44 protein-coding genes (2 of these 44 cut by a window edge) are annotated in these 57,671 nt (G+C 71.3%); 31 read left to right on the top strand and 13 right to left on the bottom strand.

What is annotated here, in order from left to right:
• The 4 genes in view from AC5L3Z_RS19845 to alr are tightly spaced (each overlapping or abutting the next) and all read right to left on the bottom strand, a layout consistent with a single transcriptional unit that may run on beyond the window.
• Window positions 1-31, bottom strand: partial view of a M15 family metallopeptidase gene (locus tag AC5L3Z_RS19845; protein ID WP_494844061.1) — the beginning only. 614 nt of this gene lie to the left of the window's left edge; only the first 31 of its 645 coding nucleotides appear in the window; it begins with the start codon at window positions 29-31; its stop codon lies beyond the left edge, outside the window.
• A complete protein-coding gene (locus tag AC5L3Z_RS19840; RefSeq protein ID WP_494844059.1) occupies window positions 28-1,203 on the bottom strand; it encodes a UDP-N-acetylglucosamine--N-acetylmuramyl-(pentapeptide) pyrophosphoryl-undecaprenol N-acetylglucosamine transferase in 1,176 nt (391 codons plus the stop codon). The genes AC5L3Z_RS19845 and AC5L3Z_RS19840 overlap by 4 nt, the downstream gene beginning before the upstream one ends.
• Entirely contained in the window at window positions 1,203-2,231 is a 1,029-nt protein-coding gene (locus AC5L3Z_RS19835; RefSeq protein WP_494844057.1) for a D-alanine--D-alanine ligase family protein, read from the bottom strand. Before AC5L3Z_RS19835 ends, AC5L3Z_RS19840 begins: the two co-directional genes overlap by 1 nt.
• Entirely contained in the window at window positions 2,228-3,601 is a 1,374-nt protein-coding gene (gene alr / locus AC5L3Z_RS19830; protein WP_494844055.1) for an alanine racemase, read from the bottom strand. Before alr ends, AC5L3Z_RS19835 begins: the two co-directional genes overlap by 4 nt.
• Window positions 3,602-3,780: 179 nt before the next feature.
• On the opposite strand from alr, the gene AC5L3Z_RS19825 reads away from it, so the two are divergent.
• The 3 genes from AC5L3Z_RS19825 to AC5L3Z_RS19815 all read left to right on the top strand — a co-directional run bounded on the left by AC5L3Z_RS19825 (window position 3,781) and on the right by AC5L3Z_RS19815 (window position 7,204).
• Window positions 3,781-4,503 carry a response regulator transcription factor gene (locus AC5L3Z_RS19825; RefSeq protein ID WP_494844054.1) on the top strand — a complete coding sequence of 241 codons (723 nt, stop codon included), beginning with the start codon at window positions 3,781-3,783 and terminating at the stop codon, window positions 4,501-4,503.
• Entirely contained in the window at window positions 4,500-6,155 is a 1,656-nt protein-coding gene (locus AC5L3Z_RS19820) for a sensor histidine kinase (protein WP_494844052.1), read from the top strand. Before AC5L3Z_RS19825 ends, AC5L3Z_RS19820 begins: the two co-directional genes overlap by 4 nt.
• Window positions 6,156-6,328: 173 nt before the next feature.
• Window positions 6,329-7,204, top strand: coding sequence for an alpha/beta fold hydrolase (locus AC5L3Z_RS19815; RefSeq protein ID WP_494844050.1), 876 nt, complete (start codon window positions 6,329-6,331; stop codon window positions 7,202-7,204).
• Between the two features lie 62 nt (window positions 7,205-7,266).
• On the opposite strand, the gene AC5L3Z_RS19810 is transcribed toward AC5L3Z_RS19815, so the two are convergent.
• On the bottom strand, window positions 7,267-9,387 hold the full coding sequence (locus AC5L3Z_RS19810; protein ID WP_494844048.1) for an amylo-alpha-1,6-glucosidase: 2,121 nt from the start codon (window positions 9,385-9,387) through the stop codon (window positions 7,267-7,269).
• Between the two features lie 454 nt (window positions 9,388-9,841).
• On the opposite strand from AC5L3Z_RS19810, the gene AC5L3Z_RS19805 reads away from it, so the two are divergent.
• Window positions 9,842-10,294, top strand: a complete 453-nt coding sequence (locus AC5L3Z_RS19805) for a DoxX family protein (protein WP_494844046.1) — start codon at window positions 9,842-9,844, stop codon at window positions 10,292-10,294.
• Between the two features lie 254 nt (window positions 10,295-10,548).
• Here AC5L3Z_RS19805 and AC5L3Z_RS19800 read toward each other — a convergent pair whose 3' ends face one another.
• Entirely contained in the window at window positions 10,549-12,894 is a 2,346-nt protein-coding gene (locus AC5L3Z_RS19800; RefSeq protein WP_494844044.1) for an AbfB domain-containing protein, read from the bottom strand.
• Between the two features lie 284 nt (window positions 12,895-13,178).
• Here AC5L3Z_RS19800 and AC5L3Z_RS19795 point away from each other — a divergent pair, with 284 nt between their 5' ends.
• From AC5L3Z_RS19795 to AC5L3Z_RS19775, 5 genes are all read left to right on the top strand, one after another.
• Complete coding sequence (locus AC5L3Z_RS19795; RefSeq protein WP_494844042.1) at window positions 13,179-14,255, top strand: ABC transporter substrate-binding protein; 1,077 nt, start codon at window positions 13,179-13,181, stop codon at window positions 14,253-14,255.
• A 72-nt stretch (window positions 14,256-14,327) separates the two neighbouring features.
• Window positions 14,328-15,866 (top strand): sugar ABC transporter ATP-binding protein, encoded by a 1,539-nt coding sequence (locus AC5L3Z_RS19790; RefSeq protein ID WP_494844041.1) that lies wholly within the window; start codon window positions 14,328-14,330, stop codon window positions 15,864-15,866.
• Window positions 15,856-16,827 carry an ABC transporter permease gene (locus tag AC5L3Z_RS19785; RefSeq protein ID WP_494844039.1) on the top strand — a complete coding sequence of 324 codons (972 nt, stop codon included), beginning with the start codon at window positions 15,856-15,858 and terminating at the stop codon, window positions 16,825-16,827. Before AC5L3Z_RS19790 ends, AC5L3Z_RS19785 begins: the two co-directional genes overlap by 11 nt.
• On the top strand, window positions 16,824-17,849 hold the full coding sequence (locus tag AC5L3Z_RS19780) for an ABC transporter permease (protein WP_494844037.1): 1,026 nt from the start codon (window positions 16,824-16,826) through the stop codon (window positions 17,847-17,849). The genes AC5L3Z_RS19785 and AC5L3Z_RS19780 overlap by 4 nt, the downstream gene beginning before the upstream one ends.
• 31 nt (window positions 17,850-17,880) lie before the next feature.
• Window positions 17,881-18,906, top strand: a complete 1,026-nt coding sequence (locus AC5L3Z_RS19775; RefSeq protein ID WP_494844035.1) for a LacI family DNA-binding transcriptional regulator — start codon at window positions 17,881-17,883, stop codon at window positions 18,904-18,906.
• 109 nt (window positions 18,907-19,015) lie between these two features.
• On the opposite strand, the gene AC5L3Z_RS19770 is transcribed toward AC5L3Z_RS19775, so the two are convergent.
• Complete coding sequence (locus AC5L3Z_RS19770; protein ID WP_494844033.1) at window positions 19,016-20,662, bottom strand: glycoside hydrolase family 27 protein; 1,647 nt, start codon at window positions 20,660-20,662, stop codon at window positions 19,016-19,018.
• A gap of 584 nt (window positions 20,663-21,246) precedes the next feature.
• Here AC5L3Z_RS19770 and AC5L3Z_RS19765 point away from each other — a divergent pair.
• Window positions 21,247-22,470, top strand: coding sequence for a multidrug effflux MFS transporter (locus AC5L3Z_RS19765; protein WP_494844169.1), 1,224 nt, complete (start codon window positions 21,247-21,249; stop codon window positions 22,468-22,470).
• Between the two features lie 30 nt (window positions 22,471-22,500).
• Window positions 22,501-22,797 (top strand): GNAT family N-acetyltransferase, encoded by a 297-nt coding sequence (locus AC5L3Z_RS19760; protein WP_494844031.1) that lies wholly within the window; start codon window positions 22,501-22,503, stop codon window positions 22,795-22,797.
• Window positions 22,798-22,915: 118 nt separating this feature from the next.
• On the opposite strand, the gene AC5L3Z_RS19755 is transcribed toward AC5L3Z_RS19760, so the two are convergent.
• Window positions 22,916-23,998 carry a beta propeller repeat protein gene (locus tag AC5L3Z_RS19755; protein ID WP_494844030.1) on the bottom strand — a complete coding sequence of 361 codons (1,083 nt, stop codon included), beginning with the start codon at window positions 23,996-23,998 and terminating at the stop codon, window positions 22,916-22,918.
• 335 nt (window positions 23,999-24,333) lie between these two features.
• Here AC5L3Z_RS19755 and AC5L3Z_RS19750 point away from each other — a divergent pair, with 335 nt between their 5' ends.
• From AC5L3Z_RS19750 to katG, 3 genes are all read left to right on the top strand, one after another.
• Entirely contained in the window at window positions 24,334-25,944 is a 1,611-nt protein-coding gene (locus AC5L3Z_RS19750; protein ID WP_494844028.1) for an FAD-binding oxidoreductase, read from the top strand.
• Between the two features lie 280 nt (window positions 25,945-26,224).
• Window positions 26,225-26,653, top strand: coding sequence for a Fur family transcriptional regulator (locus AC5L3Z_RS19745; RefSeq protein WP_494844027.1), 429 nt, complete (start codon window positions 26,225-26,227; stop codon window positions 26,651-26,653).
• Between the two features lie 23 nt (window positions 26,654-26,676).
• The gene (gene katG, locus AC5L3Z_RS19740) at window positions 26,677-28,953 is read left to right on the top strand and encodes a catalase/peroxidase HPI (RefSeq protein ID WP_494844025.1); all 2,277 of its coding nucleotides are present in this window, start codon (window positions 26,677-26,679) and stop codon (window positions 28,951-28,953) included.
• 69 nt (window positions 28,954-29,022) lie between these two features.
• On the opposite strand, the gene AC5L3Z_RS19735 is transcribed toward katG, so the two are convergent.
• Complete coding sequence (locus AC5L3Z_RS19735) at window positions 29,023-29,619, bottom strand: NADPH-dependent FMN reductase (RefSeq protein WP_494844024.1); 597 nt, start codon at window positions 29,617-29,619, stop codon at window positions 29,023-29,025.
• Window positions 29,620-29,732: 113 nt separating this feature from the next.
• Between AC5L3Z_RS19735 and AC5L3Z_RS19730 the strand changes: the two genes are divergently transcribed.
• The 5 genes from AC5L3Z_RS19730 (at window position 29,733) to AC5L3Z_RS19710 (ending at window position 34,980) form a co-directional block, all read left to right on the top strand.
• Window positions 29,733-30,572: a helix-turn-helix domain-containing protein gene (locus AC5L3Z_RS19730; protein ID WP_494844023.1), complete on the top strand. Its 840-nt coding sequence runs from the start codon at window positions 29,733-29,735 to the stop codon at window positions 30,570-30,572.
• Between the two features lie 273 nt (window positions 30,573-30,845).
• Entirely contained in the window at window positions 30,846-32,057 is a 1,212-nt protein-coding gene (locus AC5L3Z_RS19725) for a macrolide family glycosyltransferase (RefSeq protein WP_494844021.1), read from the top strand.
• Between the two features lie 3 nt (window positions 32,058-32,060).
• Entirely contained in the window at window positions 32,061-32,552 is a 492-nt protein-coding gene (locus AC5L3Z_RS19720; protein WP_494844019.1) for a hypothetical protein, read from the top strand.
• Window positions 32,549-33,493 (top strand): hypothetical protein, encoded by a 945-nt coding sequence (locus AC5L3Z_RS19715; RefSeq protein ID WP_494844017.1) that lies wholly within the window; start codon window positions 32,549-32,551, stop codon window positions 33,491-33,493. Before AC5L3Z_RS19720 ends, AC5L3Z_RS19715 begins: the two co-directional genes overlap by 4 nt.
• Window positions 33,494-33,708: 215 nt before the next feature.
• Window positions 33,709-34,980 (top strand): FUSC family protein, encoded by a 1,272-nt coding sequence (locus tag AC5L3Z_RS19710; protein WP_494844015.1) that lies wholly within the window; start codon window positions 33,709-33,711, stop codon window positions 34,978-34,980.
• An 86-nt stretch (window positions 34,981-35,066) separates the two neighbouring features.
• Here AC5L3Z_RS19710 and AC5L3Z_RS19705 read toward each other — a convergent pair whose 3' ends face one another.
• Window positions 35,067-37,343, bottom strand: a complete 2,277-nt coding sequence (locus tag AC5L3Z_RS19705; RefSeq protein ID WP_494844013.1) for a hypothetical protein — start codon at window positions 37,341-37,343, stop codon at window positions 35,067-35,069.
• Window positions 37,344-37,701: 358 nt separating this feature from the next.
• Here AC5L3Z_RS19705 and AC5L3Z_RS19700 point away from each other — a divergent pair, with 358 nt between their 5' ends.
• The 8 genes from AC5L3Z_RS19700 (at window position 37,702) to AC5L3Z_RS19665 (ending at window position 45,593) form a co-directional block, all read left to right on the top strand.
• Complete coding sequence (locus AC5L3Z_RS19700; protein ID WP_494844012.1) at window positions 37,702-38,673, top strand: helix-turn-helix domain-containing protein; 972 nt, start codon at window positions 37,702-37,704, stop codon at window positions 38,671-38,673.
• Window positions 38,674-38,800: 127 nt separating this feature from the next.
• Entirely contained in the window at window positions 38,801-40,603 is a 1,803-nt protein-coding gene (locus AC5L3Z_RS19695) for an FAD-dependent oxidoreductase (protein ID WP_494844011.1), read from the top strand.
• The gene (locus tag AC5L3Z_RS19690; RefSeq protein ID WP_494844009.1) at window positions 40,600-41,661 is read left to right on the top strand and encodes a maleylacetate reductase; all 1,062 of its coding nucleotides are present in this window, start codon (window positions 40,600-40,602) and stop codon (window positions 41,659-41,661) included. Before AC5L3Z_RS19695 ends, AC5L3Z_RS19690 begins: the two co-directional genes overlap by 4 nt.
• Window positions 41,658-42,551 (top strand): intradiol ring-cleavage dioxygenase, encoded by an 894-nt coding sequence (locus AC5L3Z_RS19685; RefSeq protein WP_494844008.1) that lies wholly within the window; start codon window positions 41,658-41,660, stop codon window positions 42,549-42,551. The genes AC5L3Z_RS19690 and AC5L3Z_RS19685 overlap by 4 nt, the downstream gene beginning before the upstream one ends.
• A 3-nt stretch (window positions 42,552-42,554) precedes the next feature.
• The gene (locus AC5L3Z_RS19680) at window positions 42,555-43,745 is read left to right on the top strand and encodes a thiolase family protein (RefSeq protein WP_494844007.1); all 1,191 of its coding nucleotides are present in this window, start codon (window positions 42,555-42,557) and stop codon (window positions 43,743-43,745) included.
• Window positions 43,746-43,748: 3 nt separating this feature from the next.
• Window positions 43,749-44,447 (top strand): 3-oxoacid CoA-transferase subunit A, encoded by a 699-nt coding sequence (locus AC5L3Z_RS19675; RefSeq protein ID WP_494844005.1) that lies wholly within the window; start codon window positions 43,749-43,751, stop codon window positions 44,445-44,447.
• Window positions 44,444-45,097: a 3-oxoacid CoA-transferase subunit B gene (locus tag AC5L3Z_RS19670; protein ID WP_494844004.1), complete on the top strand. Its 654-nt coding sequence runs from the start codon at window positions 44,444-44,446 to the stop codon at window positions 45,095-45,097. Before AC5L3Z_RS19675 ends, AC5L3Z_RS19670 begins: the two co-directional genes overlap by 4 nt.
• 31 nt (window positions 45,098-45,128) lie before the next feature.
• The gene (locus AC5L3Z_RS19665; protein WP_494844002.1) at window positions 45,129-45,593 is read left to right on the top strand and encodes a nuclear transport factor 2 family protein; all 465 of its coding nucleotides are present in this window, start codon (window positions 45,129-45,131) and stop codon (window positions 45,591-45,593) included.
• A 238-nt stretch (window positions 45,594-45,831) separates the two neighbouring features.
• On the opposite strand, the gene AC5L3Z_RS19660 is transcribed toward AC5L3Z_RS19665, so the two are convergent.
• Window positions 45,832-46,503: an acyltransferase family protein gene (locus AC5L3Z_RS19660; protein WP_494844001.1), complete on the bottom strand. Its 672-nt coding sequence runs from the start codon at window positions 46,501-46,503 to the stop codon at window positions 45,832-45,834.
• Window positions 46,504-46,714: 211 nt separating this feature from the next.
• Between AC5L3Z_RS19660 and AC5L3Z_RS19655 the strand changes: the two genes are divergently transcribed.
• The 3 genes from AC5L3Z_RS19655 (at window position 46,715) to AC5L3Z_RS19645 (ending at window position 50,539) form a co-directional block, all read left to right on the top strand.
• Complete coding sequence (locus AC5L3Z_RS19655) at window positions 46,715-48,925, top strand: ADP-ribosylglycohydrolase family protein (RefSeq protein ID WP_494844000.1); 2,211 nt, start codon at window positions 46,715-46,717, stop codon at window positions 48,923-48,925.
• A 208-nt stretch (window positions 48,926-49,133) separates the two neighbouring features.
• A complete protein-coding gene (locus AC5L3Z_RS19650) occupies window positions 49,134-50,174 on the top strand; it encodes a LacI family DNA-binding transcriptional regulator (RefSeq protein WP_494843998.1) in 1,041 nt (346 codons plus the stop codon).
• Window positions 50,171-50,539, top strand: a complete 369-nt coding sequence (locus tag AC5L3Z_RS19645; protein WP_494843997.1) for a PfkB family carbohydrate kinase — start codon at window positions 50,171-50,173, stop codon at window positions 50,537-50,539. The genes AC5L3Z_RS19650 and AC5L3Z_RS19645 overlap by 4 nt, the downstream gene beginning before the upstream one ends.
• An 86-nt stretch (window positions 50,540-50,625) precedes the next feature.
• Here the strand turns inward: AC5L3Z_RS19645 and AC5L3Z_RS19640 are convergent, their stop codons facing one another.
• Window positions 50,626-51,882 carry a ThuA domain-containing protein gene (locus AC5L3Z_RS19640; protein WP_494843996.1) on the bottom strand — a complete coding sequence of 419 codons (1,257 nt, stop codon included), beginning with the start codon at window positions 51,880-51,882 and terminating at the stop codon, window positions 50,626-50,628.
• 338 nt (window positions 51,883-52,220) lie between these two features.
• On the opposite strand from AC5L3Z_RS19640, the gene AC5L3Z_RS19635 reads away from it, so the two are divergent.
• A complete protein-coding gene (locus AC5L3Z_RS19635; protein WP_494843994.1) occupies window positions 52,221-55,550 on the top strand; it encodes a S8 family serine peptidase in 3,330 nt (1,109 codons plus the stop codon).
• Between the two features lie 42 nt (window positions 55,551-55,592).
• On the opposite strand, the gene AC5L3Z_RS19630 is transcribed toward AC5L3Z_RS19635, so the two are convergent.
• Window positions 55,593-57,671, bottom strand: the 3' portion of a protein-coding gene (locus AC5L3Z_RS19630; RefSeq protein ID WP_494843992.1) for an AfsR/SARP family transcriptional regulator. It continues 744 nt past the right edge of the window; 2,079 of the gene's 2,823 nt are visible here — the last part of the coding sequence; its start codon lies off the right edge, out of view; the stop codon is at window positions 55,593-55,595.

Raw genomic sequence — 57,671 nt, 5'->3', positions numbered from 1 at the left:
CCGAGATTCTCCGATCGGACAGCAGGATCATGACCGGTATCGCGCAGCGGCGTCGATGATCGCGCTGGCCACGGCTGCGGCCGCATTCGGCCGGCCGTATTGACGGGCGGCGTCGGCCAGCTCCCGGCGTCGGTCCGGGTGGTCGAGCAGCACCATGATCTCCTCGTAGAGGCGGTTGGCGGAGGCGTCCGGGCCGGCGAGCATGCGGGAGGCACCGGCGTCGGCGAGGTGCCGTGCGGTCCGCCGCTGTTCGTCTCCGCCGGTGGGGATCAGCGGGATGAAGACGCATGCCTTGCCGAGGGCGGTGAGTTCGGCGACGGTGCCGGCGCCGCTGCGCGCGACGACGATGTCCGCGGCGCTCAGGACGTCGGGCAGCTCGCCGTGGACGTAGTCGACGACCCGGTACCTGCTGCGCAGGTGTTCCGGGAGGGCGGCCGCGACCTGCCGCATCCGGTCGAGGGAGTAGTCGCCGCACTGGTGCAGCACCTGACATTTCGGCAGGAGCCCGGGGAGGATCTCGGCGATCAGGTTGTTGACCTGGACGGCGCCCTGGGCGCCGCCGGTGACGTACACCAGCGGCAGGCGCGGATCCAGGTGGTACGCCGCGAGCGCCCGGTCGCGGTCGCCCATGAGGATCTCGGGCCGGATGGGGTTGCCGGTGACCACCGCGCGGGTTCTCGCTCGGGCGGGCAGATGGTCGATGGAGGACTCGTGACTCAGCAGGACCCGATCGGCGAGGAGGGCGAGGATCCGGTTCGCCAGCCCGACCGTGAGGGTCTGCTCGTGCATGACCAGCGGGCGGCGGGTCATCCAGGCGGCGATCCCGATCGGGACGCAGACGTACCCGCCGGTGGAGAAGACCACCTCGGGGCGGGTGCGCGCCACGATCATGATGGCCTGGAAGATGCCCAGCGGCACGCGGAAGGCGTCGGCGATGTTGCGGCCCCACTCGTGCAGGTTCGGCGAGCGGCGCAGTTTGCCGGTGGTGATCGCCGTGAAGGCGATGCCCTCCTGCCGGGCGATTCTGGCCTCCAGTCCGTGGGCGACCCCCACCCAGCGGACCTCCGGTGCGGTGCCGGCTGACGCCAGCCGGTCGCGGAGCGCACGGATCGTGGTCAGCGCCGGGTAGGTGTGCCCGCCCGTTCCTCCGCCCGTGACGATCATGCGGAGGCCACGGAGATGTTCCGCGGTGTAGACGGCCATCAGCAGGGACTCGGGCAGGCGAGGGCGGTGTCGCGTCGCGTCGCTGCGCCCTGGATGAGGATGTCGAGCAGTGCGGAGTAGCCGACGCCGGCCCGCTGCCAGATCTGCGGGTACTGGGAGGCGGCGGTGAATCCGGGGAAGGTGTTGACCTCGTTGATCACCGGCTCCCGGTGGTCTCCGGTCCACCCTGTGCCGTGATCGGCCTCTGGATCCGGCAGGAAGAAGTCGACGCGGAGCAGCCCGCGGCAGCCGAGCGCGTGGAACGCCCGCACGGCCCGGTCCTGCAGGAGTCGGGTGGTGCCGGGGTCGAGTTGGGCCGGAATGTGGAAGACGGCACCGCCGTCGTACTTGGCGTCGTAGTCGAAGAATGCGGCGTTCGCCACCCGTATCTCCAGCGGCGGCCCGGCCTCGACGCGACCGTCGGGGTGCTGGAGGACGCCGACGTCGATCTCGCGCCCGGGCACGGCGCGTTCGACGAGAACCTTCGCGTCGCCCTCCCGCGCGAGCCGCAAAGCGGCGGGCAGCTGCGCCCAATGTTCGACCTTGGAGACTCCCAGGCTGGAGCCGGCCCGGGCCGGCTTGACGAAGACGGGCAGCCCCAGCCGCTCCTGATCCCGCGACGACAACTCCTCGTCGGGCCGCAGCGTCACCCCGTCAGCCACCCGCAGGCCGTCGGCGGCGAGGAGCTTCTTCGTGACCGGCTTGTCCATCCCGGCGGCGCTGGCGAAGACACCGTTGCCGACGAACGCGACGCCGAGCCACTCCAGCATCGACTGGACGGTGCCGTCCTCACCGTACGGGCCGTGCAGCGCCGGGAACACCACGTCCTGGCCGCCGAGGGTCCGCAGCGCCTCCGCGAAGGTGGCCCGGTCGCCGTCCACCCGCCATTGGCCGTCCCGCTCGATCAGCACCTCGGTCACCTCGTAGGCGGCGGGGTCGAGGTGGGCCAGGATGCTCTCCGCCGAGCGCCGGGAGACGTCGTGCTCCCCGCTGCGCCCACCGAACAGCACCGCCAGACGAACAGTCATGATGTCGCCGCTTCCCCGTGTAGGTGTACGCGCGCCACTCGCGCGCCGATTCCGGTCAAGACCTCGTGCGGGTTGGTGCCGGCCCACCGCGCCCACTCGGCGGCCGTCGGCTCGGCCGGGTCGGGCGAGCCCGGCTCGGCGCCGGGGCCGAAGACGACCACCGGATCGCCGAGCGCCACCGGCAGGTCGCCGACATCGACGACGCACTGATCCATGGCGATGCGGCCGACGATCGGGCAGCGCCGACCGGCGAGCCAGACCCACGCGCGGCCCTCGGCCGTGCGCGACAGGCCGTCGGCGTACCCGAGCGGCAGCAGGGCGAGCGTGGTCGGCCGATCGGTCACCCGGTCGGGGCCGTAGGACACGCCGGTACCGGCGGGCACGCGCTTCAGGTTGATCACCCTTGACCGCAGGGTCATGGCGGGTCGCAGGCCGTAGCGGCGGGGGGTACCGCTCGCGCCGAACGGGTCGACGCCGTACATGGCCAGCCCGATCCGGCAGAGGTCGAACCGGGTCTGCGGGGCGGCCAGTGCCGCCGCCGAGTTGGCCAGATGCACCACGTCGGGGTCGAGTCCGGTCTCCCGAGCGATCCGCAGCGCCTCCTGGAACGTCGACAGCTGCCGGGCGATGCTCGGGCAGCCCGGCACGTCGGCGTTCGTCAGGTGCGACCACACCCCCCGTACCCGGACGCTGCCCTCCGCCTCGTGCTTGCGGGCCCACGCGACCAGTTCGGGCCATTCGTCGCCGCTGGCACCGTTGCGTGACAGGCCGACGTCCGCCTTGAGCTGGACCGCGGCGGGCACCCCGACATCCGTGGCCGCGCGCGCGATGGCGCGCAGGTGGGTCACGGTCGACACCGCGATGTCGACGTCCGCGGCGATCAGGCGGCTAAAGTCCTCGTCCGGCCGGTGCAGCCAGCTCAGGACGGGCGCGTCGATGCCCGCCGAGCGCAGCGCGACCGCCTCCGTCGCGGAGGTCACACCCAGCCAGGCGGCGCCGGCGCCCAACGCCGCCCGCGCCACCGGCACCGCGCCGTGCCCGAACCCGTCGGCCTTCACCACGGCCATCAGCCCGCTACGTGCGATCGCCGCGATCGTCCGGATGTTCTCCCCGATCGCCGCGAGGTCGATCACGGCCTCGGCCAGCGGGACGGTCTCGTTGCTCACACCGGTCCCCGCGCGCCGGCCACCCGTACCCGGCGTCACCCCGGCAGCCCCGGGCTCGACGCGCGGTTCGTCCGGCGGTTCGGCGGCCCCGTGCCCGCCGACCGTGGCGGCCCGGCGCACCGCGAGGGTCTCCCGGATCCGCCGCCGGGCCGCCCGCCGCTGTTGCTCGTCGCGGCGGCCCGGTTGTGCTGGTTCGAAGATCATGTCCGGCTCCTGACTGACACGACGAGCACCGTAGGCAGCCGGTGGTGAAGAACCCTTGAAGAAGGCGTGGGCGAGCTGTGCGGATATCCCGCCCGCCGCCCTCCGGGGCCCGCCCACATCAGTTCTTCACGGGTTTCGGGTTTACTTGACCCCGCAACCACCAGGCAGGATGGGGAAACATGAGCGCGCGGATCCTGGTCGCCGAGGACGACCCCAAGCAGGCCAACCTGGTGCGGGTCTATCTCGAACGCGAGGGGCACAGCGTGCTGCTGGTCGGCGACGGGCGGGCCGCACTGGACCAGTGCCGGTCCCGCCGGCCGGACCTGATGGTCCTCGACGTGATGATGCCGGTCCTCAACGGCCTGGACGTGTGCCGGATCCTGCGCGCCGAATCGGAGATTCCGATCCTGCTGCTGACCGCCCGCACCACCGAGGACGACGTCCTGCTGGGCCTCGACGTCGGTGCCGACGACTACCTCACCAAGCCGTACAGCCCGCGGGAGCTGACCGCCCGGGTACGGGCGCTGCTGCGCCGGGCCCGGGTGGTGACCGCCGACAACCGGGCGGTGCTGCGCGTCGGCGATCTCGAGGTGGACGCCGGCCGGTTCGAGGTACGCGTCGGCGGGCGGCCGGTCGCCCTGACGGCCAAGGAGTTCGGCATCCTCGAGGTGCTCGCCGGCGAGCCCGGGCGGGCGTTCACCCGGGCGCAGATCATCGACCGGGCCTTCGGATTCGATCGTTTCGTGCTCGAACGCACCGTCGACGCGCACGTGATGAACCTCCGCCGCAAGATCGAGGACGACGTCGCGGAGCCGCGGTACGTGCAGACCGTCTACGGCCGCGGCTACCGGCTCGCCGAACCGGAGCCGGCGCCCGAGGGCGCGTCCGGAGCCCGCCGGTGAGTTTTCGACTACGGGTGCTCTGGCTGGTCATCCTCGTCGCGGTGAGCGCGACCGCCGCGACCGCCTGGCTCACCCTGCGGCAGGCCTCGCAACAGATCAACGACTCGGCCACCACCGACCGGGCGCAACTCGACGAGGTCGTCGGCCGACTCACGACCTACGGCAGCCGGCACGGCACCTGGGAGGGCGTGTCCGACCTGGTGCGGGACCTGCGCGCCCAGACCGGTCAGCGGATCCACCTGGTCGCCGACACGGGCCAGGTGATCGTGGACACGGACACCCAGGAGGACCGCACCGCCCGGCCGCTCGGCACGATGGTCGGGGTCGTCGATCCGCGGCCGGTCTTGAACCTGGCCGCACTGCCGGCGGAACCGGCGAGCCGGCAGAAAGGTGTGGCCGGTGCGATCGCCGGCTACCGCACCGGCGTGCGGTTCGCGGCCTGCCTGACCCGGGAATCCGTCCCTGTTGTCGCTGTACCCACCAGCACGGGAGTTCCGCAGTTCGACGCCGACCTGAGCGCGGCCGACGTGCGCGATCGCCCTGGTGTCGCTGAGATCGTCGACAACTGCGCCGACGTCGCGGCAGAGCCGGGCCGGAACCTGGCCGACGCTGCCTCGGTGCAGGTGTGCGGCACTTCGACGGTGGAATCACTGGATTCCTGCCTGGCCCAGGCCTTCACCAACGACACCCGTGACGTCGCGCCGGTACCCGCCCGGGTCTATCTCGGTGCGCGCAGCGATCCGGCGTCCGTGGTGACCGCCGGTCCACTGCTCGCCGCGGCAGCGGGCGTCGCGGCGGTCGCGGTCATCGGCACCGTGCTGCTGAGCCGGCGAGTGCTGCGCCCCATCGACACGCTCACCACGGCCGCTCAGCGGCTCGGCCGGGGCGACCTCACCGGACGGGTTCCGGTGCGGGGCAACGACGAGTTGGCGGAGCTGGCCCGGTCGTTCAACCGGATGGCCGACTCGCTGCAGCGGGGGGAGGAGCGGCAACGCCGGCTGGTCGCCGACGTCGCCCATGAGCTGCGCACCCCGCTGGCCAACCTGCGCGGCTATCTCGAGGCCCTCTCCGACGGCGTGATCACGCCGGATCAGGATCTCTTCGCGTCGCTGCACGAGGAGGCGGTGCTGCAACAGCGCATCGTCGACGACCTGCAGGACCTGGCCCTGGCTGAGGCCGGCAACCTGGCGTACCACCGGGTCACGGTGGATCTGGCCGAACTCCTGGAGACCTGCCGCACCGCCCACCACGCCCGGGCGGAGGCAGCCGAGGTGTCGTTGCGCGTGGCGGCCGAGCCGGTCGCGGTGCAGGCCGATCCCGACCGGCTCCGCCAGGTGGTGGGCAACCTCGTCACCAACGCACTACGGGCGACCGCCGCGGGCGGCAGCGTCCGGCTGGTCGCGAGCCATACCGACACACAGGCGATCGTCCAGGTCGTCGACACCGGTTCGGGGATCGAAGCGGACGCGTTGCCGCACGTGTTCGACCGGTTCTGGCGGGCCGACGCCGCGCGGGGCCGCCGTACCGGGGGCAGCGGCCTCGGCCTCGCCATCGCCCGGCAGATCGTCACCGATCACCAGGGGGCCATCACGGTCGAAAGTGAGGTCGGCGTCGGGACGACCTTCACCATCACGCTGCCCCGCGCCGACTAGCGCGGTGGAACTCCCGCCTCTGGCAGCCGGTCGGTCTGGAGTTCCAGGGCTCTTCCTGACGGGTGACGCCGTCGGCGTACACGACGGTGTGGTTCTGGCAGTCGCCGGCCACCGTGAGCCCTCCGCTTCGCTTGACTGGCCGCAACGCCCGTCCGAGAAGAGAGGCTTTGCAGATGGCCATGGCCCCGGTCAGCCGCACCGCCCACCGCCACGTCGATCTCGACGGCGTCAGCGTCTTCTACCGCGAGTCGCTCCCGGACCGCCCCCACGCACCGGTCCTGCTGCTCCTGCACGGCTTCCCTTCGGCCTCGCACCAGTTCCGCCGCCTCATCGACGCCCTCGGCTCCCGATACCGGCTGATCGCCCCGGACTACCCCGGCTTCGGCTACACCCGGACCCCTGACGGCTTCACCTACTCCTTCGACCGGCTCGCCGACATCGCCGAGGGCTTCGTCCAGCAGCTCGGACTGCGGCGGTTCGTGATGTACGTCTTCGACTTCGGAGCGCCGGTCGGCTTCCGGCTCGCCGAGCGGCACCCCGAGTGGATCGCGGGGCTGGTCGTGCAGAACGGCAACGCCTACACCGAGGGGCTGTCGGACGACGCCCGGGGCCTGCTCGCCCTGCGTCCCGAGACACCCGGCGCCGAGGACACCCTCCGCGACCTGCTCACCCTGTCCGGCACCCGCCGCCAGTACGAGACCGGCGTCGCCGACCGCGAGCTGCTCGCCCCGGACAACTGGACCCTCGACCAGCACTTCCTGGACCTGCCGGGCCGCAAGGAGGCGCAGACGGCCCTGGCGTTCGACTACCACTCCAACCTTGAGCGCTACGAGCGCTGGCAGGCCTGGCTGCGCAGCCACACCCCGCCCACCCTGATCACCTGGGGAAGCAACGACCCGATCTTTCCCGAGCCCGGCGCCCGTGCCTACACTCGCGACCTGCCCGACGCCGAACTCCACCTCTTCGACACCGGCCACTTCGCCCTCGAAGATCACCTGCCGGAGATCGCGCCGCTCATCGCCGACTTCCTCGACCGCACCTGGAAGTAGTGGCGAGGCCCCGTCCACCTCGCCGTCATCGACGAGTGGCGGTGACCGACTTCGACACAGGCTCAGTCGGCGGGCGAGATCGTGCATTCGGAGCCGGCCGCGTCGAGGTTCCACCGTCGCCCGAGCGCCGCTACGTTGTGCAGGCGGATCCGTCCGAGAACGTCGGGGACGTGAGCGTCGGCGGCGAGCCTGCCCTCCCGCGGTTCGAGGCCGAGCATCGTGCGCAGGAGCAGCAGGGGCGCACCGCTGGCCCACGCCTGGGGGTTGCAGGCGGTCGGGTACGGCACAGGCTCTCGGCCGAATGACCGGTCATAGCCGGAGAACGCCTCGGGCAGCCGGTGTCGGGAGTGGCGGGAGGCTTCCAGCATCGCCATCGCGATGCGGTTGGCCTCCTCGCGGTAGCCGTACCGGGCCAGCCCGGCGGCGATGATCGAGTTGTCGTGCGGCCAGACGGTGCCGACGTGGTAGCCGATGGGGTTGTACCCGACATCGGCCGTGGAAAGAGTTCGTACCCCCCATCCCGAGAACATCTCCTCGGACATCAGGTGCCGCGCGACGTGCGCTGCGCGGTCGTCGGGGACGATCCCGCTCCAGAGCAGGTGGCCCATGTTGGAGGTCATCGAGTCGATGGGGCGTTTGTCGCCGTCGAGGCCGACGGCGTAGTAGCCGCCCCGCTCCGGCATCCAGTAGTCCTGGTTGAACTGCTCGCGCAGTCGGGCCGCCTCACCGCGCAGCCGCTGGGCCATGTCCGGATCCCGCCACGGGCCGTCGGAGATCTCGGCCAGGCGCAGTTTCGCGTCGTAGGTGTAGCCCTGCGTCTCGCAGGTCGCGATGGGAAGCACCGGGATGGTGCTGTCGGCGAACTGCACGCCGTCGGGCGAGTCCCGCCAGCACTGGTTGCCGAGACCCTGGGCGGAGCGGGTGGCATATTCGACGTAGCCGTCGCCGTCGCGATCGCCGTACCGGTCGATCCAGCGCAGCGCGGCTTCGGCGTTGCCACGCAACCGGCACACGAGCTCGTCGTCACCGGTCCACCGCCAGTACTCCGACAGCAGGATCAGCCACAGCGCCGTGGTGTCCGCGCCGCCGTAGTAGGGGCGGTAGGGCTTGAGGCCGAGTTGGGTCAGCTCACCCGTGCGGTACTCGTGGAAGATCTTGCCCGGTTCCTGATCGGTGAAGTCGTCGAACGTCGTCGCCTGATGAGTCGCCAGCACGATCAGGGCGCCGCGGGCGACATCGGGACCGCAGGTCATGCACTGGTAGCCGGTGATCAACGTGTCGCGACCGAAGATGGTGAGGAACCACGGCAGGCCCGCGGCGAGGAGCGCCACCGGTTCGCCCGCGATGGTCTTCTCGAGACGCATGGACACGAGGTCGACCGCGGACTGGTGGTAGACGTCGCGGAGCAGATCCACGTCCGCGTGCAGATGCGGCTTCTCCGCCGCCCAACGGGTCGACGGGTCCTCCGGCCCGTGATCGAACGCCTCGTCGAACCCGCGCACGGTGGGCCGGAAGCGTTCGTCGCCGCAGCGCAGCGGCACGCTGAACTCACAGTTCCACTGCTGCCCCCGATCGAGGTGCACGTCCCACACGAGGGCGTCGCCGTCGACCACGTCGGCCGGCGGGTCGGCCTCGACGCGTACCGACGCCGCGTAGGTGCCGTTGCGGTAGCAGAACTCCAGCGCCGCGCCGTCCGGTTCGTGCTGGCGGCTGATGTCCGCGCTGCGGTCGCGGCCCGACTCCTTGATCTCGAACAGATCCGCGAAATCCGTTCCGGCAGCCAGGCGCAGCCGGATCGACACCGGCTCGGTGCCGAAGTATCGCAGCTCGACGCGTTCGTAGAGGCCGTCGCCGACGAAGCGCTGCCGTCGCACGCCCACCCGGTTGGCGGGCAGGTGGGCCAGTTCGGAGTTGGACAGGAAGAACGCCGCCGAATAGGCGTCGACGGTTCCCGCCGAAAGTACCAGCAGCGGAGCGTCGTCGATCGACAGCTCCCACTGGTCGAGGAACCGTGTGTCGTCGTGCACCAAGCCCCCGATGGAGCCTCTCGGCACGTCCCCGCGGGCGTCGGAGAACATGAAGGTGCGCCCCTCCAGCACACCGATCGCGTCCGGCCCGAGCTCCGGCGGCAGGTCTCGGCCGGCGCCGCTGGACACCCCCAGCCGTTCTGGCGCTTCCGGCATCGGGTCAGCGGGGGTTGGTCGCCATGCTGCGGCGGTCACTCGAACCTCCCTACATCCCTGACGCGGTGCGCCCGGATCGGGCGTAGCTGACAGCGGAAGGCCGCCCGCCCGCTGTCGGAGCCGGCGATTCCGAACCCCCGGTTACCCGGCCGGGCGCTGGTCAAGCCGTCGCACCCGCTGCCTCCGTCTGCGCCGGGGAGCGGTTCCTGTCCGGTCTACCGGGCGGCTCGTCGCTGAGCGGTGGCGGGCCCTCACGGGAGGTCGAGGCAAAGTAATTGAGGACTCAATATTTGATGGTGCAAACTCTTTCCTGGTAACTTCGAGTCAGCGGGGCCTGGTGAGATGCCGGCCGCCGCAGGTCCGGGGCTTCTCTGCCCCCAAACGCCAGCTAGCCCGCCGGTGGCTGTGAGCTGGGCCCGGTACGCAACCGTTCCCGCCCGAGAAGGGGTCCTTCATGAACAACGTCCCACTCCGTGACCTGGCCGTGCTCTTCGCGCGCGTCGCCGTCGGTGTCATCTTCATCGCGCACGGATGGCAGAAGCTCACCGAATGGGGCCTCGACGGCACTGCTGCGGCATTCGGCCAGCTGGGTGTCCCGCTGCCGACGGCGAGCGCCTGGTTCGCGGCGTTCGTCGAGCTCGTCGGTGGTGTCGCCCTGGTGGCCGGGCTCGCGGTGCCGCTGGCTGGACTGCTCCTCGCGCTCAACATGGTCGGTGCCTTCCTCACCGTCCACCTCGGCAACGGGGTCTTCGTGAGCACCAACGGGTTCGAGCTGGTGCTCGCGCTCGGCACCATGGCCCTCCTGCTCGCCGCGGTCGGCGCGGGACGTTTCAGCCTGGACCGGATCATCGCGCCCCGGCTGTCCCACGGCGTGAGCCGCCCGGCGTCCGAGCCCGCTGCCGTCTGAGCCTGAACGACCTGCTGGGTGGGGGACGGTCGCGACTACGCGCCTCACCCACGACAGCACCCCCCGGTGTGGGCGGCGGATCCAGTGATTCGAGCGGCAGCCGCGGAGCAGCTGCTCCGCGGCTGCCGCTTTATCAGGTCACGCCCGGCCGGACCGGACCTGCTGCCCCTGCCGACCGCCGCAACCGCCGATGGTCGTGGCGGTGTGGGGGCCGGTGGGTCGAGCGGCCCACCGGCGGTCGGGGTGTCCCTGGGTCACGGAGCCCACGCGGCGGCGACGGCCCAGGTGCTGTCGGCCGCCCAGAGGTTCGGAGTGTTGTACGCGGCGCCGCCGGCGCCGTTGCTCAGCCACACCTCCGAGTCGTGGTGGCGCAGGTACGAGCCCCGGTAGTTGTACGACTCCAGCGACACTCCGGTGCCGGTCAGCCCGGTCCGGGCGCACCAGGTGGCGTCGGCCCGCATCAGCGTCGAGCCGTCGTCGGGTGAGTTGCGTACCCGGGAGAACGCGTGGCGGAGGTACTGGCCGGGGTAGTTGACCGACTCGAAGGAGTAGCAGGCGGCGTCGGCGAGTCCTCGCCGCACGGTGTAGGTCGCGTCGTTCTTGAGCACGGCGGGACTGCCGGCCGTCACCACCTCCGTGTACGCGAGGCTGTCCCGGTGCCGCAGGTACCGGTCGGTGTGACCGGGCGTGGTGACCCGCAGCGACAGGCGGGCGTCGACGGGCAGCGTGACCGGCGCGGAATTGTTGAGCGCCTTCGACGCCTCGATCAGGCCCTGGTTGGCCGTCCGGACCCGGGCCTGGTCCATCTTGACGACCTGACGGTCGTAGGTGAGGAATCCGTTCAGTTCGCCCTCCACGTCGGTGATCTCGGTGTACACCGAGGCGCTGAGCCCCTTGCCGAGCATCAGGTTCCGGCTGCCCTCGACCAGTCCGACGTACCGGTCGGTGAGAGCGCCGGAGGTGGGCTGCCACTCGTACGCCAGGAAGTTGCCGTTGGGGCTGTACTCGTGGCCGGGTGAGCGCAGTCCCAGGCCGCCGAACTCGCCCAGCACCGCGATGCGGCTGCTCGACGGCACGGGGGAGTCCGGGCCGACGTAGACGTGCCAGTCGTTGATGTCACCGTTGCCCGGGTCGCCCAGGGACTGGCAGCAGTTGTGGCCGCTGTGGGTGTTGACCAGCCGGGTCGGGTCCTGGTTCTTGACGTTCTGGCCCACCCGCCGGGTGTCGGCAAGGGCCCGCTCGCCCCACCCCTCGTTGTAGACCGTGTAGGCGACCACCGCTGGTGAGCTGCGGTGCTCGTCGACGATCTCCCGGGCCTCGGCCTCGAGCTGTGCCTGCTGGGCGTCGGTGGGGTTGATGTCCTGGGCGGTCAGCGACGGCACGTCCTGCCAGACGAGCAGGCCGAGGCGGTCGGCGTGGTAGAACCAGCGTTGGGGCTCGACCTTGATGTGCTTGCGGACCATGTTGAAGCCCAGATCCTTGTGCTTGTGCAGGTCGAACGCGAGGGCGGCGTCGGTCGGTGCCGTGTACAGACCGTCCGGCCAGTAACCCTGGTCGAGAGTGCCCACCTGGAAGACGAACTGGCCGTTGAGCTTGGGGCGGAGCACCCCGTTGACCAGGCCGGTGCTGATCTCGCGCATGCCGAAGTAGTGCACGGTCTGGTCGGCCTGCGCCCCGGCGGCGTTGCGGAGTGTGACCCGCAGGTGGTAGAGGAACGGGTCGTCCGGTGACCACCGGCGGGCGTTGGGCACGGGGACGGAGAACTCGGTGAACCCGCCGGTGGCGGAGCCGACGACGGTGCCGCCGGCGAGCGCCTGGGCGAGGACGCTGTGCCCGGTGGTGTCGCCGCGGGTGAAGACCCGGATCCGCAGGCTGTTGGTGGCGAGGTTCGGGTAGAGGTCGACGCTGCTGATCGAGGTGGCGGGGGTGGGCTCCAGCCAGACGGTCTGCCAGATGCCGGAGGTGGGGGTGTAGAAGATCCCGCCGGGGGTCCTGGTCTGCTTGCCGATGGGCGGCAGGCTGCCGGCCTGCCGGCTGTCGCTGGGGTCCCAGACCTTGACCAGCAGTTCGTTGCTGCCGCCGGTCAGATGCGGGGTGATGTCGAAGGTGAAGGCGTCGTAGCCGCCGGTGTGCCCGCCGACCCGGGTGCCGTTGACCCAGACGGTGGTCTGCCAGTCGACCGCTCCGAAGTGGAGCTGCACGCGTCGACCGCTCCACCCGGCCGGGACGGTGAAGGTTCGCCGGTAGAACAGGTAATGGCGGTCGTCGCCGGCCGACCGGCCGATGCCGGACAGCGCGGACTCCACCGGGAACGGGACGTTGACCCGCTCCGGGAGGGTGACGCCGAACGGGGGCGCGTCGTCGGTGGTCGACTGGCGTAGCTGCCACTCACCGTTGAGGTTGAGCCAGTCGGCGCGGGTCATCTGTGGCCGTGGGTACTCGGGCAGGGGAGTGCCGGCGAGGGCCTGGCTGGTCCACGGCGTGGTCAGCGGTGGTGGCTTGGCGGGCGCGGCCTCGGCGGCTGGCGCCGGGAGCAGGAGACCGGCGGCGAGGGCGGCGGCGGCGAGGGCGGACAGGCGGGTGCGGACGGGCTGTCTCATGGCGGTTCCGTCTCAGGGGGCGGCGGGGGACGGTGCACGGTGCCCGGGCGGCGCGACGGATGTCGGTTCGATCGAGACTGACGACGTTCGGGGTCTTATTGACATTCGTCGTTGCGTGTATAACGTTATAGGCCTCCCGCGGGCAACACGTCAATGGCCCTTCGTCAATGTCTCCGGTCGCGGTCGTCGCCGAGACCGCGTCCCGTCCCCGGGTGGACCTCCCGCGCCGACGCGCCCTGTCGACGCCGGCTCACCTGCCACCACCGCGCACGAGGAGCACCGGAATGACCATGAGGATCCGCCGTCTGGCGAGCGCGACCGCCGTCCTGGTGGCCGGCACCGCACTGCTCGCCGGTTGCACGAAGAGCGAAAGCGAGGGGACCCCCGCACCTCAGGGCACTGCCGGCCAGCAGGTCGTGGCCAGCAGCACGCCGGGTGGTGCCGGCTGCACCCTGCAGCAGTACGGGGCCGAGAAACTCGACCTCACCAACGCCGTCGTCGGCTTCTCCCAGTCGGAGAAGGAGGCCAACCCCTTCCGGATCGCCGAGACCCAGTCGATCCGCGACGAGGCCGCGAAGATCGGCGTCAAGAAGCTGCTGGTCACCAACGCCCAGTCTCAGCTGTCCAAGCAGATCAGCGACATCCAGGACATGCTCGCCCAGGGCGCGCAGTTCCTGATCGTCGCCCCGCTCAACAGCGACGGCCTCGAGCCGGCGCTGCAGGCGGCCGCGGCGAAGAAGGTGCCGGTCCTGACCATCGACCGGAAGATCAACGCGAAGCCGTGCCGCGACTACCTGGCGTTCCTCGGCTCGAACTTCGTCGAGCAGGGCAAGCGGGCGGCCGACGCCATGATCAAGGTGACCGGCGGGTCGGGGAAGGTCGCCATCCTCCTCGGCTCCTCCGGCAACAACGTCACCACCGACCGCACCAACGGCTTCGTCGACCAGGTCAGGGCGAAGGCGCCCGGGCTGCAGATCGTCGCGCAGCAGACCGGCGAGTTCGCCCGCGACAAGGGCCAGGCCGTGATGGAGCAGCTCATCTCGAGCAACCCCGACATCACCGCGGTCTACGCCGAGAACGACGAAATGGCCCTCGGCGCCGTCACCGCCCTACGGTCGGCCGGCAAGAATCCCGGCAAGGACGTCAAGATCGTCTCCATCGACGGCACGCGCAACGCCGTACAGGCCATCGTGGACGGCACCATCAACGCCGTGATCGAGTCCAACCCGCGGTTCGGCCCGCTGGCGTTCAAGACCGCGCAGGACTTCTACGCCGGGACCCCCATCGGCGAGAACGTCATCATCAGCGACCGCGAGTACGACTCGGGCAACGCCCGGGAGTCCCTGGCCAGTGCCTACTGACGTCCCGCCCGGTCCGGTCCGATCCGGCCGGACCGGGCGGCCCTCCGTCGTCCCACCCGAGGGGGCAGCACCATGACCGACAGCGCCGAGCCCGTGCTCGAGGTGCGCGACCTTTCCAAACGTTTCCCCGGCGTACGCGCCCTGGAGGCGGTGAACCTCACGGTGGCACCGGGCGAGGTCCACGCCCTGGTCGGTGAGAACGGCGCGGGCAAGTCCACCCTGATCAAGGTGCTCACCGGAGTGCACCGGGCGGACGCCGGTGAGGTCCGCTACCAGGGCCGGCCCGTGACGTTCCGCCGCCCGCTCGACGCCCAGCGTGCGGGCATCTCCACCATCTACCAGGAGGTGAACCTCATACCTCTGCTGAGCGTCGCCCGGAACCTCTTTCTCGGACGGGAGCCCCGCCGCTTCGGACTGGTGGACGTGCGGCGGATGAACCGCGAGGCGGGACAGACGCTCAGTCGGTACGGCGTCGACGTCGACGTGACCCGACCGCTCCGGTCGCTGAGCCTCGGTGCCCAGCAGATGGTCGCGCTCGCCCGTGCCGTCGCGGTCGACGCGCGGGTGCTGATCATGGACGAGCCGACCTCGTCCCTGGAACCGCGCGAGGTGGAGACGCTGTTCCGGCTGGTCCGGCAGCTCAACGCCGGTGGCGTCGCGGTCGTCTACGTCAGCCACCGCCTCGACGAGCTCTACCAGCTCTGCGACCGGGTGACCGTGCTGCGCGACGGCCGGGTGGTGCACACCGGGCCGATGGCCGACCTGGACCGGCTCCGCCTCGTCTCGACCATGCTCGGCCGTGACCTGGCCCAGGTGCGCCAGGAAGGCCTCACCCGGTTCAGGGCCGCGCATCCTCCCCGGGACGCCCCACCGGTGCTCACCGTCGACCGCCTCCGCAAGCGGCACGTCCTGCGCGACGTCTCCTTCACGGTGCGCCCGGGCGAGGTCACCGGGCTGGGCGGCCTGCTCGGCTCGGGTCGGTCCGAGACCGCCAAGGCGATCGTCGGGGCGCTCCCGCTCGACGGTGGTGAGATCACCGTCGCCGGGCGTCGCCTGCGCCGTCCCACGCCCCGCCGGGCCATCCGCGCCGGAGTGGCCCTGCTTCCCGAGGACCGCAAGGCGGAGGGCATCGTCCCCGACCTCTCGGTCCGGGAGAACATCGTGCTGGCCGCCATGCCCCGGCTGGCCCGCGCCGGGATCGTCACCCGGGACCGGCAGGACCGGCTGGTCGAGACGTTCATGAAGCGCCTGCGGATCCGCGCCTCCAGCCCGGAACAACGGGCGGGTGACCTCTCCGGGGGCAACCAGCAGAAGCTGCTGCTGGCCCGCTGGCTCTGCCTGAACCCGAAGCTGCTCCTGCTCGACGAGCCGACCCGCGGCATCGACGTCGGCGCCAAGGCGGAGGTGCAGGAGTTGATCGGCGAGCTGGCCCGCGACGGCCTGGGCGTGGTCCTGATCTCCTCCGATCTGGAGGAGCTCGTCGAGGGGGCCGAACGGGTCGTCGTGCTCCGGGCCGGCGCGGTGGTCGGGGAGTTGGTGGGCGACGACGTGTCCGAGCACGCCATCATGTCCGCCCTCGCCACCGGGGAGGGGCCCGACGATGACCGCTGAGCCCGCGACCCTCACCCCGGCCGGTTCCGACCGTGCCGCGCTTACCCGTCACCTCCAGCACTACGGGGTGTACGCGGCGGTGCTCGCGCTCGTGGTCTTCAACGCCCTGTTCACCGACAACTTCCTCGACCTGGCGAACCTGCGTACCCAACTGGTCCAGGTGGCGCCGGTCGTGATCGTCGCTCTCGGCATGGCCCTGGTGATCGGCACCGAGGGAGTGGACCTGTCGGTGGGATCGGTGATGGCCCTCGCCGCCGCCGTCCTCCCGCTCTACCTGGGGTTCGGGGCGTGGCCGGCGGCCGCCATGGCGCTGCTGGCCGGCGTGGCGGCGGGCGCGCTCAACGGAACCTTGGTCGCCGTCGTCGGCCTGCAACCGATCGTCGCCACCCTGGCCCTCCTGGTCGCCGGGCGGGGGATCGCCCTGGTGCTCGCCGACGGGCAGCTCAAACAGCTCCGCAACCCGCAGGTGCTCGGGTGGGGCACCGACGACGTGCTCGGCGTGCCCGTGGTCGTCGCCGTCGCCGTGGTGCTCGCCGGCCTCGTGGGCTTCGCCGTCCACCGCACCACCTACGGCCGGCAGCTCGTCGCCATCGGTGGCAACCGCCCCGCCGCCCAGCTGGCCGGCCTGCCGGTCCGCCGGGTCCTGATCGTCACGTACGTCCTCAGCGGGTTGCTCGCCGCGCTGGCCGGTGTGCTGGCCACGGCCCGGCTCACCGCCAGCGACCCCTCGGCCATCGGGAACCTGATCGAACTCTCCGCGATCACCGCGGTCGTGGTGGGGGGCACCCCGCTCACCGGCGGCCGGGTCCGGGTGCTCGGCACCGTGGCGGGGGCGCTGCTCATCCAGCTGCTCCGCGCCACCCTGATCAAGCACGACGTGCCCGATTCCACGGCGCAGATGGCACAGGCCGTCATCATCCTGGTCGCCGTGTACCTGGCCCGCGAACGGAGGTCGCGATGAGCGCCGACACCACCGCCCACGTCGCGGCGGCGGGCGACACGCCGCAGCTGCCCGTGTCGCGCGTCGCCGGGATGGAACGCTTCGCCGTCGCGGCACAGCGGCACGGTGCGCTGGCCGTCCTGCTGCTCGGCGGCGCCGTCGCGGCCATGGCCTTCCCCGCGTTCGCCACCGCCGACAACCTCGCCGGCATCGCGATCCAGTCGTCCACGCTGATGATCGTCGCCGTCGGGATGACCTTCGTCATCATCACCGGCGGCATCGACCTGTCGGTCGGCTCCGTGTTCGCCCTGGGCGGTGTGCTCGCCGCCTGGGCCAGCCAGTGGGGGGTGCTGCCGGCCGTACTCGTGCCCCTGGTCGTCTGCGGCGGGATCGGCCTGCTGAACGGTCTGGTCATCGCGTACGCCGGGCTGGCCCCGTTCATCGTCACCCTGGCCAGCCTGCTCGGCGCCCGCGGTCTGCTGCTGGCGGTGACGGACGAGGGTGCGGCGACCTATCTCGTGCCCGGAGATTCGGCCCTGCTCGACCTCGGGCGGGGAACCCTGTTCGGGCTCGGCTGGCCGGTCTACCTGGCCGTGCTGCTCGGCGCGGCTGCCGCGCTGCTGTTGCAACGCAGCCGCTACGGGCAGGCGGTCTTCGCCATCGGCGGCAACGAGGAGGCCGCGGCGCTGATGGGCCTGCCGGTCGCGCGGGTGAAGGTCACCACCTACCTGATCAGCGGTCTCCTCGCGGGCGCCGCGGGAGTGCTGAACGCGGCCCGCCTGGGCTCCGGGGTCACCATCCTGGGGGTCGGCATGGAGCTGGACGCCATCGCCGCGGTCGTCATCGGCGGCACCCTGCTGACCGGAGGCGCCGGCAGTGTCGGCGGCACGTTCTGTGGCGTGCTCCTGCTGGGGGTCATCCAGAACGTCATCAACCAGATCGGGAACCTCACCTCGTCCGTGCAGTCCGTGGTCAGCGGGGCGTTCCTGGCGGTCGTGGTGGTCACGCAGACCTACCTCAGCCGGGCACGGCGACTACGGTGACAGGGGTCGATGGCTTCCGGGAGGGTGCGACGTGGGCGTCAGTCTGAAGGACATCGCCCACCGCGCCGGCGTGTCCCTGGCCACCGTGTCCAACGTGGTGAACGGCTACCGCCCGGTCGGCGAGCAGACCCGGCGGCGCGTGCAGCAGGCCATCGACGAGCTCGGTTACACCCCGAACCTCAGCGCCCGCCACCTGCGTCGGGGCCGAACCGGTCTCATCGCGCTCGCCATCCCGGAGTTGAACAACCCGTACTTCGCCGAACTCGCCGACGCCGCCATCCGGGAGGCCGCCGGTCTCGGGTACACGCTGGTGATGGAGAGCACCGCGGCCGACCGCGAGACCGAGCTCATGCTGCTGGGATCGCGTCGTCACATCATCGACGGGTTGATACTCAGCCCGGTCCGGGTCACCCGGGAGGACGTCCTGGCCCGCACCGACACGACCCCGCTGGTGCTGATCGGCGAGGGTGTCTACGACGTACCGCACGACCACATCGCCATCGACAACGTCGCCGCCGCCCGTACGGCGGTGCGCCACCTGCTGGATCTGGGACGCCGTCGCATCGCGTTCATCGGCTCCGGCACCGGCCAGGACCGGCAGTCGGCGCACCTGCGGCTGCGCGGCTATCGCGAGGCGCTCGCCGGCGCGGGGCTCGCGGTGCGGCCGCGGCTCGTCGCCCCGACCGAACAGTTCGGCCGCCGCGACGGTCTGTCCGCCATGTCGCAGCTGCTGGCCCTCGACGAGCCGCCGGACGCGGTGTTCGGCTACAACGACCTCGTCGCGATCGGCGCGATGCGGGCGGTCAGGGAGGCCGGCCGCCGTATCCCGGACGACATCGCCGTCGTCGGTATCGACGACATCGAGGAGGGGCGGTTCAGCCACCCCGGCCTGACCAGCGTCTCCCCGGACAAGGAGCACATCGGGCGGCTCGCCGTGCGGCGGCTGGTCGCCCTGATCGAGGGTCAGCCCCTGGCTCCGCCGGCCGACCTCGACCTGCCCTTCCACCTCGTCGTCCGGGGCAGCACGATCGGCGAGCGGCCGTCCGTCGCGAGGTGATCCGCCGTCCATCGGGCGTGCCGGAGCCCACCCACCCGGAGATCGCGTTCCTGCCCGACGGGCGTCCCGCTCGCCGCGACCGTGGCGAGCGGGACGCCTCCGGGGTGGGTCAGCCGCGCGACCACCGTTGGTTGGCCGCGCCGTGGCAGGTCCAGAGCAGCACCCGGCTGGTGTTGGCCGTCGCCGCCCCGGCGACGTCGAGGCAGAGCCCGGACTGCTCGCCGACCACCGTGCCGTCGGCCCGCCAGGTCCACCGCTGGTTGGGCTGCCCGTTGCACGGCCAGATGATGACCGCCGTGCCGGCCGTGACCCCCTGGTCGTACGCGTCGAGACACTTGTCGCCGTAGACCCGCAACTCCCCGGCCGGAGTGCTGGTCCACAACTGGTTGGCCGACCGCTGGCAGTCGTAGATGATCGTGGCGGTGCCGTTGGCCCGCGCGGCGCCGTTGACGTCGAGGCAGCGTGCCGAGCCGGCGCCCACCATGGTCGAGGTGGTCAGGGTGGCCGGGGTCCCACCCCGGACCCGGAAGACCGCCACGCCGTGCGCGGGCACGTCGGCGGCGAGCGTCCCGGTGCTCGACGACGTCGCGCCCGTCCACAGGTCCCGGACGGTGAACGGGCCGGCGCCGAGCAGGCCGACCTCGGTGGTCCGGGTGGTGATCCGGGTGCTCGCACCACCCCGGTTGAGCAGGGCCACGGCGACCGACCCGTCGGCCAGCGCCTTGGCGATCACCTCCGTTGCGCCGTCGTCGCGTACCCGCCGGCCGCCGTTGCCGGCCGGGTCCTGGTTGACGGCGATCAGGTCGGTGTTGCGCAGGACGGCGCTGACGTCGGCCGACATCGACCGGATGTCGTTTCCGGCCATCAGTGGCGCGGCCATGATCGCCCAGAGCGCGAAGTGGGCCCGGTACTCGGTGGCGGCCAGGCCACCGACGCCGACCTCGAGCATGTCCGGGTCGTTCCAGTGGCCGGGGCCGGCCTGGCTGGCCAACGGCAGCGTCTCGTCGACGATGTTGACGACCCCCATCGGGTACGAGTTGACGTTGCCGGTGTCCCAGTACGGCTTGATGTCCTCCGTCGTGCGCCACAGGTCGGCGACCGCACCCCAGTTGTAGGTGGTGCCGGTCACCGCGTGGTAGCTGTTGGGATTGATGCTGTAGACGATGTCGCGCCCGGTGGCCCGCAGCGCGTCCCGCATCAGGGTGAAGGCGGCCACCTGCTCGTCACGGCTGCCGTCGGGGGAGCACCAGTCGTACTTCAGGTAGTCGACGCCCCACGCGGCGAACGTGGCGGCGTCCTGGCGCTCGTGGCCGAGGCTGCCCGTGGAACCGGGATAGCTGCCCCCGCGCTGGGCGCAGGTACGGGCGGTGGGCACCTGGTAAATGCCGAACTTGAGGCCCTTGCCGTGCAGGTAGTCACCGAGCGCCTTCATCCCGCTGGGGAAGCGGTCGGGGTTCGCGCGGAGGTTGCCCTGGGCGTCGCGCTGCGGGTCGAACCAGCAGTCGTCGATCACCACGTACGAGTAGCCGGCGTCGCGCATGCCGGACGAGACGATGGCGTCGGCCATGCCGCGGATCAGGCCCTCGTCGATGTCGCAGCCGAAGGTGTTCCAGGAGTTCCAGCCCATCGGCGGGGTCTGGGCGGGGCTGCCGGGCGCCGCCGGGGCGGGCGCGGCGGGCAGGGCGACGGCGAGCGCCGCGGTGGTCAGGACGGCCAGCGCGGACGCGAGCAGGCGCCGGCGGTGGGGTCGATGCATTGCCATCTCCTAGGGGAGAGGGGCAGCACCTCGGACGCCGACCGGGGAGTTCTGCCACACGGATGAACACGTTCTACCAGAACTACACATCGACGGTCAACAATCAACGTCGGCCGAACGGGTGGCCCGCCGCCCGGACGGATCAGGCCACCGTGAGTGGCAGCCGGCCGGGAAGGTCTGCGGGCGACCACTCGTCTTCGCCGCCTGACCCGGGGGAACTGCTCCACGTGCCGCTCCGGGCCGCCGTTCCGCCGATGCCGCCCGGCGGTTTTGCGCGGGCTGCGTAGGGACGACCCGGCATAGTCAGCACTGACGGCCGGCGCCCGTCGCCGGCCGATGCCGCACCCGCAGCCGCTCCTGCTCGACCGACGGTGCTCGGGGGCGCGGAGGGTGCCGCTCGACTGTTACCTCCGTTACCTCCCTGTCGACCAGGGAATCAAATGATCGGATCTGGATTTGGAGTCAGGTGTGACTTGTGCCCACTTCTCGGCCCGGCCGCGCAACGACCGGTCGGAGCCGACCCGATGACCGCCACCGTCGACACCCCTGAGGGCCGGTCGGTCCCGCTGACGCCCGGAGACCTGATGAGTCGCCGGCAGCGCCTGCAACTCGTCCTCGTGCTCGGGTCGCTGATCGCGGTGGGTCCGCTGACCATCGACATGTATCTGCCGGCGCTTCCCGCGATCGCCGCCGACTTCCAGACCACGTCGGCGGCGGTGCAGCTCACTCTCACCGGCACGCTGGCCGGCCTCGCCGTCGGCCAGTTGCTGATCGGCCCGCTGTCCGACGCCGTCGGCCGACGCGCACCGCTGATCGCCGGAATCGCGCTGCACGTCGTGGCGTCGTTGCTCTGCGTCGTCGCACCGAACATCACGGTTCTCGGTGCGCTGCGGGTGGTGCAGGGCCTCGGTGTCGCGGCGGCCGCGGTGGTCGCCATGGCCATCGTCCGCGACCTGTTCAGCGGCGCGGCGTTCGCCAAGCTGCTCTCCCGGCTGCTGCTGGTCATGGGGGCGGCCCCGATCCTCGCGCCGACCCTCGGTGCCGGGCTGCTGCGCTGGACGGACTGGCGTGGCGTGTTCGTGGCCCTGGCCGTCCTGGGTGTGCTGCTCGTCGTGCTCGCCGCGCTCGGCCTCCGCGAGACGTTGCCGGCCGATCGGCGCCAGCGCGGCGGGGTGGTCGCGACGGTGGCCGTGTACGGCTCGCTGCTGCGGGACCGTACGTTCGTGGGCCTGGTTCTGGTCGCCGGGCTGGCCATGGCGGCGTTGTTCGCCTACGTGGCCGGGTCGTCGTTCGTCCTGCAGCAGCAGTACGGGCTGGACGAGCAGCAGTTCGGGCTGGCCTTCGGCGCGGGCGCGGTCGGGCTGATCGCGGCGACCCAGTTCAACGTACGGCTGCTGCGTCGCTACTCCCCGCAGCGGATCCTCCTCGCCTCCCTGGCCGTGGGGACCGTGGCCGGTCTGGCGCTGCTCGCCTTCGCCGCGACCGGTCTGGGTGGCTTGCCGAGCCTGCTGGTGTCGTTGTGGGTGGTGCTCGCGGCGGCCGGCCTCGCGATGCCGAACGCGCCGGCCCTGGCCCTGTCCCGGCACGGGGAGGCGGCCGGCACCGCCTCCGCTCTGCTCGGCGCCGTGCAGTTCGGTGTCGGCGCGCTGGCCGCGCCGCTGGTGGGCGTGCTGGGCACCGGCGCGGTGGCCATGGCCCTCGTGGTCGCGGGCGGCATGGTGGCGTCGATGGTGGTTCTGCTCGTCGTCGTGCGACCGGCCCAGCTCGCGGGCCTCGAGCCGGAAGCGGTGGTCGTGGCGGCCCACTGATGGCGGCTGTGCTTCCATGATTGGGTGGAAGTGACTGTTACTGACGCGCCGGAGCGGGAGCGGTTCGAGGCGCGGGACGAGTCGGGTGCGATGGCCGGGCTGGTCACCTACCAGTTGACCGGCAACATCATCGCCTACACGCACACCGAGGTCGATTCGAAGTTCGAAGGCGGGGGTGTGGGATCGACCCTCGCTCGTGCGGTGATGGACGACGCACGAGGCAAGGGCCGGACGGTGGTGCCGATCTGTCCGTTCATCGGCGAGTGGCTGGGCAAGCACCCCGAATACGACGACATCGTGGTCCGATCGACCCGAAAGGTCAGATAGCCGGCGCCGAGTTCCGGGTGCGTGCCGCGACCGCGGCGGCCGGCGAACCGGTCCCCATGATGCCGCGGGGCGAGGCGGTCCGGGGCTCGAACGATCCCCGGACCGCCTCGACGTGACGTCAGAGCGTGAGCTGGCTCCAGGTGTGACCGCCATCGGTGGTGCGGTACACCGCGGCGCCCGACCATGCGGGTCCACCCCAGACCACCACGCCGTGCGTGGCGTCCTGGAAGTCCAGGTCGAGCATCGGGAGCTGCACGTCGGGGATCACCAGCGGCGTCTCCCAGGTCGCGCCCTTGTCGAAGCTGGCGTGCAGCCAGCTCGCGCCCGCGCCTACCCCGGCCACGACCGCGGTACCGTCCGAGGCCGTCGCGAACCCGGTGGTGATTCCCGTGTTTGGCGCCCGCCCCAGCACGACGGGCGCCGCGCCGCCCGCCGACTCGACCAGCTGCTTCTCCATGAAGCCGCGCTCGGCGTTGAAGCTGCACATGCCATCGACGTCATCGGGGGAAGTGCTGCTCAGCCGCACCGCGTCGTGCACCGAGCAGACCGGCTGGACCTCGGTCCAGCCACTGCCGTCGGCCGTCGACCACATCCGGAGCGACGTGTGGATCACGCCGAGGGCGACGTGGGCGGCCGAACCGTGCGTGGTGATGTCCCACCCGCCACCGCCGGGCACCGCGACGCCGGCCACCGGCCGCCAGCTGTCCTGGCCGACGGGCGTGGAGTAGAGCTGGGTGGTCCTGGTGCTGCCGACCCCGTAGGTGACGATCGCGTAGGCGTACCGGTCGGTCGACGCCAGCTTGGCGATGCTGACCGAGCCGACGGCGCCGGGCAGCCGCACGCGCCCCCACGTGCCGGCACCGTCGTGGGTGGCCATCAGGACCTGGCCGTCGGTGGCCCACCCGTGGAGCTTGCCGGCGAAGTGGATCTTCGTCTGGTCGGGCGTGGACGACACCCGTGGGGCGGTGTGCTGCTGCCAGGTCTGCGCGTCGGTGGACGTGCTGACCAGGGTCGGGCACGAGCCGGCCCGGCATGGCGCGAAACCGAGCACCCAGCCGTCGGAGGGGCTGGTCCACGAGGTGGACGTGGGAGCGAAGCCGACCGGTACACCGGCGGTGGCCGCTGCGGCCGTCGGCGCGCTGCTGGTCGTGCTCGCCGAGGCGACGGAGGGCGCCACCAGCGCGGCGAGGGCCGTTGCCATGCCGACGGAAGCCGACAACCGGGAGTACCACGATCTGCTGTTCGTCGCTGTGCCAGCGACGGCGGAGCGTTTCACGCCTTCTCCAACCTTGTAGATCTCGGCGGGGGACACGGTCATGCGTGAAGGGAACTGGTCACCTCAGAGCTGAGCAATGGCTGGCGACCGGCACGTCGGTGCCATGGCGCACCCTGGCCAGCATCGAGCCGTGGCACCCCCGTCCCAGTTCGCGCGGCGGAGGCAGAACACGCCGACCACGACGGCATCGACGCCGGTGCCGGCCGTCGAGTACGTTACCGGCGAGTCGATCTGGCGATGGTGGACGGCGGGGAGGCCGCATGCCGGGGAAACACCGTTCGTGGTGGGGCTGGGGGCACGTCGAGGACGCGGTGACCGGCGCGGAGGCCACGGCGTTGGTCGATCGGGTGCGTACCCTGCTGCCCGGCGCCGACCTGACCGAGCACGTCGCGCCGCCGGTGGCCGACCTCGGCCTGCGCCCGCCCCGGGTCGATCCGCCGGCGTCACTGTCCCCGCTGTGCTCCACGGACCCGGCCGACCGGGCGGCGCACACCCACGGCAAGGCGTTCCGGGACGTCGTTCGCAACCTGCACGGGGAGGTCCACGACCCGCCGGACCTGGTGGTCCGGCCGACCACCGAGCAGGACGTCGTCGACGTGCTGGACTGGTGCGCGGGCCGGGACATCGCGGTGATCCCCTACGGCGGCGGCTCGTCGGTGGTCGGTGGCGTGGAGCCGCGGCTGGACGACGCCTACCCCGGGGTGGTCAGTCTCGACCTCGGGCGCCTCGACCGGGTGCTGGAGGTGGACCCGACCAGCCGGGCGGCCCGCATCCAGGCCGGCGTGTTCGGCCCGGCGCTGGAGGACCAGCTCCGGCGGCACGACCTCACGTTGCGGCACTTCCCGCAGTCGTTCGAGTTCTCCACCCTCGGGGGCTGGTTGGCCACCCGTGCCGGCGGTCACTACGCCACCGTCCTGACCCATGTCGACGACCTGGTGGAGTCGTTGCGGGTGGTCACCCCGGCGGGCACCAGCCAGTCCCGCCGGCTGCCCGGCTCCGGCGCCGGGCCGTCCCCCGATCGGCTCTTCCTCGGCTCGGAGGGCGCGCTCGGCGTCATCACCGAGGCGTGGCTGCGGCTGCAGGACCGACCGCGCTGGCGGGCGGGCGCATCGGTGCACTTCACCGACTACGACGAGGCGGTCGAAGCCACCCGGGCCATCGCCCAGTCCGCGCTGCACCCGAGCAACTGCCGGCTGCTCGACCCCGCCGAGGCGCTCCTCAACGCCGGCGCCGCCACCACCGGCGGCGTGCTCGTGCTGGGCTTCGAGTCCGCCGACCATCCGGTCACCCCGTGGCTGGACCGCGCCGTCGAGTTGTGCCGCGCTCACGGGGGAACCCTGCCGGCGCCACCCCGCGGCGACGACTCGTCCGGCCCCCGGCAGCGGAGCGCCGCCGACGCCTGGCGGTCGGCGTTCCTGCGGATGCCGTACCAGCGCGACGCGCTCGCTGCCCGGTCGATGATCGTGGAGACGTTCGAGACCGCCTGCACCTGGGACCGATTCCCCGCCTTACGCGCCGCCGTGCTCGACGCGGCCGGCGACGCGCTCCGGGCGGTCGGCGCGACCGGCGTGGTCACCTGCCGCTTCACCCACGTCTACCCGGATGGCCCCGCCCCCTACTTCGGCGTGTACGCCACCGGCCGCTGGGGCGCCACCGTCGACCAGTGGGACCAGATCAAGCAGGCCGTCTCCGACGCGCTGCTTGCGGCCGGCGGCACCATCACCCACCACCACGCCGTCGGCCGCGACCACCGACCGTGGTACGACCGGCAGCGTCCGGACCCGGTCGCGCTCGCCCTGCGCGCCGCCAAGAGCGCGCTCGACCCGTCCTGGATCCTCAATCCCGGCGTCCTCGTGGATCGCACCGGCTGAAATCCGGCCGGCTCTGCGACGCCTGACTTCCCGGCAAACCCGTGGTGACGGCGCCAAGGCCGATTCGCCGGGACGCTGCACGACAAACTTGACCATCACGGCACCACCCCCCCGAACGGGACTGCCGACCACTGCTCCATGAGCCCCTCGGCAGCGGGGTGCCGAGCCGGTAGCCGGGTCCTGCGTCATCAGCCGACGCGACGGGGGCCGCGTCGAAAATGAGTGGGTTAGACCGAATCTAATCTGGATTTGTTCCAGAAGAGTGAGCTAAGGTCATCACATGACGTCCGACTTCGAGGCTCAGCTACGGGCTGTCTCGTTGCGCGTCACCCGTCCCCGGTTGGCGGTGCTCGCAGCGCTGCGCGACCATCCGCACGTCGACACCGACACGGTGATCGCGCTGGTCCGGACGGATCAGCCCACGGTCTCCCACCAGGCGGTCTACGACGTGCTTCGTGCGCTCACCGACGCCGGTCTCGTGCGACGCATCCAGCCCGCCGGTGCGACCGCCCGGTACGAGTCGCGGGTGGGGGACAACCACCACCATGTCGTCTGCCGCTCCTGCGGCGCGATCGCCGACGTCGACTGCGCCGTGGGCGATGCCCCCTGTCTCACCGCCTCGGACGACCACGGGTTCGTGGTCGACGAGGCGGAGGTCGTCTATTGGGGCACCTGCCCCGACTGCGCGGCCGAACGCACCTCCCAGTGATCCGTCAGCTCGGAAGGAAGCAGATGAGCGACACCCAGGAGAACAGGCCCTCCAGCGCCCAGGGCGTGGACAAGAAGGAGGCGGCCGGCTGCCCGGTCGCCCACGACTCCGTGACCGCGCACGGCAGCGAGAGCGAGAACCCGGCGATCGACTCGCCGACCCCGAAGACCGGGGGGCGTCCGCGCACCAACCGGGACTGGTGGCCCAACCAGCTCGACCTCTCGGTGCTGCACGCCCACTCGTCCAAGGTCAACCCGCTGGGGCCGGGCTTCAGCTACGCCAGGGAGTTCGCCAAGCTCGACGTCGATGCCCTCAAGCAGGACATCATCGGAGTCCTCACCACCTCGCAGGACTGGTGGCCGGCCGACTTCGGCCACTACGGCGGCCTGATGATCCGGATGAGCTGGCACGCCGCGGGCACCTACCGCATCCACGACGGTCGCGGTGGCGCCGGCGACGGTGGCCAGCGGTTCGCCCCGCTCAACAGCTGGCCGGACAACGCGAACCTCGACAAGGCCCGCCGGCTGCTGTGGCCGGTCAAGCAGAAGTACGGCCAGCAGATCTCGTGGGCCGACCTGCTCGTGCTCGCCGGCAACGTCTCCCTGGAGTCGATGGGCTTCAAGACCTTCGGCTTCGGCTTCGGCCGGGAGGACGTCTGGGAGCCCGAGGAGATCTTCTGGGGTCCGGAGGACACCTGGCTGGGTGACGAGCGCTACGTCTCCGAGAAGGAGATGGCCGAAGGCGTCGGCGCGACCGAGATGGGTCTCATCTACGTCAACCCCGAGGGTCCCAACGGCAACGCGGACCCCGCCGCGGCGGCGCACTTCATCCGCGAGACCTTCGCCCGGATGGCAATGAACGACGAGGAGACCGTCGCCCTCATCGCCGGCGGCCACACCTTCGGCAAGGCCCACGGCGCCGGCCCCGCCGACGACCACGTGGGCCCCGAGCCCGAGGGCGCCCCGCTGGAGGCGCAGGGCCTGGGCTGGCTGAGCACCTACGGCACCGGCAAGGGCCGGGACACGATCACCAGCGGTCTGGAGGTGACGTGGACCGACCGGCCGACGCAGTGGAGCAACCGCTACTTCGAGATCCTCTTCGGCCACGAGTGGGAACTCACCACGAGCCCCGGCGGGGCCAAGCAGTGGGTCGCCAAGGACGCCGAGGCGATCATCCCGGACGCCCACGACCCGTCGAAGAAGCACAAGCCCACGATGCTCACGACCGACCTGGCACTGCGCGTCGACCCGGCGTACGAGAAGATCTCGCGCCGCTTCCTGGAGAACCCGGACGAGTTCGCCCTGGCGTTCGCCAAGGCCTGGTACAAGCTGCTGCACCGCGACATGGGCCCGGTCAGCCGTTTCCTCGGGCCGTGGGTCGCGGAGCCCCAGCTCTGGCAGGACCCGGTGCCGGCCGTCGACCACCAGCTCGTCAGTGACGCCGACGTGGCCGCTCTCAAGGCGAAGGTCCTCCAGGCCGGCCTCACGACCGCCCAGCTGGTCTCCACCGCCTGGGCCTCCGCCGCCAGCTACCGGTCCACCGACAAGCGCGGCGGCGCCAACGGCGCCCGGATCCGGCTCGAGCCGCAGCGCAGCTGGGAGGTCAACCAGCCGGAGCAGCTCGCGACGGTCCTGGAGACCCTCGAGGGCATCCAGCGGGAGTTCAACTCCGCCGGCGGCGCGCAGATCTCGCTCGCGGACTTGATCGTGCTGGCCGGTTCGGCCGCCGTCGAGAAGGCGGCGCGCGACGCCGGCGTCGAGGTGACCGTGCCGTTCCGGCCGGGCCGCACCGACGCCAGTCAGGAGCAGACCGACGTCGAGTCCTTCCGGGTCCTCGAGCCGCGCGCCGACGGGTTCCGCAACTACCTGCGTCCCGGCGAGAAGACCCAGCCGGAGGTGCTGCTCGTCGACCGCGCCTACATGCTCAACCTGACCGCGCCCGAGATGACCGTCCTCCTCGGCGGCCTGCGCTCCCTCGGCGCCAACGCCGGCGGCAGCCGGCATGGCGTCCTCACCGACCGGCCCGGCGTGCTCACCAACGACTTCTTCGTCAACCTGCTCTCCCCGGGCACCCGGTGGAAGGCGTCGGAGTCCGACGAGCACGTGTACGAGATCCGCGACCTGGCCACCGACGAGGTGAGGTGGACCGCCACCGCGGTCGACCTCATCTTCGGCTCCAATTCCCAGCTGCGGGCCCTCGCGGAGGTCTATGCCAGCCAGGACGCGCGCGACAAGTTCGTGGGCGACTTCGTGGCGGCCTGGACCAAGGTCATGGAACTCGACCGGTTCGACCTCGCCTGACCCGGTCACCCGACGAGCCCCGGTCGATCCACCAGCGATCGACCGGGGCTCGTCTGCCACTGGATCCGGTCATCTGGCCGGGTACGGGGCCGAGTTGCGTGCCGCACGCAGGGCGGCGGCCCACCAAGCGAGCTGGTCCAGCAGGGTTTTGGCATATCCGGGCGCCTCGGGGTCCAGCGGCCGACCGTCTTCCCACGCTCTGAAGTAGCTCGGGAACGCCAGACCATCGCGGATTGTCACGGCGTGCAGTTCGGTGAGCACGTTCTCCAGGTGGAGGACAGCGTGGCGGCCGCCGGCTGCGCCGCCGTAGCTGACGAAAGCGACGGGCTTGGCTGTCCACTCGGTGAAATGCCAGTCGATGGCGGCCTTCAGGGACGCGGGGTAGCTGTGGTTGTACTCCGGAGTGACGATGATGAACGCGTCCGCGTCCGCCAGGTGGGACGTCAAGGACCTCATTCCGTCGGGGCGCGGGTATGAGTCGCCGGCGAACTTCGGTGAAACTGCCGGCATCGACAGCGGGATCTCGGCGTCGGCGAGATCGACGACGTCGATGTCGAACCCGCCGTGCTCGCGCGCCTGGTCGGCGACCCAGGAGGCGACGACAGGTCCGAACCGGCCCTCCCGAACGCTCCCGACGATGATGACCACCTTGTGCTTCTCGCTCATGCACTCCACGCTCCATCGTTCGGACGACGGCAACCAGACCGGGAATAGGCTGGCCTTCGTGGGGCCACCCTGCGGGGTTCGGTGCGCCGGGGAGGCCGCGCTAGGCTCCGACCATGAGCACGCCGCTGGGCGACTTCATCCGTGCCAAGCGCGACAGCATTCAGCCAGAATCGTTCGGACTTCCCGATCGTGGCCGCCGCCGGTCCCCTGGACTACGACGCTCAGACCTCGCCACGCGTGCCCGGATCAGCGTCGAATACCTCACCCGCATCGAGCAAGGACGGGACCGGAACCCGTCCCCTGCCGTGCTCAATGCTCTTGCGGACGCCCTGAGCCTCGATGCCGCCGAGCGCAATCACCTGCGCCACCTCGCCAAAATCACCGGCGGCGGGTGCGCAGGGCGCGGGCGGCCGGCGCCGCCCAACCGCCAGGTCCGGCCCACCGTGTTGGAGACCCTCGGACTTCTTGAGCCCGGCATCGCATTCGTCACCAACCGCCTGGGAGACGTGCTCGCACACACGAGTGGGTTCGAGCTGCTGATGCGTGGGATCGGGCTGTTCGAGAGCGGGACGCCGAACCTGACGCGCTACGTGTTCACCGATCCGCGCGCCCGGACGGTCTTCCCCGACTGGGATCAGGTGGCCGACGAACGAGCCTTCGAACTGTGGCTCGGGCCGTCTGCGGAGACCTCCGAATGGTTCAGGGCCGAGCTCGCCCCCGTGGCCGGAAAGGAGTTCACCCGACGACTCAACCGCCACCTGCCTCCACCGCCGGCCCCGCTTCGGCTCAACCACCCCATCGCGCACGAGCTTCGGTGGCAGCGAGAGAAGCTCGAATTGCCGAGAACCGATGCGCAGGAGCTGGTCGTTCTCCTGCCGGCTGATGACGCGACGGCGCGGGCCGTGGAGCGGCTGCGTCGCCAACCCGACCGCACTCTTCGCGCGGTCATCTAGCTCATGGCACTGGCCCTCCCGCCCACAAACCCGCCACCGCACGTCACGCCCGAGGGGTCTCGTCCGGGGACCATCGGCGAGCAGGCCGGTCACGAACCCGGTCGCGGTGCGGCGCGGCTCGACCCGCCCGGACCTGCCCGCGAGACGAGGCGGGTACCTCGCCGTCCGCGGCACTGCGCCATCCGCCAGCGTCTACGCTGATTACCGAGAGAGGCGGATAATGATCGCTACGTGTTGCCGGACGCTGACTCCCTCCATGTCCGGGGTCGGCCGATGAGCGCAGTCGCATTCCTCAACATCGCCATGCACGGGCACATCAACCCGACGCTGCCGGTCGTCGCCGAGCTTGTTCGTCGTGGCCACTCCGTCACGTACCACACGATGCCCGCCTACTCGGAGAAGATCGCGGCCACCGGCGCGCGAGTGCTCCTCTACTCCGGGGATGACATACCGCTGTCCGGCCCGCCGACGCCGGTCACGCTGATGGAGCAGCTCGCGCGCACGGCCGTACGCGTGCTGCCCGCCGTCCTCACCGATCTGCGCGGCGCCCTGCCCGATCTGATCGTGCATGACTCCGCCTGCCTGTGGGGGCCGGTGGCCGCCCGGGAACTCGACGTGCCGGCAGCGTCGTCGTTCACCACGTTCGCCTTCAACCGGCAGGTGCCCAGCCCCACCCGCGGCTCCTGGGAGTTGCTCGCCGCGGCGGCGGCCCTGCCCCGCCACGCCGGTGGGTACCTGAGGTCGCGCTGGGAGCTGCGCCGCCGGTACGACACGCATGCGGTACCCCTGGTCGACCTGGCGGACATCCGTCAGCCGCTCAACCTTGTCTACACCTCGCGGGAGTTCCACCCCGAGGCTGACAGCTTCGACCAGTCCTACCGGTTCGTCGGACCGAGCATCGGCGCCCGCCCAGCCGACTCGTCGTTCCCCGTCGACCGGCTGCGGAACCCGGTGCTCTACGCCTCGCTGGGCACGGTGTTCGGCGCCGACCCGCGGCTGCTGCGCAGTTTCGCCGACGCGCTCGCCCCGCTGGGTGGCACCGTGGTCATCGCCACCGGACCCACCGATCCCGCCGCGCTGAGTCCGCTGCCGGCCAACGTGATGGCCCACCGCTCCGTACCGCAGCTGGAGGTGCTGTCCCGTGCCGCGCTGTTCATCACCCACGGTGGGGTGAACAGCGTCAACGAGGCCCTGTACGCCGGCGTTCCGATGCTGGTGGTCCCGCAGGGCGCCGATCAGTCGCTGGTGGCTTCCCGAGTCGTCGAGCTCAATGCCGGCCTCGCGATCCGCAACGAGGACGTCAGCGTGGACGTCGTGCGCGCCCTCGCCCAGCGCCTGCTCGACGAGCCCCGATTCCGGGCCGCCGCGAGCACCCTGCGGGTCGCCCAGCGTCAGGCGGGCGGGTATTCGCGCGCCGCCGATGAACTCGAGCGCCATGTGCGGCAGACCGGCCCGGTCTCTGCCGACCTGCCACCGCAGGGCTGACCGATGTCCCCCGTCGTCGCCGTCCTGCTGCTGTTCGCCGGGCTGTCCGAGGCCGCCGGGCGTCTCCTGCCCGTGGTGGCACGCCTGTCCGGCGTGTCGCACCTCAGGGTGGTCGGGTTGTTGCTGGCCGGCGCCGTGGTCGACGGCGCGGTGTTCGCGCTCTGGCCACTGTCCGCGTGGACCCTTGCCGAGCTGGTGCTGCCCACCTCGCCGTCCGACGAGGCCGCGCTGGTCTGGACACCAGGCCTGGTCGCCCCGCTGCTACTTGCGGCAGTCCTCGCGTTCCCGCTGCTCGGGCCGTTGCTGCACCTGGTCCTCATGGTGGGAGTGGGGACCGGCCTCGCCGCTGCGCTCGCCACGGTGGCCGGGGTCGGCTGGTGGGATGCCGCCGCCTGCGTAGCCATCGCGGGAGTCGGGCTCGGCGTCGCCGTCGAGGGCATCCGCCGCCTGGTCGTGCGGCTCAACAGGCCAAGGGCACCGGAGCCCGTCACATGATCGAGTTTGCGCTCCTGCTGCTGCTCGGCGGGATCGGAGCGGTCCTGCTCGCCGAAGCTCTGCTCGCCCGCTACGAGGTGTTGGTCTATGCCGCAGGCTGGCGGACTCCCACGATCGCGCGCCCCGAGGGCGTGCCCGCCGCCCGGGGCGCGGAGCCGGACCGCCCCCCGGACGCATACCTGGTCTATCTGGACGGGATCGGGAAACGCCGCTTCCACGACACCCGCGACGGCGGCCGACTGGTCAAGTCCCTGATCGACGGCGCGCCGGAGCTCAGGGTGCTGGGCCAGGTGCAGCCCTACTCTCCGCTGGCCCTTCCGCTCGCCGACCGGCCGGTGTGGGTGTGGCTGCGCCGCCACATCGGGCTGGTGCTGTTCCTGCACAACGTGATGCAGATATTCGTCGCCGCCGACCGCCGGTACCGTCCCCTGTACAACCGCGCGGTCGGCTCGCAGATCGCCACTGAGCTCCGGCTCGCCGGTTACCGGCGGGACAGCGGTATCCCCGTGGTGATGCTTAGTTACAGCGGCGGCGCCCAGGTCGCCACCGGCGCGGTGGAAGAACTGTGGTCCCAGCTACGCTCCCCGCTCTGGCTGATCACTCTGGGCGGGTTCCACAACGGCGCCAACGACATCAGTCACGCCCAGCACCTCGACCGGCTCACCAGTACCGGCGACCGGATCGAGCGAGTCGGCACCTGGATGTTCCCGCAGCGGTGGCGACTGTTCCGCTGGAGCGGCTGGAACCGGGCCGACCGGGCAGGGAAGATCACGGTGCACTGGCTCGACCCGGCCACCCACGTCGGTCCGGGAAGCTACATCAGCCCGGAGACCCGGCTACCCGATGGTCGCAGTCACCTCGACCGGACCGCCGACACCGTGATCGGGCTGATCCGGGATCGCCTCAGCGCGACTGCGGGAACTGACGGCCCGCCGCCGTGAAGGACGCGGCCGGTGCCCTGGGGAAGGGCACGCACACGGTCGGGGCGCAACGGCAGTTCACCGGCACCGCGGGCCGGATCGAAAGAGCCCGGATCGCCTCGGTTTCGCGTTCCTTCCCTGATCGGTCGATCAGCCGATGTCGGAGCAGTCGCGGCGTTTGGCTCGCGGATCGCCATTGGCCCGTGTAGGGCGCGCATTCACGGGTAGAGCGCACCATGCATCAACAGGTGCCACGGCGCCGAGACCTGAAGTGGCTTCCCGGCTCGCGCTGGAAACGGGTCGTGCGGGCGGGTGCACGCGGCGCCGCCGAGGACCGGCTCGTCCAACGGCTCAAGGTGCGAGAGCGGGCGGTCCGGGTGTACGGCGGAGGCATCGTGGCCCTGCAGGCGGGCATCGCCGCGGTGGCCGCTTGGCTGCTGTCGCACGAACTGACCGGCAACCCCAGTCCCGTGTTCGCTCCGCTTGCTGCCGTCGGGGCTCTGGCCGTGTCCGTGGGGCAGCGGGTACGGCGGTTCGTCGAGCTGGTCGTGGGTGTGGCGCTGGGGGTGCTTGTTGGTGATGTGCTGCTGTCTCTCATCGGCACCGGGCCCTGGCAGCTCGGCCTGGTGGTCATCATGTCGATTCTCGTAGCCTTCACACTCAGCAGCCGGGCGGCGGTGGTCATCCAGACGGCGAGCACGGCAGTGCTGATCACCACCCTGAGCCCGCAGGCCCCGAACGTGGAGTTTTCCCGGTTCATCGACGCGCTGCTCGGCGGTGGTGTCGCACTGACCACGGCGATCCTCCTGCCGGTGAACCCGTTGCGAGTGGTCAGGCGTGCTGCCGGACCGGCGCTGCGAACGCTGGTCGAACAGCTGACGGAAACGGCAGAGGCGTTGTGCGAGCGCGATATCGAGCGGGCGATCCGGGCCCGGGACCGACTGCGCGGTAACCAGGAGGAACTTCGGGTCCTGCGGGAGGCGGTGGCGGGCGCACGGGAGGTGACCCGGCTGTCTCCGTTGTCATGGCGGCACCGGCACGGCGTGCTCAGTCACTACGCCCGAACCGCCGAACCGTTGGAGCGAGCGATGGGCAGCAGCGGCGCACTGATACGTCGAGCCGTCACTGTCATCGAGGACAAGGAGCCGGTCTCGGCCCAGATGATCGACGCGGTTCTCGCTCTCGCGGGGACGGTGCGGATACTTCGGGACGAGTTCGCGGCTCGACGGGAGCCGCGCGATGCGCGGGCGAAAGCCCTGCAAGCCGTTGAACATGCCGGCGCGGCGTACGGGGACGACATTGGTTTCTCCGGGACCGTCGTCCTCGCCCAGATCCGCACCACGGCCAGCGACCTGCTCGTCGCGTCCGGCCTGTCCCAGGCGGAAGCCAACCGGCAGGTTCGGTGCGCCTTCGGCAGGCTGCCGGATCCGTCGCCACCAGCCCGGCAGAGCGAGGCCACGGGCGATCATCCGCACCTGACACCGGACGCGTCGGGCCGGCGGCTCTGACCGCCGTCGTTGTATCCGGGGGAGTTCCGGCCATGGTGGGGCGGGCGTCTTGCGGCGACGGCTCCAGCTTCCTGACGGCGCCGAGTTCATCGTCCGTCCGGTGGCTCGGCCGGATGCGGCCCCGTCGGTGCGCGGAGGCGCCCGACCAGCTCGCGCGCCGCCTCGATGTACGGCTCGTCGGACTCGAGCGGCCCGTGTCCCCTGATCGGTGGTGGGACGCTGTCGTCGGGTGGGACGACCACGTCGCTCGGGTCTCGGAGGCGGCGGTCCACGGTTGCCGCCGGACCGGTGACGGTGAGCGGCTCGTCCGGCCGGTGGGCGGAGAAGATCCATCCGCCGATCGCGTCGGTGTCGCGCCACAGGTTCAACCATCGCCAACCGACTCGACCACCCACCTCGTGCAGCATGTCGTCGTCGATGTAGGCGGGAAAGAGCCGGGCGTAGAGCCGGCGCAGTGGTGAGCCATAGGTGAGTAGGGCGACCCGGCCGCTGACGTGGGGCGGCAGTTGGAGGACGGTGGCGGTGACCAGTACGGAGCCGTGGCTGTACCCGGCGATCAGGACGGCGTTGCCGCTTTCGACCAGGTAGGTGATGCGTCGTGCCAGCTCCGGCACGGCCCGCTCGGCGTAGCAGGGCGGCGCGAAGGGGTGGGCGGCGCGAGGCCAGAAGGTGGCCAGGTCCCAGAGCACGCCGACGTGGCGCCGGAACCCGGCGGTCCGGTAGGCGAAGATTCCGCCGATGACAAGACTGAGCATGGTCGCCGCGATCAGGTAGCTGCCCATCCCGATGCCGAAGTCGACCAGGCCGGCCGGCACCCCTGCATACCGCTCGATTGTTTCGCCTGGATACAGCCCCAGTAGGTCTACTGCGGCGTTTGCCGCGCTGAGTCCGGCGAGGCAGGCGTAGACCACGGCCAGCGGTATCAGCCATTCGGTGAACCGGGCCCGGACGATCGCCTGCTGCACCTGCCGCAGCCGGGGCGCGGCCTCCCTCGGCGGGTCCGGGAAGTCGCGTGCGACGATCGCGGCCGCGGCGCGGCAGCGGTGGCGTCGGGAGATCAGGACCACCACACCGGCGACGACCAGCGTGATCAGCGCCGCCCGGAAAAAGCCGTAGATCGCCCAGGTGTAGGCGGCTGCTGGGCGGGGGACCAGGTCTTGTGGGACTGGGGCTGATGCGCTGCGGTCCAGGTAGTCGGCCACCCGGTGGACGAGTTCGGCGGAGAACGCCACCGCGATACTTGCGGCCGCGGTCGCGGTGATCAGCGCGCCCAGCCCGAGTAGCGGCGGGTGACCCGGCTGTCGGTCCGGGCGCCACAGCAGCGCGGCGGCCAGGGCGGCCAGCAGCCCGGCATGAGCAACGAACAGCCAGGTCAGGGTCGAGCCGTAGCCGGGCAGGCCACCCCCTTCCTGCCAACGCGTGGGACTGGCCAGGACGTGGGCGCAGACCGCGACGGTGAGACCGATGGCGATCGTCCGCAGCAGGCGGGCGGCGTCGTCGAGCCGCCGGTTCGTGGGGGCCCGGTCGACCAGCGGGGGGGTGCAGAGCAGGGCGACACAGGTGGCCAGGACGCCTCCCGTTGCCGCAGCCAACACGATGGTGGTGGCTGAGGCGCCCTGTGCGGCCCGGGCGAACAGCAGGCTGGCGTTCAGTGTCGCGAACGCCGTAGCGACGTGGATCGAACGTAGCCGTCCCACCAGCGGCTCCGCGTCCCACTGGCCGACCGCGCTGAGCGGATGACCGGACACCCTGCTCTCCGGCGGGCGGAACGCCGTGAACGACCGTCCCGGGCGCGTGCTGGCCCACCAGATCAGACCGATGGCGGCGGCCGGGACCAGCGCGAGCACGGCCAGTCGCAACCCGGTGGGACGTCCCCCCAGCCAGGACAGCCAGTTACGACCGGACATGCAGGCTGGGGAGGACATGCACTGCCAGGCGACCAGGTCCAGCGCGACACCGACGGCGGCGAGCACGTACAGCACGGTCAGGGTGAGGCCCAGCACCCGGCACAGCGATCTGACCACCGTGTCGGAAGCCGGGTTGCCCGGGCGCATCCAGACCGCGAGGTTGAGCAGCATGAACGGCAGCAGGAACAGCAGCGAGAGGGTCCGAACCGCGGTGCCGGAGGGCAGGTCACTCCACCGGTACGCCTCCAGGGTCACCCCACCCGCGCCGTCGGCGTCCGGGCAGCAGGGCCGGGACTGGGGCCGGTAGAAGCCCGCGCTGCCATCCCCCGCGACCTGCTGCACGTTCGGTCGGTCCAACACCTGGGCGGCACCTGCGGCGGCGATCCCGTGCACCCGCAACTCCACCACGTCGTCCGGCGTCGCCGGCCCGCTCACTCCCGCTGGTCCATCTGGCATCGACCCTCCGAGACATCTCGGCAGCCCCACCGCAGGTGGCGGGCTGAGGATGGTCCCGCCGGCCGGGTGGAAGGCGGATCTACCCCACCCGGCCGGCTCTAACCCTGGGGTACGGCACCAGTGCCGCACGGCACGACCACCGTGCCCACCGACCCCGGGCGGTCGGCGGACGACCTGTGCGGAGGCCCGTCGACCTTCAGTCGCATTCGAGATATCCGCAGGCGAATTGTGCTGGCCCGGAAAGCGATAACGTATCCATCGGCGTGAGGCAATGTGTGTGAGCGGCGCATTCCGCTAAGTGAATGATGGTCATTCATCGCGCTAGGATGGCTCCAGGATCGGGCCGGAGACAGTGGGGGTGACCGTGACGACGGGTTCGGCGACGGCCCGGCGGCCGGTGAGCTTCAGCACCGGGGGGCTCCCGGAGGCCCAGCGGATCGCGCTGTGGGAGGACCACAACGCGCACGCGCTGATTGGCCTGCGGTGTCACACGTTGGGCGGGGCGCCCTTCGACGCGACCGAGCTCAACCTCGAGCTCGAGCAGTTGCACCTGGCCCGCGTCCGCAGCAACGCCCACGTCGTCGAACGTCCGGCCGAGGTGATCCGCAGGCATCCGGCGGACGCGGTCGCGGTCTACCTGACCCTCGTCGGGGAGGCGTTCTTCTACCACGACGACGGGGTGCTCACCCTGCGACCGGGACAGGCTCTCATCTGCGATGCCGACCGTCCGTTCATGCGCGGCTTCTCGCGTGGCCTGGAGGAACTCGCCATCAAGGTGCCGCGTCCGCTGTTCCGAGAGCTGACCGGCCTCGATTCGCTCAGCACCCCGGTGGTGCGCGATTTCGCCGGGGGCGACGTGCCGGCACGGACGTTCGCGAGGCTGATCGACCGTGCCCTGCGCCCCGAGGGAGGCGAGCCCGTCGACGAACGGATCGCCCTCGACCTGCTCGCGAGCATGACCGGCAGCCGCCCGGTCAACCTCGGCTCGGTGCATCTGGCCAACGCGCGCACCTTCATCGAGGATCACCTGACCGACAGCGGCCTGACCGCCGCCCGGGTCGCGGCCGGGATCGGCGTCAGCGAACGCCACCTGTCCCGGGCGTTCGCCGCCGCCGGCACCACCGTTCCGCAGTTCGTGCTGGCGCGGCGGCTGGAACGCGCCCGTGCGCTGCTCGCGTCCGCGCCACAGCTGCCGGTCGGTGAGGTCGCCGCGCGCTGCGGTTTCGGGTCGGCCACCCACTTCTCCCAGGCGTTCCGGGCGCGTTTCGGCATGCGCGCCACCGACCTGCGTCGGCAGGCGCGGGCGACGGCCGGCTCGGTCAGTTCCTAGATTCCGCCACACCTTCGTCTTTCCGCCGTGTTACGGCCTCAGCCCTTGCTGGGGCGGCGGAGCACCGCCGCACACTTGTCGAGCGAGTGGCCAGGACCACACGCCGAGCAGTGGAGTGGGGGATCTGATGGCAGTGTTCAGCGACGGGATGGCCGAGACGCCGCTACCTCAGGGGTCGACGGTGACGACCGACGTCGTCGTCATCGGCTCGGGCCCGGCGGGAGCGGGGGCGGCGTTGTTCCTGTCCACGCTGGGAATCCCGAACATCATGATCACGAAGTACCGGTGGACGGCCAACACGCCGCGGGCGCACATCACCAACCAGCGCTCGATGGAGGTCTTCCGGGACCTGGGCATCGAGGACCAGGTGCTCGCCGACGCCACTCCGCACGAGCTGATGGGCGACACCGTCTTCTGCACCTCGATCGCCGGCGAGGAGATCGGGCGGATCCTCACCTGGGGTACGCATCCCGCCCGGCAGGCCGACTACCGCCTCGCGTCACCGTGCCTGCCGGTCGACATCCCCCAGACCCACCTGGAGCCGATCCTCCTGCGCAACGCCGTGATGCGGGGTACCCAGGCCCGGTTCTCCACCGAGTACCTGGGGCACCGGCAGGACGCCGACGGCGTCAGCGTCGAGGTGCGGGACCGCCTCACCGGCCAGGAGTACACGATCCGGGCCAAGTACCTCATCGGTGCCGACGGCGCCCGCTCCAAGGTCGCCGCCGACCTCGGCCTTCCGATGGAAGGTGCGATGGACATCGCCGGTTCGATGAACATCACCTTCAAGGCGGACATCGCGGCATACTGCGACCACCGGCCGTCGGTGCTCTACTGGGTGATCCAGCCCGGGTCGAACGTCGGCGGCATCGGGGCCGGGCTGGTGCGGATGGTGCGGCCCTGGAACGAGTGGCTCGTCGTCTGGGGCTACGACATCAGCCAGCCCCCACCGGTCGTGGACGAGGCCGCCGCCATCCAGATCGTGCGCAACCTGCTGGGGCTGCCCGACATCGAGGTGGAGATCACCGGCACGTCGTTGTGGGGCAACAACGAGATGTACGCGACCCACCTGCAGTCGGGACGGGTGTTCTGTGTCGGGGACGCGGTCCACCGCCACCCGCCGAGCAACGGCCTGGGATCGAACACCTCGATCCAGGACTCCTACAACCTCGCCTGGAAGCTGGCGGCAGTCCTCCGTCAGCAGGCCGCGCCTTCGCTGCTGGAGACCTACTCGGTCGAACGCGCGCCGGTGGCGAAGCAGATCGTTCAGCGCGCCAACAAGTCGAGCCGGGAGTTCGTCCAGTTCTTCGAGGCGCTGGGCCTGCTCGACGCCGCCGACGAGGCCGAGATGGCCGCGCGCATCGAGGAGCGCAAGGCCAACACTCCAGAGGGGGCGGCCAAGCGGGCCGCGTTGATGTCGGCCATGGAGCTCAAGCACTACGAGTTCAACGCCCACGGGGTCGAGCTGGGGCAGTTCTACGAGTCCGAGGCGGTGGTCTCCGACGCCACCCGCCGGCCGGAGCCGAGCCGTGACCCGGAGCTGTACTACGAGCCGTCCACGGTCCCCGGATCCCGGCTGCCGCACGCCTGGGTGGGCGATGCCCGGCACAAGGTCTCCACGCTCGACCTGGCGCCGATGACCCGGTTCACCGTGTTGACCGGCATCGCGGGGGAGCCGTGGGTGGCGGCCGCCGAGAAGGTCGGCCAGGAGCTCGGTGTGCCGCTGGAGGCCGTGGTGATCGGCCCCGGGCGCGAGGTGACCGACCTGTACTACGACTGGGCGCGGGTGCGGGAGGTCGAGGAGGACGGCGTGCTCCTGGTACGTCCGGACAAGCACATCGGCTGGCGGTCGATGCGGTTGCCCGCCGATCCGGAGCGGGCGCTGCGCGAGGCGATGTCGGCGATCCTCGGCCGGGGTGATGCGGCGTGAGAGTCAGCTTCACGCACGAGACGCTGCCGCAGCGGGTGGTGTTCGCCTCCTACGAGGCGGCGGGTCACCTCGCCGAGGAGGTGGCCCGACTCGGCGCCGCCTGCCCGATGGTGATCGCCGCGGAGGCCGACAGCGCGTTGGCCGACCCGTTGGTGGCCGCCCTGCCGAACGCGGTGCGCCACACCGAGGTGGTGATGCACGTGCCCACCGAGGTTGCCGAGCGGGCCCGCGCGGCGGCCGAGAAGCACGACGTCGATGCCATCGTCAGCATCGGCGGCGGCTCCACCACCGGTTTGGCCAAGGCGGTGGCGCTGACCACCGGGCTGCCCGTCGTCGCCGTTCCGACCACGTACGCGGGCTCGGAGGCCACCAACGTCTGGGGGCTGACCGAGGACGGCCGCAAGACCACCGGGGTCGATCCCCGCGTGCTGCCGCGGTCCGTCGTCTACGACGCCAGCCTGATGCTGTCCCTGCCGGTGCCACTGAGCGTGGCCTCCGGGTTGAACGCGCTGGCGCACTGTGTCGACTCGATGTGGGCGCCGCGGGTCGACCCGATCGACCAGGCGCTCGCGCTGGAGGGCATCCGTGCCCTCCGCCAGGGACTGCCCGAGGTCGTGCGCGATCCGCAGGGCATGGAGGGGCGCGAGCAGACGCTGTACGGGGCCTACCTGGCCGCCGTGGCGTTCGCCTCGGCCGGCTCCGGGCTGCACCACAAGATCTGCCACGTGCTCGGCGGGATGTACAACCTCCCGCACGCGCAGACCCACGCCGTGGTGCTGCCGTACGTCCTCGCGTTCAACGCGCCGTCGGTCCCCGACAGCGCGCAGCGGATGGCGGCGGCCTTCGGTGCGGCGTCCGCCCTGGACGGGTTGCGGCGCCTGCGCGAGCAGGTGGACGCGCCGCGCGCCCTGCGCGACCACGGGCTGCGCGAGACCGACATCCCGGCCGCGGTCGACGCGGTCCTGGCGGTCGTGCCACCGAGCAACCCGACGCCGGTCACCCGCGAGAACCTCGCGGACCTTCTACACCGAGCATGGGACGGAGGGGAGCTGGCATGAGCTCCGAGCAGCAGGACCGTGAGTCACAGCTGGTCGAGCGGGTGGTCGCGTCGTTCGCCGACGCGCCGGATCCGCGGGTCAGGGAGCTGATGCAGGCGCTCACCCGGCACCTGCACGCCTTCCTGCGGGAGGTGCGGCCGACCGAGCAGGAGTGGCAGCGCGCCATCGAGTTCCTCACCGCCGTCGGTCACATCACCGACGACCGGCGTCAGGAGTTCATCCTGCTCTCCGACGTCCTGGGCGCATCGATGCAGACCGTCACCGTCAACAACGAGGCGTACCGCGACGCCACCGAGGCGACGGTCTTCGGCCCGTTCTTCGTCGACGGCTCGCCGAAGATCGAACACGGCGGTGACATCGCGGCCGGGGCGTCCGGGCAGCCGTGCTGGGTCGAGGGCACGGTCACCGACACCGACGGCAACCCGGTGCCGCACGCGCGGATCGAGGTCTGGGAGGCCGACGAGGACGGCTTCTACGACGTCCAGTACGGCGACGACCGGGTCGCCGCCCGTGGCCACCTGTACAGCGACGCGGACGGCGGCTACCGCTTCTGGGGGGTCACTCCGACGCCGTACCCGATCCCGCACGACGGACCCGTCGGCCGGCTGCTGGCCGCCACCGGCCGGTCCCCGATGCGGGCCTCACACCTGCATTTCATGATCCAGGGAGAGGGTTACCGGACCCTGGTGACCCACATCTTCGTCCGCGGGGACGAGCTGCTGGACCGCGACAGCGTCTTCGGGGTACGGGACTCGCTGGTCAAGGACTTCGCGCCCCAGCCGGCCGGATCCCCGACCCCCGATGGCCGCGACCTGGGAGACCGCGCGTGGTCACGCGTGCGGTTCGACATCGTCCTGGCGCCCGCGACCGCGGCTCACGAGGAGGCCTGACCCATGCCCACCGACGTGTACCTGTACGACGCCGTCCGCACCCCCTTCGGCCGCTACGGCGGTGCGTTGGCCGGCGTGCGGCCGGACGACCTGGCGGCGCACGTGCTGCGGACGCTGGTCGAGCGCGCGCCCGCGCTGGACCCGGACCGCGTCGACGAGATCGTGCTGGGCAACGCCAACGGCGCCGGGGAGGACAACCGCAACGTCGCCCGGATGGCGGGTCTGCTGGCCGGCCTGCCGACGTCGGTACCGGCCACGACGGTGAACCGGCTCTGCGGCTCCAGCCTGGACGCCGCCATCGTCGCGTCCCGCCAGATCGCCCTCGACGAGGCGGACGTGGTGCTGGTCGGCGGTGTGGAGTCGATGAGCCGGGCGCCGTGGGTGCTGCCCAAGCCGGAGAAGGCGTACCCGGCCGGGGACGCGGCGCTGGTCTCCACCGCCCTGGGCTGGCGGTTGGTGAACCCGCGGATGAACCCGGAGTGGACGGTCTCGCTGGGCGAGGCCACCGAGCTGCTCGCGATCCGTGAGCAGGTCGACCGCGACGCGCAGGACGCCTTCGCGCTGCGCTCGCACCAGGCGGCCGCCCGCGCCTGGGAGTCGGGGTTCTACGACGACCTCGTCGTCGGCGTGCCCGGGGTGGACCTCGCCCGCGACGAGTCCATCCGGTCCGACACCAGCCTGGCGAAGCTCGCCGCGCTCAAACCGGTGTTCCGCAAGCAGGACGGCACGGTGACCGCCGGAAACTCCTCGCCGCTCAACGACGGCGCCTCCGCGGTGCTGCTGGGCAGCCCGTCCGCCGAGGAGATCGTCGGTCGGTCGCCGCTGGCGCGCATCGCCGGTCGCGGGGCTGCCGCGAACGACCCGCAGTACTTCGGGTTCGCGCCGGTGGAGGCCGCCAACCTGGCGCTCAAGCGCGCCGGCATCGGCTGGGGTGAGGTGGGTGCCGTCGAATTGAACGAGGCGTTCGCCGCCCAGACCGTGGCGTGCGTCAACGCCTGGGGCGTCGACCCCGACATCGTCAACGCACACGGCGGCGCCATCGCCATCGGTCACCCGTTGGGCGCCTCCGGCACCCGGGTGCTCGGCACGCTCGCCCGCTCGCTGCGCGCCTCGGGCCAGCGGTGGGGGGTCGCCGCGATCTGCATCGGTGTCGGGCAGGCGCTCGCCGTGGTCCTCGAGAACCTGGACGCCTGAGCCGTGGCCAGCATCCTGGACGACCCGACCGCGGCGGTCGCGGGGATCCCCGACGGCGCCACGGTGATGATCGGCGGATTCGGCACGGCCGGCCAGCCGGTCGAACTCATCGAGGCGCTCATCGCGTGCGGCGCCACGAATCTCACCGTGGTCAACAACAACGCCGGAAACGGGGACGTGGGCCTGGCGGCGCTGATCCGCGCGGGGCGCGTACGCAAGATCGTTTGCTCGTTCCCCCGCCAGCGGGACTCCTGGCACTTCGATGAGAAGTACCGGGCCGGTGAGATCGAGCTGGAGCTCGTTCCGCAGGGCAACCTCGCCGAGCGCATCCGCGCCGCGGGTGCCGGCATCGGAGCCTTCTACACGCCGACCGGTTACGGGACCTCCCTGGCCGAGGGCAAGGAGGTCCGGGAGATCGACGGAAGGCACTACGTGCTCGAGTACCCGCTGCGAGCGGACTACGCTCTCGTGAAGGCGCACCGGGCCGACGAACTCGGCAACCTGGTCTACCGCAAGACCGCCCGCAACTTCGGGCCGATCATGGCGGCGGCCGCGACGATCACGGTCGTGCAGGTCGAGGAGTTGGTGCCGGTCGGTGCACTCGACCCGGAGGTCATCGTCACGCCGGGCATCTATGTCGACCGCCTCGTCCGGGTGCCGGCCCCCGTGCCGGTGCCCGAGCCGGTCGGAGCGGGCCAGTGACCGGGGTGGGCCGGCGCGGGCTCGGCAAGGACGAACTCGCCGCCCGCGTCGCGCGCGACATCCCGCACGGAGCCTTCGTGAACCTCGGCATCGGGCTGCCGACCCGGATCAGCAACCACCTCTCCCCGGGCAGCGGCATCGTGCTGCACACGGAGAACGGCATGCTGGGCATGGGGCCCGAGGCGCAGGGGGACGCGATCGACCTCGACCTCATCAACGCCGGCAAGGTTCCCGTGACCGAACTGCCCGGCGCCTCGTACTTCCACCACGCCGACTCCTTCGCCATGATGCGCGGCGGCCACCTGGACGTCTGCGTGCTCGGCGCCTACCAGGTGTCGGCCCGCGGTGACCTCGCGAACTGGCACACCGGCCGGCCCGACGACATCCCGGCCGTCGGCGGCGCGATGGACCTTGCCATCGGGGCCAAGGAGACGTTCGTGATGATGGATCTGCTGTCCCGGGACGGGGTGGCGAAGCTGGTGCCGGAGTGCACCTACCCGCTGACCGGTGTGGGCTGCGTCAGCCGCGTCTACACCGACCTCGCGGTGTTCGTCATCGAGGACGAGGGCGTGGCGGTACGGGAGCTGTTCGACTGCACGTTCGACGAACTCGTGGGTCTGCTCGAGGTCCCGCTGCTGGACCGGACCTGACCCGCAGTCTCCGAATCGGAAGGATCCGACCATGGCACTGACCACCCAGACCATGACCGACGAACAGCGCAAGTCGGTCGCCCTGGAATACCTGAAGGCCTTCGACAACGGTGGGGTGACCTCCACCGGGGGCACCATCCTGGACCTGTTCGCCGACGACGCCCAGGTGTACTTCCCGAAGTGGGGACTGGCCACCGGCAAGGAACAGATCGGCAGACTGTTCGCCGAGGTGGGTGGCACGATCAAGCAGATCGAGCACCACTATTCGCACTTCAACTGGGTCTTCTCGGGCAGCGACATCGTGGTGTGCGAGGGCGCCAGCCACGGCGAGCACCGGGACGGACCGTGGCGGGCGGGGGTCCCCGAGTGGGGCGCCGGACGCTGGTGCGACGTGTTCGAGATCCGGGACTGGAAGATCCAGCGCGTCTTCATCTACCTCGATCCCGACTACGCCGGGCAGGACACCGCCCGCTACCCCTGGCTGCAGCAGGGGTGACCCGAGCCGGCCTGACCGCGCGCCGACCGCCGCGACCGGTGGCAAGGACGCGGAGGAGGAGGGTGCGGGCGGGCTTCTCGACGACCGTGTGCAGCAGCCAGGCCAGCGCGAGGGACGCTCCGAAGGCGGTGACGGTCAGCAGCAGCGCCGGGCCGGTCGACCAGTGTGGCGTTCGCCGAGCAGGTGCTCGATCAGTCGCATGACCAGCAGGTGGGTCAGGTAGAAGGCGTAGGACAGCTCACCGAGGCGGACCGACCATCGCCGTCTGAACGGGGAGGTGGTGCCGTGCAGGTCGGCGCGGGCGGCCGCGACGACGAGCGCCCCGAATCCGGCGAGCGTGCGGGTGGCGTAGCGGTAGGGCGCGGGGACGACCAGGGCGGCGACGTAGCCCGTCAGGGCGTCCGCCGACGGCGGTGACCACCGCCGTCGTGGCCACGGCGACCGCAGCGCGCCGGCCGCACCGTGGGAGCACGGCGGCGAGCAGGGGAAACGCCAGGTAGAAGAACGCCTCACAGGACAGGGTCCAGCTGACGGTGTTGAGGCTCTGGAAGTAGGCGGCGTCCGGCATCCAGGCGTGTACCAGCGCCAGGTTCGCCACCGTCGTCCAGGCTCCGGGAAGGTCCCCGGCGGACCAGCGGACCAGCAGCAGGGCGACCAGCGCCGTGACCGCGTGGAGCGGATACCCCCGGCAGAACCGTCGCCACCAGAACACCGCGGGCGAGGCCGCCGGCGTGAACGCCCACATGAGGACGAAGCCCGACAGCACGAAGAAGAACGAGACCCCGGTGGGCCCGGCCCCGACGACGAGCCGTACAGGCTGGGCCGGGCGTGAGTGCGTCGAGCCGGGCGGGGTGCTGGTGCCCCGGAAGTGACGCGTGGTCGTCCGGGACCGTCGCCCACGCCGTCGCATCGACGAAGTCCGCAACCCTTGCGCAACCCCCAAATGGCTCACAACAATCTTCTCCATCGGTTTTTCTCAATTAGCCGTCGGGCGTGCCGCTATCTGCCGACAGCGCCTGTCCGGAGTGGGAACCGTCGTCGCAGGAGCGTTTGACCAGGCGCTTTTCCGTCCATCAGCAGTGGAGAATTCGATGAAGCGATTCCGTCGAAGGTGTGCCGTCGTGGCGACTGCCGCGCTGCTCGCGTCGTCGTCCGCCGCCGTCGCCGCGGCGCCGGCGACCGCGGCGGCCCCGGTCGACCGGGCCGCGTACGCCGACAAGCTGCGGGCCATGTGGCAGGGCGAGGCGCTGGCCAACTGGACCGGGCTCACCACCGAGGGGCTCCGCGTCACCACACCGTTCTTCACCGACGCCGACTGGGGCACCCGGCTGGGCGACGGCAGGAGGATCGACTACGTCGTCCAGGATCCCTGGGGAGCCGACGACGACACCGACATCGAGTACACCTACCTGCACGCGATGGCCAGCACCTACCGGGACGTACGGCTGACCCCGGAGCAGATCGCCACCACCTGGCAGCGGCACATCAACCGCTACATCTACGTCTCGAACAGCCGGGCGCGGACCCTGATGGGGGAGCAGGCGCTGCCTCCGGCCACCGGCATGAACGTCGCCAACACCCATTCGCTGCGCATCGACGCGCAACTCACCACGGAGTTCTTCGGCGCGCTGGCACCCCGGATGCCGGAACAGGCGTTGCGCCTGTCCGAACTGCCGATCCGCACCACCGCCGACAGCTACGCGGCGCACGCGGCGCAGTTCTTCGTGCTTCTCTACTCGCTGGCCGCGGCGGTCGACACCACCGCCCCCCGGCGCGACCAGATGCTCTGGTTGACCCGCGAAGCCCGCCGGTACCTGCCGAACGGCTCGAAGAGCGCCGACGTCGTCGACTTCGTCCTGGCGGACTTCCTGGCCAATCCCGACGTCGACGACTGGGAGTCCACCCGCGACAAGATCTACCAGCGCTACCAGGCCAGGGCGGGCGAGAACGGCTTCGTCTACCGGGACTGGTACGAGTCCAGCGTCAACCTGGCCACCGGCGTGCTGGCGCTGCTCTACGGCCTCGGCGACTTCAAGCGCACCGTACGCATCGGCACCCTCAGCGGATGGGACTCCGACAACCCGACCGCCACCCTCGGTGGCCTGCTCGGCCTGCTGTACGGCACCGCCGAGTTGCGGGCCCAGTTCCCCGACCGCCTTCTCTCCGACCGGTACCACAGCCTGCGCACCCGCGACGCGCTCCCCGACTTCCTGCCCGGCGACCCGGCGGCGGAGGACACCTTCACGCTGATGGCGCAGCGGATGCTTCCCCTCGTGGACCAGGTGGTACGGGAGGCCCGCGGCAGCGCCGGTGGCGGCGGCTGGGCCATCCCGGACCGGGCGCCGGCGCCGAGCGATCCGGCCTCTCTCGCGGCGGCCAACCCGCTGGTCGAGCTCGACCGGCGTAGCGCCAACAACCAGGTCCGCAGGGCCGGCGGTGCGGTGTGGGCCAACCTGGATCCGGCCGGGAGCACCGATGGCGGAGGGGTGTCGTACGCGTCGGCCATCGCCGACGGGCGGGAGGCCGACTTCTCCGGCGTCGAGCCGTCGCAGTACCAGGCCAGGTACGTTTCGGCGCGCGGCTCCGGCGGCACCCAGACCTTCACGGTCACCTACGACCGGCCGGTCTGGGTCCACACCGTCCGGGTGGTTGCCGGCGCTGCGGCTGGCCTGCGGTCGGCGAGGGTGCAACTGCGCGGAACGGACGGTGTCTGGCGCGACGCGGCGAGCGGTTCCGTCTGGTCCCGGCCCCTGAGCGGGCGTCCCTACCAGCAGAGCGACCTGCAACTGGACCGGGCGGTCACGGCCACGGGTGTCCGCCTGATCGGTGATCTCGGTACGAATTCCTACACCACCCTGGCGGAACTGGACGCGTTGAGCGCTCCGGGGCCGGGTGCGACGACGGTCATCGAGGCGGAGAGCCTGTTGCCCACCCTGCGGTCCACCGCTCCCGCCGGCCGGCAGGAGAACTGTTGCGGCGTGACCTGGTCGGCGGACGCGCAGGTGCTGTTCCAGGGCGACTCGGTGGGCGACACCTTCTCTCTCACCTTCAACGCGCCACGGGCCGGACGGTACGACCTCGGCCTCTCGTACACCCGGGCCTGGGACTTCGGGACGCAGCGCACCCGCCTCGACGGCCGGGACCTGGGCACCTTCTCCCACGGCCTGACCGGGGGTGGCGTCGACACGGCGCGTCGCGATTACGGCGTGGTGGAGCTGGCCGCCGGCACCCACACGCTCACCTTCGAGGTGACGGGCAAGCCGGCGTCCTCGCCGCGGTACGGATTCGGACTGGACGCGATCGACCTGCGCTATCTCGGTCCGCTCGGCTGAGCCGCCGCCGGCATCCCCGACTCCGGCCCACCGCGCGGAATCCCGCGCGGTGGGCCGGTCGCGCGTGACCCGGGTCGGCGTCCCATCGGCCCGCCGGACATCGACGTGCGTTATCGCCTCGTTACCGACGCAACCGTTGCGCAACTCTCTGACGTCGATCGATACTCCGAATCAACACGAGTTGACAATTCGAGTTGATGGGACGCCAATGGCCAACCGAAGTGATGTCGCGCGTCTTGCCGGCACGTCCGCCAGCGTCGTCAGCTACGTGCTCAACGACGGCCCCCGCGGCGTTGCCCCGGCCACCCGGGAACGCGTCCTGGCCGCCATCGCCGAGCTCGGATACCGCCCCAACGCGGTGGCCCGGTCGCTGCGGACGAGCCGGACCATGACCCTCGGGCTGGTCATCCCGGACAACTCGAACCCGTTCTTCGCCGAGCTGGCCCGCAGCATCGAGGAGGTCGGCTTCGAACACGGGTACACCATCCTGCTGGGCAACGCGATGGACGACGACGAGCGGGAGGCCCGCTACGTGCGGGCGCTGCTGGACCGGCAGGTCGACGGGCTGATCCTGGTACCCGCGCACGGCGCGCGCACCTGGACCGCGGAACTCTCCCAGACGCCGGTTCCCCGGCTGGTCCTGGACCGGGAGATCGCCATCCCGCACGCCACCCACGTGCTGGTGGACAACGAGGCGGGCGCCTACGAGGCGACCACCCACCTGCTGGAGCACGGGCACCGACGCATCGGATGCGTGGCCGGCATGGCCGACATGCACCCCACCGTGGACCGGGTCGCGGGCTGGCGCCGGGCGGGGGCCGAGGGCGGCCTGGACCCGGCCGGCTCGCCGCTGGTCCACGTGCCGTTCGGACGTGCCCACGGCTACCGGGCCGGCCGCCACCTGCTGACCGCCCCCAACCCGCCGGAGGCGCTCTTCGTCACCAGCGACGAGCAGGTCATCGGAGTGCTGCGCGCCGCCGCCGAACTGGGCGTGCGGGTACCGGACGACCTGGCCCTGTGCTCCTTCGACGGCATCGGAGCGAGCGCGTACACCGTGCCGGCGCTGACCACGATGCGCCAGCCCTTCGAGGAGCTGGGCCGGGCCGCCGTGGAGTGGATGGTGCGGCGGGTGGCGGAGCCGTCCACCCCGGTCGCCCGGATCGTGCTGCGATCCAGCCTGATCGCCCGGGGGTCGTGCGGATGTACGGACCCGGCCGGCGGGGACCACGGCATCGACGGTCCGGCGTGAACGCCGGCAGCACCGCGCGGGTGGTGGTCGTGGGCAGTCTCAACATGGATCTCTGCGTGCGGGTGCCGCGGCTGCCGCAGCCCGGCGAGACGGTCACCGGCGAGGCGCTGGAGCGCTCGCCCGGCGGCAAGGGCGCCAACCAGGCGGTCGCCGCCCAGCGGCTGGGTGCGGCGGTCGCGCTGGTCGGCATGGTCGGACACGACTCCTTCGGCGCCGACCTGACGCGCCGGATGGCCGGCGACGGCCTGTTGCTGATGGGGGTCTCCGACTTCCAACGAACCATGATCACCGGCGGCGTGATCATCGTCGCCGTCGTGCTCGACGCCTACCGTCGCCGGCTCTCCCTGCGCCTGTCCGCCAACTGAACCGGATCCACCTCGCTGGCACCTCCCGGCGGCCGTCCTCGCTGCCTCCCGCGCAACGAGGACGGCCGCAGAGAGTCACGCCGTGGTCAGCGCGCCTGGAGCCGGAACGACTGGGCGGCGGTGCCGTTGCAGGTGTACTGCACCAGCTGGACACCGTCGGCGGTGGAGGCGCCCGGCACGTCCAGGCACTTGCCGCTGAGCCGGTTGACCAGGCGGTAGTAGCCGTTGCCCTCGGACACCGGCTGCCACTGCTGGTTGTTGCCACCGCCGTAGGCCCAGAGCTGGATCGGCGCCCGGTCGGCCGTGGACACGTTCGTCACGTCGAGCGCCTGGGCGCTGTTGTTGCGGTTGTTCACCCGGGTGAAGCCGGAACTGGTGGGCTGGAACTGGTACTGCTGGGCGAAGGTGGTGTTGCAGGCGTACTGCTGGATCGCGGTGCCGTTCGCGGTGCCGGCGGCGCGGGCGTCGACGCACTTTCCGCTGCCCCGGTTGGTCAGGCTGTACCAGGAGGTCGAGGAGATCGGATCGGAGGGCGGGGGAGTGGTGGCACCACCGCCGAGCCAGAGCAGCCCGTCGATGACGAAGCGGTTCTGCACCTCGCTGGCGAACGTGGACGACAACGGCACGTCCCTGGCGTAGTCCATGGCGTTGTGGCCGAAGTTCGCGTACAGCATCTTGTAGCTGGTGTTCGTCCACATGATCGGGTAGTAGCCGCTGTACCAGGTCTGGCTCGGATCGGTGCCGAGCGGGAAGCTGCTGGGGTCGACCGAGGCCAGGATGTTGATGCTCGGGTTGGTCCGCAGGTCGCGGCTCCAGCTGTACCACTCGCTCACCGACGAGGTGAAGGTGGCGGGCAGCCGGCCGGTGGACGGATGGCTGCGATTCTCGACCCGCAGAGCCGCGGTGGTCGGTCCCCAGGTGTTGCTCTGGAACGCGCCCGTGCCGAGGAACTGGTTGTGGTACCAGTCCCAGCCGCCGGGGTTGGTGGTGAAGGCGGAGACGTGGAAGCCGAGCCAGCCGCCACCGCCGCGCATGTACTGCTCGAACGCGGGGCGCTGGGCGACCGGCGGCAGATCGTCCAGGAAGATCACCACCTGGTACTGGGCCAGGTTGGCGGTGTTCAGCTGGCTCCAGTCGTTGGTCGCGGTGTAGGAGAAGTTGTGCTGCGCGGCGATCTGCGGGAACCACTGGTTGGCTTCCCGGACGAAGCTGATGTGGGCCTGGTCGTGGTTGCCGTTGTAGAAGGCGATGACCTTGAAGGCCGGGGCCGCGTGGGCGGGCTGGGCGAAGCCGGTCACCAGCACCAGGCAGAGCGTGAGGAAGTGGACCACCCTGCGGGTCACGGTGCGATGGGTACGGGCGATCATGCTGCGTCCTCCCGGTTGTCGTGGCGCTGATGGGGGTGTCGAGGCACGACGGTCGGCGACACCCTGTCTCCCGACCGAGCTAATTGAAACTAATCTTTACAATAGTTGCGCCGGAGCCGGGTGGATAGCTCTGATCTCCGCCCTTCGAAAGCCTGAAGGTGATCGTGAGCTGGCCGCCCTGGAGGTTCGGCGGACCCGACATGCCGGCCCCGCATCACTTCGGCCGAAGTGATCCAGGTCACATCGGGTGAACTTTCACCCGCCGATCACGTCCAGGACACCTGGATAGCTCTCGCGTTCATCCAGGGAGAATGATGCGTTCAGTTCGCAAGATATCGGCGCTGGCACTGCTGGTGCTGGGCGTCTCGGCGGTGGCGCCGGGCGGTCTGCCGGCGTCGGCGCAGCCCCAGGCCGCGCAGCCGACGACCAAACCCAAGGTCGCGTCCAAGCCCCGGACGGTCACTCTGCTCACCGGCGACACCGTCCACGTCAGCACCGTGAACGGCCAGACCGCGGTCGACGTCGTGCCGGGCAAGGGCCGGGAGCGGATCCCGTTCCTCACCCACAGCGCCGGCGAGGACGTGCGGGTCATCCCCGCCGACGCCGTCGGCCTGCTCAACCGGGGCAAGCTCGACGAGCGGCTCTTCGACATCTCGACGCTTGTCGACTTCGGCTACGACGACACCCGGTCCACCCTGCCGCTGATCGTCCAGCACAGCAGCGCCGCCCCCGCCGACCTCGTCGGCGCCCGGACCACCCGGAAGCTCTCCGGGGCGAGCGCCGTCGCGGAGAACCGCGCGGACGCGGTGTCCTTCTGGAACAACCTCACCTCCGCGGCGCACGGCACCGAGCGGCGACTGCGGGCCGGGTTCGACAAGGTCTGGCTCGACGGACTGCGCAAGCCCACCCTCGACGTCAGTGTCCCGCTGACCGGCGCGCCGAAGGCCTGGCAGGCCGGCTGGACGGGAACGGGGGTGAAGGTCGGCGTGGTGGACACCGGCGTCGACCAGACCCACCCCGACCTGGCCGGCCGCGTCGCCGCCGCGGAGAACTTCACCGCCGAGCCGGACGCCCTCGACCGGGTCGGCCACGGCACCCATGTCGCCTCCACCATCGCCGGCAGCGGGGCCGCGTCGCAGGGCAGTCACAAGGGCGTGGCGCCCGGGGCGACCCTCTACAGCGCCAAGGTCTGCATGCGGGAGGGCTGCCCGGAGTCGGCGATGCTGGCCGGCATGACCTGGGCGGCGGAGCAGGGCGTCAAGGTCGTCAACATGAGCATCGGCGGCCCGGACAGCCCGGGAGCCGACCCGATCGAGGCGGCCCTGACCGACCTCACCCACCGCTACGGCGTGCTCTTCGTCGTCTCCGCGGGCAACGAGGGCCTGGCCGGCGAGTCCACGATCAGCTCGCCCGGCAACGTGGACGAGGCGCTGACCGTGGGCGCCGTATCCAAGACGGGCGAGCTGGCCGAGTTCTCCAGCCGGGGTCCGCGCGTGGGCGACGCCGGCATCAAGCCGGACATCACCGCCCCCGGCGTCGGCATCGTCGCCGCCCGCAGCTCGGCCTCTCAGCTGTGGCCGGCCGAGAACCCGCAGTACGCCAGCATGGACGGCACCTCGATGGCGGCTCCGCACGTGGCCGGTGCGGCGGCGATCCTGGCCCAGCAGCACCCGGACTGGTCGCCTGAGCGGATCAAGTCCACGCTGATGGCGGCCGCGCAGCCGAGCGCCACCATCGGTGTCTACGAGCAGGGCGCGGGCTTCCTCGACGTCGCCCGGGCGATCCAGCAGAGCGTCACGGCGAGCCCGGTCAGCGTCGCCTTCGAGCGGACCGCCACTGCGCAGCAGCGCACGATCACGTACGCGAACAGCGGCTCCTCCGCCGTCAGCCTGGCTGTCTCCCTCGACGCCAAGGACGCCGAGGGCACCCCGGCGCCGGCCGGCCTGTTCAGCCTCAGCGCTTCCTCCGTGACGGTCCCGGCCGGCGGCACGGCCACCGTGACCGTGAACGTGCAGTCCGGCGCCGGCCTGCCCGAGCGCTACTTCGGCGGTACGGTGACCGCCACCGGCGGCGGCGCGCAGGTGCAGACCCCGGTCGCGCTCGACATCGCCCGCAGCAGGTTGACCCTCAAGCTCGTCGGGCCGGACGGCGGTGCGCCGACGGCCGAGCAGGGCTGGGTGACCGTCCTGACCGACCTGGACCGGCAGACCATCCTGGTGCTCAACGACCCCAAGGCCAGCACGTACCGGGTCCTTCCGGGCCGCTACCTGGTGCAGACCTACCTGTTCACCGGCGACTCCTTCGACCACATCACTTCGTTGGTGCGCCCGAGCCTGGACCTGACCACGGACCAGGCGCTCACCATGGACGCCCGCCTGGCGAAGCCGATCGCGGTGTCGGTGCCGAACGCGAAGGCCACCGCGGTCCATCAGGAGTTCGGCTGGACGATCCGGACCGAGCAGCCGCAGATCTGGGGCAGCGACGACCCGTACGGCGCGGTGATGGGCGTCCCCTTCGAGCACCTGCGGACCGCGCAGATCGGGGCCGGCGAGACCCCCGGCTTCGTCTCCTACGTCCACGGCATGTGGGGCCAGGTGACCCAGGACAACACCCTGCACAACAGCCCGTACGCCTACCGGGTCTACCTGTACGAGCCGAAGAAGATGATGACCGGGCTGACCCGCAGGCTGCGTGCGGGCGACTTTGCCACGGTCCGCTCCCGGATCAGTGCGGACGTGGCCGGCGTGCCGGTGTCGCGGACCGCGGTCGCGCACGCGCCCGGCAACTCGCCGGTCTACCGGGCCGGGCACGATCTCCAGCCGGCCTTCACCTACGACGTGCCGAACACCATCACCGAGTACTACAACCAGGACAAGCAGGCGGTGTGGCAGTCGACCTCGTACCAGCAGCGGTACACGTACTACGAGTCGGCATGGACCAGCTTCCAGCCCGGGCGCACGTACGACGTGAAGTGGGCCAACGGGGTGGTCGGGCCGGTCTTCCCCGAGCCGAACTTCGGCCAGCAGTACGCCACCCGCTACTGGGGTGACCTCATTGGTGGGCCGGGTCCGCTGCACGGCGACGGCAGCGGCCACATGGGCATCCGGCACGAGCGCAACGGCAGCGTGCAGGTGAGCCTCTACCGCAACGGGGTCAACCTCGGCGACAAGACCGAGGCCCGCTCGCTGTGGCAGGTGCCTGCGGAGGAAGGTGACTACCGGCTGACCGCGACCTACCGCAGCGACCCGGAGTTCACCCTCTCGACGGTGGTCGACGCGGAGTGGACCTTCAAGTCCGGGCACGTGGCCGACGGCGAACTGGTGAAGCTGCCGATGACGGCGATCCGGTACAGCCCGGAGCTGGACATCGACAACCGGGCGCCGGCCGACCGGCTGTTCGCGATCCCGGTCTCGCTCGACCGTCAGGTCGGTGCGGCGCCGGGACGGACCAGGACCTTGTCCGTCGAGGCGTCCTTCGACGACGGCAAGACCTGGCAGCCGCTGACCGTGAAGCGGTCCGGCGAGAAGGCGGTCGCCTGGGTGCGCAACCCGGCCGGCACCGGCTTCGTCTCGCTGCGCGCCGCCGCGACGGACAGCAGCGGTAACACGGTCAAGCAGACCGTCATCCGCGCCTACCGCTACTGACGGTGGGACCCGGACGCGGCGCCCACCGGCGCCGCGTCCGGGTCACCGGTGCCAGCGCAGCCGGTCGCGGATCCGCCGGGCCATCGGCGAGTCCGTCCCGTCGAGTTCGGCGAGGGCCTCGCTCCACGCCTGCCCGGACAGGGCCGGGTCGCCGTTGGCGGAGTGGAAGTCGCCGATGGCGACCAGTACCTCAGCGGTGTGGTGGGTGGCCCCGGCGGCGCGGAAGGTGTCGATCGCCTGCTGCCAGCTCGCCAATGCGTGCGGCAGGTCGTCGATCATCGAGTACGTGTGCGCCAGCCAGGCCTGGGTGGTGCCCACCCCGTGCAGGTCGCCGAGGGCCTCGAACTGCCGCCGCGCCTCGACGAACATCCCCAGCGCCTCGGCGTGCCGGCCGAGCCGGCCCTGTGCCCGCGCGATGGCCAGCAGGGCGGTGGTGGCACCCCGTACATTGCCCTCGCTGCGAAAGAGCGCCCGCGCGGCCTCGGCGTGCCGGACCGCCTCGCGGTAGCGCCGCTGGTCCAACCGGATCTCGGCGATGTTGTTCTCCACGTGGCCCTGCTCGGTGCGTCGGCCCAGCCGGTCGAAGAGCGTCCGGGCCTGCTGCAGGTGCGCCAACCCGCGGTCCAGATCGGCCAGGAAGTAGCAGGCGCCGGCGAGGCTGCGGTGCAGCAGGGCCTGGGCGGCGGGGTCGTCCCCGGTCGCGGCGAGGGCGGCGTCCGCCGTTGCCGCCCACTGCCTGAACTGCGCGGTGTCCTGGAAGAAGTTCTGCATCGCCAACGCGATCTGCCAGGCCGTACCGGGCCGGCGGCGTTCGTGGGCCCGCGCGACGATGTCGGTCAGCACCCGCTGCTCGGCGGCGAACCAGGCCATCGCCTCGGCCCGGCCGGTGAAGCCGCGCCCGGTGACCCCGCGCCCGGACGGCTCCGGCTCCGGCAGCGGCACCTGCGGTTGCAGGGGCAGCTGCGCCGCGTACGCACTGAGCTGGTAGAAGTCGTAGACCCGCTCGACGGCAGCGTCCCGCTCGGCCGCGTCGTCGTGTTCCTCCCCGAGCTCCACGGCGTAGGCGCGTAGCAGATCATGCATCCGCCACCGGCCGTTGTCGGGCTGGACCAGCAGCTGCGCCCCGAGCTCGGCGAGCAGGCCGCGGGCGGCGCGCAGGGACAGGCCGCCCAGGGCGGCCGCCGCTTCCGTGCTCAGCTCCCCGGTCGGATGCAGGGGCAGCAGCCGGAACAGTCGGGCCGCCTCGGGAGTCAGGGCCCGGTAGGACCAGGAGAAGATCGCCTCCAGATCGGCGTGTGCGTCCCCGAAGCCGGCCAGCCGGCCGTCGGCCTCGGCCAGCTCCCGGGCGACCGCCGGCAGGCTGAGGCCGGGTCGGCCGACGCCGCGGGTGGCGACCAGCGCCAGGGCCAGCGGCAGCCGGCCGCACCGCGCGATGATCTCGTCGACGGCGGCGGGTTCGGCGGCCGCCGCGTCGCCGAGCCGGCGGGTGAGCAGCTCGCGAGCCTCGGCGTCGGTCAGCAGGTCGAGGTGCAGCGGGTGGGCGCCCGCCGGGCCGGCGGCACCGGTGATCCGGCGGCGGCTGGTGGCGATGACGAGGCTTCCGCCGGTGCCGGGCAGCAGGTGTCGGATCTGGTCCCAGTCGCGGCAGTTGTCGAGCAGGATCAGCATCCGGCGCTCGGCCAGGATGCTGCGGTAGAGGCCGGCCTGGGCGTGCAGCTCGGCCGGGATCGCCGCCGGCGCGACCCCGAGGGACCAGAGAAAGCCGCGCAGCGCCTCCGCCGGTGTCATCGCCGAGTCGCCGGAGTCGAAACCGCGCAGGTCCGCGTGCAACTGTCCATCGGGGTAACGCGGGGCCAGCTGATGGGCCAGGTGCACCGCGACCGTGGTCTTCCCGACGCCGGGCATCCCGTCGATGACCAGCGCGGTGGTCCGCCCGTCTCCGGTCAGCAGCGCCTTCGCGGCGGCCACGATGCCGCGGCGACCGGTGAAGTAGGGGTGGTCGGCCGGCAACTGCGCCGGCGGCTCGGCCCGGGTCGGCTGCGACAAATCCAGCACGTCGCGGCCGACGCCGCGCCGTGACCTGGCGCCGCCGGCCGGGGCGCCCTGGTCGAGCAGGGTGTC

The sequence above is a fragment of the Micromonospora sp. LZ37 genome (assembly GCF_059359015.1).
Note: the sequence above shows the minus strand (reverse complement) of the source record. Positions and strands in the feature narration are given on the sequence as shown.

Coding starts and splice junctions, on each gene's coding strand:
- AC5L3Z_RS19695 (WP_494844011.1), top strand. CDS start 38,801: ATGGCAGTGTTCAGCGACGGGATGGCCGAGACGCCGCTACCTCAGGGG.
- katG (WP_494844025.1), top strand. CDS start 26,677: ATGAGCGACACCCAGGAGAACAGGCCCTCCAGCGCCCAGGGCGTGGAC.
- AC5L3Z_RS19785 (WP_494844039.1), top strand. CDS start 15,856: ATGACCGCTGAGCCCGCGACCCTCACCCCGGCCGGTTCCGACCGTGCC.
- AC5L3Z_RS19730 (WP_494844023.1), top strand. CDS start 29,733: ATGAGCACGCCGCTGGGCGACTTCATCCGTGCCAAGCGCGACAGCATT.
- AC5L3Z_RS19810 (WP_494844048.1), bottom strand. CDS start 9,387: ATGCCGGAAGCGCCAGAACGGCTGGGGGTGTCCAGCGGCGCCGGCCGA.
- AC5L3Z_RS19795 (WP_494844042.1), top strand. CDS start 13,179: ATGACCATGAGGATCCGCCGTCTGGCGAGCGCGACCGCCGTCCTGGTG.
- AC5L3Z_RS19720 (WP_494844019.1), top strand. CDS start 32,061: ATGTCCCCCGTCGTCGCCGTCCTGCTGCTGTTCGCCGGGCTGTCCGAG.
- AC5L3Z_RS19825 (WP_494844054.1), top strand. CDS start 3,781: ATGAGCGCGCGGATCCTGGTCGCCGAGGACGACCCCAAGCAGGCCAAC.
- AC5L3Z_RS19745 (WP_494844027.1), top strand. CDS start 26,225: ATGACGTCCGACTTCGAGGCTCAGCTACGGGCTGTCTCGTTGCGCGTC.
- AC5L3Z_RS19685 (WP_494844008.1), top strand. CDS start 41,658: ATGAGCTCCGAGCAGCAGGACCGTGAGTCACAGCTGGTCGAGCGGGTG.
- AC5L3Z_RS19705 (WP_494844013.1), bottom strand. CDS start 37,343: ATGCCAGATGGACCAGCGGGAGTGAGCGGGCCGGCGACGCCGGACGAC.
- AC5L3Z_RS19725 (WP_494844021.1), top strand. CDS start 30,846: ATGAGCGCAGTCGCATTCCTCAACATCGCCATGCACGGGCACATCAAC.
- AC5L3Z_RS19660 (WP_494844001.1), bottom strand. CDS start 46,503: ATGCGACGGCGTGGGCGACGGTCCCGGACGACCACGCGTCACTTCCGG.
- AC5L3Z_RS19665 (WP_494844002.1), top strand. CDS start 45,129: ATGGCACTGACCACCCAGACCATGACCGACGAACAGCGCAAGTCGGTC.
- AC5L3Z_RS19635 (WP_494843994.1), top strand. CDS start 52,221: ATGCGTTCAGTTCGCAAGATATCGGCGCTGGCACTGCTGGTGCTGGGC.
- AC5L3Z_RS19835 (WP_494844057.1), bottom strand. CDS start 2,231: ATGACTGTTCGTCTGGCGGTGCTGTTCGGTGGGCGCAGCGGGGAGCAC.
- AC5L3Z_RS19840 (WP_494844059.1), bottom strand. CDS start 1,203: ATGGCCGTCTACACCGCGGAACATCTCCGTGGCCTCCGCATGATCGTC.
- AC5L3Z_RS19800 (WP_494844044.1), bottom strand. CDS start 12,894: ATGAGACAGCCCGTCCGCACCCGCCTGTCCGCCCTCGCCGCCGCCGCC.
- AC5L3Z_RS19750 (WP_494844028.1), top strand. CDS start 24,334: ATGCCGGGGAAACACCGTTCGTGGTGGGGCTGGGGGCACGTCGAGGAC.
- AC5L3Z_RS19680 (WP_494844007.1), top strand. CDS start 42,555: ATGCCCACCGACGTGTACCTGTACGACGCCGTCCGCACCCCCTTCGGC.
- AC5L3Z_RS19715 (WP_494844017.1), top strand. CDS start 32,549: ATGATCGAGTTTGCGCTCCTGCTGCTGCTCGGCGGGATCGGAGCGGTC.
- AC5L3Z_RS19815 (WP_494844050.1), top strand. CDS start 6,329: ATGGCCATGGCCCCGGTCAGCCGCACCGCCCACCGCCACGTCGATCTC.
- AC5L3Z_RS19770 (WP_494844033.1), bottom strand. CDS start 20,662: ATGCATCGACCCCACCGCCGGCGCCTGCTCGCGTCCGCGCTGGCCGTC.
- AC5L3Z_RS19755 (WP_494844030.1), bottom strand. CDS start 23,998: ATGGCAACGGCCCTCGCCGCGCTGGTGGCGCCCTCCGTCGCCTCGGCG.
- alr (WP_494844055.1), bottom strand. CDS start 3,601: ATGATCTTCGAACCAGCACAACCGGGCCGCCGCGACGAGCAACAGCGG.
- AC5L3Z_RS19710 (WP_494844015.1), top strand. CDS start 33,709: ATGCATCAACAGGTGCCACGGCGCCGAGACCTGAAGTGGCTTCCCGGC.
- AC5L3Z_RS19805 (WP_494844046.1), top strand. CDS start 9,842: ATGAACAACGTCCCACTCCGTGACCTGGCCGTGCTCTTCGCGCGCGTC.
- AC5L3Z_RS19780 (WP_494844037.1), top strand. CDS start 16,824: ATGAGCGCCGACACCACCGCCCACGTCGCGGCGGCGGGCGACACGCCG.
- AC5L3Z_RS19790 (WP_494844041.1), top strand. CDS start 14,328: ATGACCGACAGCGCCGAGCCCGTGCTCGAGGTGCGCGACCTTTCCAAA.
- AC5L3Z_RS19650 (WP_494843998.1), top strand. CDS start 49,134: ATGGCCAACCGAAGTGATGTCGCGCGTCTTGCCGGCACGTCCGCCAGC.
- AC5L3Z_RS19735 (WP_494844024.1), bottom strand. CDS start 29,619: ATGAGCGAGAAGCACAAGGTGGTCATCATCGTCGGGAGCGTTCGGGAG.
- AC5L3Z_RS19765 (WP_494844169.1), top strand. CDS start 21,247: ATGAGTCGCCGGCAGCGCCTGCAACTCGTCCTCGTGCTCGGGTCGCTG.